Below are 56610 nucleotides of genomic sequence, written 5' to 3' on the forward strand. Positions count from 1 at the left end.
CAACGGGAAAGTCGAACGCTACAACCGCACCCTCGCCGAAGAGCTCCTCTACGCCCGCGAGTGGACCTCAGAAGCACAGCGCACCAACGCGATTACCACCTGGAACATCCACTACAACTACCATCGAGCACATACTGCGATCGGGAACCAACCCCCAGCCACACGCCTGCACGACAGCGTCGCCAACGTCATGACACAGAACACCTAGGTGGAGCGCAGCGACTCCAGGTACCGCGTCTGCTCGGCCTCCTGCGCGCGCTTCGAGCGTTCGCGCCGGGCCCGGGTGGGCCAGGTGAGCACGAGCGTCAGGAGCGTCGCCACCGCCACCAGGAGCCCCACGACGACGGCGGAGTCCGTCCAGAACTGCTCGGGGAACAGGCGGATCAGGGTGTCGTCCACGCGGAACGTCCACGTACCCTCCGGGAAGAAGAGTGCGTGCACCTGGGTGAAGAACGTCTCCCACGCGGTGACCGCGAGGACGGCGAGCGCCGCGATCCCCACGAGGGTGATCACCGCACCGGCGAACAGTGCGCGGCGGATCCCGCCCTTGTACCGCCGGGCCAGGTGGATGCAGGCGAGGACGGCCAGCACGAACATCACCAGGGCCACGGCGAAGGCCACCCCCAGCACGCCCTTCACGTCCGCCATGTGCCCCACCTCGGTCCCGAGGAACAGCGGGGCGCCGTCGGGGGTGGTGAGGTCCCCGAGGTAGCGCGGTGGTGCGAAGTTCAGCACGTAGTCCAGGGCGTAGGAGCCGTAGGTCATGCGGTCCTCGAGCGAGAACCCGAAGCGGTCCGCGGGGAACCCGGGCCGGTTGTACTCGATCCACAGGAACGACGACGTCGCCACGGCCCGCACGGCGGCGGCGAGCACGATCACCGGGAAGAACAGGGCCACCACCACCTGGAGGAAGCGGGAGAAGGGCGGCCTCGCCGTGATGACGCCGTCGCGGACGGCGGCACGCCGTGCGGCGTCGCGGTACAGGGCGGGGTCGGCGGTGGGCGGGCGCTCGCCGGCGGGCGCCGGGACGGGAGCCGCGGGAGGTGCATCACCCGCACTGCCGGTCCGGGGGGAGGCGACGTCGGCGGCGGCTGCGTCCGGGGGGGAACCGGCCACCGGCCCCCAGGCTGCGGAGGAGCCTGCGGGACCCGCCGGGGCTGTACCGCCGTCGGACTCCGGAACAGGAGGTGCGGTGACTGCGCCACCGGGGGTCGGCGTCGCCGCGTCTCCGGCCGCAGCGGGTGCCCCGGCACCTGCGCCGTGGCTCCCGGCGGTGGTGGAGGACGAGCCGGTGGTCACCGGCTCCGTCTCGGGAACCTGTTCGTCCGGGCCTGCCGGCGGGGTGCTGCGGGAATCTGCCACTGCGCTGTCTCCTCGTGAGGTGCTCGCCGGCACTGGACCCGGCGCGTCCGACACTACCGGCCCGCCGCACACTCCGCCCGTCGGCCCCCGCCCCACCCCGTGCCGGGCGAGAGCGTGCGCCGCCCGGTGAGCCGCGGTCGGACGGTGACGATCGGGCAGGGACGATCGGGCAGGGACGATCGGTCAGGGACGCTCAGGCGGTGACGACGGCGTCCCCGCGGTCGGCCACACCGAGGTCGCCCCGGTGGCCGGCGGCCACGGCCCGCCGGCCGAGCACCAGCGTGTACACCCAGTAGGCGGCGAAGACGAGGAGGCCGATGGTGATGCGCGCCCAGGTGGGCAGCGGGCTCGGCGTCACGAAACCCTCCACCAGCCCGGACACCAGGAGCACCAGGACCAGCCCCAGCGCCACCGTGATGAGGGCACGGCCCTCCTCGGCCAACGCCACCGAACGCGGCCTCCGACCGGGCGCCACCCAGGCCCAGAAGATGCGCAGACCCGCCGCGGTGGCGATGAAGATGGCGGTGAGCTCCATGAAACCGTGCGGCAGGATGTAGGCGAAGAACACGTCGAGGCGGTCGTAGGAGGCCATCATGCCCGCCGCCATCCCGATGCCCTGGGCGTTCTGGTACAGGATGAACGCCGGCCAGATCCCCGTGACGCCGAAGGCGACGGCCTGGAGCGCGATCCACGCGTTGTTCGTCCAGACGAGTCCGGCGAAGGAGGCCGCCGGGTTCTCCGAGTAGTAGTCCACGAAGTCCTCCTCCACGTAGCGCCGGAGGTCCTCGTCGGGTCCGATCGCCTGGATCACGCCCGGCGTCTGCACCACCCACATCCCGTACAGCCAGGTCACCAGGAGGAAGACGAGGCCGACCACGACGGTGAGCCACCGGATCCGGTAGAAGGCCGCCGGCAGGGAGTGGACGAAGAAGCCGGCCATGTCCTCCATGGCGTTGGAGCGGGCGCCGGTGAAACGGGTGCGGGCCCGCGAGAGCCGGGTGGAGAGGGAACCGGACACGGCGCTCTCGGGATCCACGGACCGCAGGACGGACAGATGGGTGGACACCCGCTGGTAGAGCACCAGCAGTTCGTCGGCCTCCGCGCCGTCGAGCCTGCGCCGGCCCACCAGCTCGTCCAGCCGCTGCCAGTCGCCGCGGTGCACGGCGATGAAAGCATCCACATCCATGCGTTCACCCTATAGTCACGGCTCCCCTCCCGGGCGTAGCCGCGGCGCTCCCGGGCGGGGCCCCCGGCCCAGGACCGGACCACCGGGGTCGATCACCGGCGGGCATACCGCGCGGCGGACCGCTCCGGCGCTAGGCTGGTCGGAGCGTCGAGGGGACGGGCACCGGAGGAACCGGGAGGGGAGCACCATGAGTTCGATCGTGACCGGCGAGGCGGTGGTGCTCGAGCTCAGACCGGCCGGTTTCGCCGCGCGCGGGCTGAGCATCCTGATCGACATCGTGGCGCAGATCGTCCTCGCGATCCTGCTGGTGCTCCTGATCGGCAACGTGCTCGGCGGTGCCCTGGACCCGGCGCTCACCGGCGCGGTGGTGCTGATCAGCGTCGTCCTGCTCCTGCTGGTGATCCCCGTGACCGTGGAGACCCTCACCCGCGGGAAGTCCCTCGGCCGCCTCGTGACGGGCCTGCGGATCGTGCGCGACGACGGCGGTGCCATCCGCTTCCGCCACGCCTTCATCCGCGGCATGCTGGCGATCCTCGAGATCTACATCCTCGCGGGATCCCTGGCCTTCCTCGTCTCCCTGTTCAACGAGCGCTCCAAGCGCCTCGGGGACCTCCTGGCCGGCACCTACGCCATGCGGGAGCGCGTGGTGGTGCGTCCGCGTGCACTGGCCGTGCTTCCACCGCGCCTCACCCCGTGGGCGGCGACGGCGGACATCGGGCGCCTCCCGGACCCGCTGGCCCGCCGGATGTCGCAGTTCCTCGCGCAGGCCCCGCGGCTCACCCCGCAGGCACGCCACACGCTGTCGGTGGAGCTCGCCGCCGAGGCCGCGCAGCACGTGTCCCCTCCCCCGCCGGAGGGGACACGTCCGGAGGAGTTCCTGCACGGGGTGATCGCCTCGCGCCGGGACCGCGACTACGCGGCGATGATGCGGCAGCGCGAGCGCTCCGAGGCCACGGCGGAGCGGCTCCACCGGCTGCCGTTCGGGTGATGCGCACCTGACCGTGCCGCCCCGGTCAGGGCTGGCTGGTCCATTCCTCCCAGGGTACATTCCAGTCCCCGAAGCCGTCCTCCACGTACATGGGCCCGTAGTCCGTGTTGAGGATCTGCACCACGTCCCCCGGACCGAAGGTGTCGTAGAAGTACGCGGCACCCTCCGGGGACATCCCCACGCAGCCGTGGGACACGTTGATGCTGCCCAGGGCCACCTGCGCCGCGGGGAGGGCCTCATGGACGAACGCCCCGCCCTTGCTCAGCCTGCTCGCGTGCTGCACCACGGTGGGCGGGTAGTAGGCGGCGTCGCCGGGCTCCAGACCGATCGACTCGGCGGTGAACCGCGTGGACGCGTACTTTTCCATGACCACCATGTACCCCTCGGTGGACGGCCACTCCTCGGTACCGAGCGTGATGGGGAACGTGCGGGTCAGCTTCCCGTCGATGTACACCTCCATGGTCTTGGTGAGGTTGTCCACCACGGCCAGGCGCGTGTCGTGCGTCCTGACGGTCAGCGTGCTGTCGCCGTTGCCGATCATGCCGTTGCCGAAGTCCACGCCGAACAGGTCGGTGTCCACGGTGATGGTGCTGTTCGGGGCCCAGAACTCCTCGGGGCGGTACCGCACCTTCGTGTCGGAGATCCAGTAGAACGCACCGGGCTGGGCACTCGTGCTGGTCACCGTGATGGCGGCCTCCACGGCGTCGCGCTCGGTCACGGGCTCGCTGAAGGTGAACTCGAGCGGCTGCCCGGTCCCCACCGTGCTGCCGTCCCGGGGGAACATCGCGGCGTCCGCCTCGTTGGCCGGTTCCACGGTGGTGAACCCGGAGGTCCCGCTCCGGCTCTGCCCGTCCGCGTTCCGCACCGTGTAGGAGAACGTGTAGCCGGTGTCGAAGGCGAGCCGCTCGGTGGCCACCCAGCCGGCGCCGTCCTCGGAGACCGTCCCGGCCACGGGCGCCCCTCCCGTGTCCGGGATCAGCGTGATGTCCTCCAGCGTGCCGCCCGTGACCGTCACGGCCGGCCGGGTCACGGGATTGACGCCGGAGGTGTCGCCCTCGGGGCTCACGCGCACGGCGAGCTCACCGTCCGACGCCGCGATGGACGGTTCCGCAGGAACGCCGGTGCCGTCCGGGGCGGCCTGGGCGGTGGACGACGGCGGGACGGCCGACGGCACCCCGGAGGGCGACGACGTCGGCGACGCCGTGGGGGCGCCGTCGTCCTCCGACAGCACCGACGCGACGGCCATGCCTCCCCCGAGCACCATCACCACCGCTGCACCGGCGGCCGCGATCCTCCAACCGTGCCGGAGTCCCCTACCCACGCCGGCGTCCTGCTTCCTGCTCATCCCTGCCCCTCACCGTGGATTCCCTCCGGCGATCCTACGGCGGCGCTCCCCCGCCCGGCCCCCTCCGGGGGTGCGGATCGCACAACGATTGGGTGTCATCGCTCCCCGGCGTGTCGGAACCGCTCCGGGCTCTGCGGAGATCGCGTCAGGATGCCGTGATCCGTGCGATCGCGGTCCGCACCTCGTGTGGGTCGCGGGTTCTGGAATCGAGGGCGCGGTGGATGCTGAGACCTTCGATGAGTGCGTCGAGGAGGCGGGCGGTCTCGGGGTCGAAATGCCGCTCCAGTGCTGCGCGGCTGCGTTCCATCCATGCGGTGGTGATGGATCGGTAGGCCGGGTCACGGGCGGCGAGCGTGTAGAGCTCGTGCGACAGCACGAGTTCACGGTCATCACCGAAGACGTCGTCGAGGATGATCGCGGCCACCGCCTCCCGCGCGCCGTCGGCATCGGACGCTCCTGCCATGCGGCGTTCGAACCTGTCGCTGATACCCGTGGCGAACCGGGTCAGGGCCGCCTGGAGGAGGTCGTCCATCCCGTCGAAGTAGTAGGTCATGGCACCCAGCGGGACGCAGGCCCGGGCGGCGACCTTCCGGTGGGAGGTGCCGGTCACCCCGGAGTGTGCGATGACCTCGAGGCAGGCGTCGATGATGCGGTCGCGTCGGTCGGGGTCGTTGCGACGACCGAGCCGGGAGCCCACGGGGCGGGGCTGCTCGGACACCGGGTCACCCGATCGTGCGGATCACACGGGCGGGGTTGCCGACGGCGAGGACGCCGGCCGGGATGTCCCTGGTGACCACCGCACCGGCGCCGATCACCGAGTTCGCCCCGATGGTCACGCCCGGGCACACGATCACCCCGCCACCGAGCCAGACGTTGTCCCCGATGGTGATCGGCTGTCCGGCTTCGAGCTTGTCCCGTCGCAGCTGCGGATCGATCGGGTGCGTGGGCGTCAGGAGCTGGACGTTCGGTCCGATCTGGCAGTCGTCACCGATGGTGATGGCCACGACGTCCAGGGCGGTGAGGTTGTAGTTGACGAAGGTACCGGCCCCGACGCGGATGTTCTCGCCGTAGTCCACGAACAGGGGCGGGGTGATGTGGGATCCCTCCCCGAGGCCGCCCAGGAGATCCACGAGGATCTCGCGCGCCCCTGGATCACCCGCCACGTCCGCGCGGTGATAGGCATCGGCGAGCTGGACCCCGCGCCGGTGGAGCCGTCCGCTCTCGGGGTCGTCGGCGATGTAGAGGTCCCCGGCGAGCATCCGCTCCCGGTTGCTCCGGGGGTCGCCGGTGAAGTAGTCCGTGGTCATGGGGTGAATCTACCCCACATCTGGGTACGATCGTACATATACCGTGTGCCGTCGTCCTCGTGAGGTGCGATGCCCACCTGTGCCGTCCCGTGAAAGGCAGCCCACCGCGCCGTGTACTCGCTCCTCCTCGCGATCATCTACATCGCCTTCGTCAGTCTCGGCCTCCCCGACTCCCTCGTGGGTGCCGGGTGGCCCGCGATGCAGGAGGATCTCGGTGTGCCGGTCGCGTTCGCGGGCATCCTCACCATGATCATCGCCGCCGGCACCATCGTCTCGAGTCTCGCCTCCGATCGCCTCCCCCGCCGGTTCGGCGTCGGGAGGGTCACGGCGGTCAGCGTCGGCCTGACCGCTTCGGCCCTCCTCGGGGTCTCGGTCTCCGACTCGTTCTGGATGCTGTGCCTGTGGGCGGTCCCGTACGGGCTGGGGGCGGGGGCGGTCGACGCCGCACTGAACAACTACGTGGCGCTGCACTATGCGGCGCGGCACATGAACTGGCTGCACAGCTTCTGGGGTGTGGGTGCGTCCATCAGCCCGTTCATCATGAGTCACGCCCTCACCTCGGGGTACGAGTGGTCCAGCGCCTACCGCATCGTCGGACTCGCCCAGGTGGTCCTCACCTTCGCCCTGCTCGCCGGCCTCCCGCTGTGGGGGAAGGTCCACGCCGTCGTCCCGACCGGGCGGGCCGACGCGCCGGAGGAGGGACGGGGGAACGCGGAAGGGGCCGCGGACACCAGCGGGCGTCCTGTCCCGTTCGCACGGACACTCCGGATCCCCGGGGTCCTCCTGGTCCTCACCACCTTCTTCGCGTACTGCGCACTCGAGAGCACCTCGATCCTGTGGGCGTCGACCTACCTCGTCGGTGAGCGCGGCGTCGCGACCGCCACGGCTGCCGCGTTCGCCTCCCTCTTCCTGCTGGGCATCACCGCCGGACGCGTCCTGGCGGGCTTCTTCGCCGACCGGATCGGGGACCGGCGGCTGATCCGCGGCGGCTTCGTCACGGTCGGGATCGGAGGGGTGATGCTGGCCCTGCCCCTCGAGACCGGCGTGTTCGCCCTGGCCGGACTGGTGGTCGCAGGACTCGGATCGGCCCCGATCTACCCGGCGATCATCCACTCGACGCCGGCCAACTTCGGACGCCGGAACTCCCGGGCCGTCATCGGCCTCCAGATGGCCGCCGCCTATCTCGGCTCCACGGTGGCGCCACCGGTGTTCGGTGTCCTGTCCGCCTGGACGGGGATGTGGATCTTCCCCCTCTTCGTCATCGCCCTCGCGGCCCTGGGCCTGCTCATGTCGGAGCGCCTGAATCGCCTCGTCCGTCCCGGTGCCCACCACCCCGACGGCGAGCTGTCGGCGCGGACCTGACCGGAGGCACCCGCTGCGGGCGACCGGTGGCTCGATGCCACCCGTCCGACGCGGGGTGGGCCCGTGGCGCGGACCCACCCCTTCCGGCCTCGGCGACTAGTAGCGGTACTGCTCCGACTTGAACGGGCCCGCCACGTCCACGTCCAGGTACTCGGCCTGGCCCTTGGTGAGCTCGGTGAGCTCCACGCCCAGGGCGTCCAGGTGCAGGCGCGCCACCTTCTCGTCCAGGATCTTCGGCAGCACGTACACCTGGTTCTCGTACTCCCGCGTGCCCTCGGCGTCCTCCTGCTCGAACTTCGTGAACAGCTCGATCTGTGCGATGGTCTGGTTCGCGAAGGAGTTGCTCATCACGAAGGAGGGGTGGCCGGTGGCGTTCCCGAGGTTCAGCAGGCGCCCTTCCGAGAGCATGATGATCGAATGCTGCTGCACGCCTGCGGACTCGTCCGCGGGGATCACCCACTCGTGGACCTGCGGCTTGATCTCGATCTTCTCCACGCCGGGGATGCGGGCGAGGCCCGCGATGTCGATCTCGTTGTCGAAGTGCCCGATGTTCCCCACGATGGCCTGGTGCTTCATCCCGGTCATGTGGCGCGCCATGATGACGTCCTTGTTACCCGTGGTGGTGATGAAGATGTCGCCCTGGGCCAGCACGCTCTCCAGCTTGGCCACCTGGTACCCGTCCATCGCCGCCTGCAGCGCACAGATCGGGTCGATCTCGGTGACGATCACGCGCGCCCCCTGGCCCCGGAGTGCTTCCGCCGCACCCTTGCCCACGTCACCGTAGCCGCAGACCACGGCCACCTTGCCGCCGATCAGCACGTCGGTGGCCCGGTTCAGCCCGTCCGGCAGGGAGTGGCGGATGCCGTACTTGTTGTCGAACTTGGACTTCGTCACGGAGTCGTTGACGTTGATGGCCGGGAAGAGGAGCTTGCCCTGCGCCGCGAGCTGGTACAGGCGCAGCACACCGGTGGTGGTCTCCTCCGTGACCCCGCGGAGACCGGCGGCGATCGTGGTCCACTTCTGCGGCTCGCTCTTGAAGGTGGAGCGGACGGCGTCCAGGAAGATCGTGAACTCGTGGGAGTAGTCGGCGTCGCCCTCCTCGGGGTTCGCCGGCACCGATCCGAGCTTCTCGAACTCGGCGCCCTTGTGCACCAGCATGGTGGCGTCGCCGCCGTCGTCGAGGATCATGTTGGGGCCGAGGCCCTCGGCCTGGCCCGGCCAGGTGAGGATCTGGGTGGCCGTCCACCAGTAGTCCTCGAGGGTCTCGTTCTTCCACGCGAAGACGGGTACGCCTGCCGGCTCCTCGACCGTCCCGGTACCCACCACGACGGCGGCCGCGGCCTCGTCCTGGGTGGAGAAGATGTTGCACGAGGCCCAGCGGACCTCGGCCCCGAGGGAGGTCAGCGTCTCGATGAGCACCGCCGTCTGCACGGTCATGTGCAGGGAGCCGGCGATCCTGGCGCCTGCGAGCGGCTGGGCGTCGGCGAACTCGCGGCGTAGGGCCATCAGCCCGGGCATCTCGTGCTCGGCGAGGCGGATCTGGTGGCGGCCGGCTTCCGCGAGGGAGAGATCGGCGACCCTGTGATCGAAAGTCATGGTGGGGTTCCTAGCTGTGGTTCGGGGCTGTGGGGTGTGCGGCGGTCGGGTGCGGTCAGGTACGGAGGGTGTCCGCGGAGAGGTGTGCCGGCAGCAGGACCGGGATGCCCTCGTCGAGGACGTACCGGAGGGGTGCGCCGCCTGGGCCCGGTTCGGAGGAGACGAGGCCGGCCCCCTCCTGGGTGAGGGCGGAACCCGTCACGGGGCAGCGGAGCAGCTCGAGGAGCCGTGTGGGGAGATTCGCCATGGTGTGCCTGTCCTCGGATCGGGTGCGACGTCTGGATCCAGCGTACCGCCGGGCGCCGACGCCCCCGCGTGCCGTGCCGGCCGTCCCCGCCTCAGGGCTCGCGGAGGATCCTGAGGTGCCCGCGCCGCGGACCCTGGGCGCCGGGGGGCGGTTCCATGGGTGCCGTGCTGCCGCGCCGGCCCTGTGCTGCGTCGGGAGCAGACTCGGCCGCTGTCTCGCGCGCTGCGCCCGGAGGCGCCGACGGATCATTCACGCTGCGCTCCGGGGCGGCGTCCGGGAGGGCCAGGCGGACGACCTCCCACCCACGGGGAACGGTCAGGCGTTCGGCATGCACGGCGCACAGATCGTAGGTGTGGGGTTCGGCGTAGGTGGCGAGCGGGCCGAGGACGGCCGTGGAATCGGCGTAGACATAGGTGAGCGTGGCCACCGCCGGCCCCTGGCAGGCTGATCTGGAGCATTGACGGAGGGATTCCACGATCGGCAAGCCTACCGGGGTTTCGGGTGCCACGGGAGCCAGGCCCTCCGGCGTGGCAGGCGAACGCGCCGTGGTCGGGGAGGAGTGCGGGAGGCTCCCTCAAGGCTTAGAGTTTCCGTATGCAGGATGCTTCGAGCTTCTCGGTGGAGCTGGACGACCCGACGGCGCAGCCGGGCCGTGGATCCCGTTCGTTCTACGAGCGGCGGCGCAACCGCCGCGGGCGGGGCCTGCGCGGAGAGTTGCTGCCGCGGCACCTCCCCGGCTCGCGCTCACGCTCCGAGCAGTTCGACGACTGGGTGATGGAGTCCGCCCAGCGCCTCGAGCGCCTGTGGGGCGAGCGCATCCAGGATCTCCAGATCGTGGTGCAGGAGATCCCCGACGGGCTCGAGGACATGAGTCCCCGGACCCTGCGCGGGCTCCGGGGTTCCTCCCGGCCCGCCGCTCCGGGGAGCCCCGCCGTCATCCCCGTCTACCGGCACCCGGTTCTCATGGCGGCCCGCTCGCTGATGCCGGTGAACGAACTGGTCCACGACGTGGTGGTGGAACAGACCGCCGAACTGATGGGGCTGTCACCGGAGGCGGTGGACCCCGCCTACGGTCGCTCGCAGGCCTGAGGCACCGCCCCCGGTGCGGGCGGACCCGGGCCACGGCTTCCGGTGAGGGAAGGCCCGACCCACCGGGTCCGGTCAGCCGGGCCGGCACGACCGCCGTCGACGGAGGCGGATCAGACCGCCTGCTTGCGCAACCTGCGGCGCTCACGCTCGGACATGCCGCCCCAGATGCCGAAGCGCTCGTCGTTCTCCAGCGCGTACTCGAGGCACTCGGACCTCACCATGCACGCACCGCAGACCTTCTTGGCATCACGTGTGGAACCGCCCTTCTCGGGGAAGAACGCCTCCGGGTCCGTCTGGGCACACAGGGCGTCCCCCTGCCAGGAGAGTTCGCCGTCGTCGTCGAGGTCACCCTGCACCAGGGGTTCCGCGCTCCACGCGGGCTGACCCAGGGGGACGAAGTCCGCCCGCGGATCCTGCTGCTCCGCGGTCCGCGGGTCCGCGACCGGCAGGAAGAGGAGTGAGCTCTGCCCCTCGGGGACCGCCGCCGGGGTGTCGCGCTCCGCGAGGTAGGCGGTGGCCTGGTCCTCGAGCGTGGTGGGTGTCCTGTCGCGGTACCGCTCGGTGGCGAGCGGATCGGCCGGGTCGAGGAACCAGTCGGCGGGGACGCCCCTGTGCCCGTAGTGCACCGATGCCTGCGCGGCGATCTCCGGTCGTGTGTGTACGCGTTCTGCCTGCCCCATGTCAGCCCCTCCGATGTCGCCGTTCCGAGATCAGCAGTGGGCGGCCCTCGCGCCCCGCTGCTGGAACAGATTCGATGTCTAATTACACGGGTGTGACACACGCTCGTCAAGCGGGAGCCGCAATCTTATAGAGTCGAGGACGAACAATCACGGGCGCCACGCCTGGTCGACTACCTGTCTTCATAGGCGCGTCGGTACGTACTACCTACAGCTAACTACTCGTAAAGCAGGAGGAAACATGCGCAGTGTCCCCACCCCCGACGCCCTGCTCACCCGCATGAGGACGATCGACGCGTCTTCCCCCCGCCTGATCTGGCACGGCTCCGAGGGCAGGATCGAACTGTCGGGTCGCGTCTTCGACAACTGGGTGGCGAAGTCCTCGAACCTCCTGGCGGACGAGCTCGACGTCGTCGAGGGGAGCGTGCTGGCCTTCGACCTGCCCGTGCACTGGAAGACCCTGGCCCTGGCCTTCGCGTGCTGGCAGACCGGGGGCGTGGTGCTCCTGCCGCCGGGCGCCCCGGCCCCGGCCCCGGCCCCGGGCGGCATCCTCTGGCAGGACGCCGCGGCCGTGGTCCTCTGCTCCGGCGGGTGCCCGAGGTCCGGCCGCCGCGCCTGCTGGTGGGCGTGGCCCTGGGCTCGCTGGCGCTGGGCTGGGACGGCGCCCCGCTGCCCTCCGGCGCCGTGGACTTCGCCGCGGAGGTACGAGCGCAGGGAGACGTCTACCTCGGCACACCTGAGTACGACGCCGGGTCGCCACTCGTGCGTACGGGTGACCGCGGACTCACGCATGGGGACCTGATGGAGGACTCGCTGCTCGAGGACCCCGCTCCTGCGAGCGGGGCGACGGTGCTCCTCGAACCCGGCACCGGGCTCCTGGAGGTCCTCGCCACCGCCTGCTCCATGTGGGAGCGGGAGGGCGCGATCGTGCTCGTGGAGGAGGGCGTGCCGGTGACCGACAGCCTGCTGACCGGCGAGCGCGTCACTATCCGGCCGGGGAGTGCCTGACCTGCTCACCCTCGGACGTCGTCGACCCCGGGCCCGGGGTGGGAGCGGGATCCTGCTGGAGGACGTCCCGGTCCTCGGGGCCGAACTCCGGCTCGGCCTCGAGCTCGACGTTGAACACCCAGAAGCGGTAGGCCAGGAAGCGCACCACGGTGGCCAGGACGGTCCCGAAGACACCCACCAGGAAGAGCGGACCCGGTTCGGTGACGTCGAGGAAGTACTTGGCCACCGCCACGCAGCCGGCGGCGATCCCCATGCCGATCACGTTGATGAGCACGAACATCACGAGCTCCCGGACCGCGTTGGGCTGGCGGCGGTGCCGGAAGGTCCAGTACCGGTTGGCCACCCAGGCGAAGACCGTGGCGATCCCCGCGGACACGAATCGGGCCTTGACCTCGCTGCCGCTCATGGGACCGTGGATCAGGTACCAGTACAGGCCGTTGTCGATGACGAACGCCACCCCGCCCACCGCGCCGAACTTCGCGACCTCGCGCCAGAAGAGGGAGGCAAGGCCCCTGATCCGATCCATGAGTGACGCCACTGCAACCTCCGCTGTCTGTCGAGGACGCCGTCCGGTGCGGAGGAGATGCCTCCGGCGGGCGCACGGCACCGATCAGGAGGGCCGCCGCGGCGGGCCACCCAGGCGGACCGTCGCAAGGCGTGATCCCCCTACTTTACGACGCCGGTCCGGGGAACGTCCTGCCGATCGGTGGTCCGCGCCCTGGGAATCGGCCGGAAGTGTGCTCCATGCACCCCGGGGCGGGGAGCGGACGCCCGGCCGGTGTGCGGAGGCGGGCCGCACCCTGGGTACCCTGTGATGGTGACTTCTCCCGTGATAGGTGTGGTGGGCGGCGGCCAGCTGGCGCGCATGATGGCGAGCCCGGCGATCGAGCTCGGCTTCGGGCTCCGCGTCCTGGCGGAAGGGCCCGGGGTGTCCGCCGTCGCCGCCGTGGCGTCCGCCACCGTGGGCGACTACCGCGACGCCGACACGCTGCGCGCGTTCGCCGCGGGCGTGGACGTGGTGACCTTCGACCACGAGCACGTCCCGGGCGAGCTGCTCGAGCAGCTCACCCGGGAGGGCGTTCGCGTCCATCCCTCCCCCGCAGCACTCCGCCACGCACAGGACAAGCTGGTGATGCGGCGTGCCGTCGAGGAGCTCGGCCTGCCCAACCCGCGGTGGGCCGCGGTCCGGGACGCCTCCGGCGTCGAGGCCTTCGCGGCCTCCGTGGGCTGGCCCGTGGTGCTGAAGACGCCGCGTGGCGGGTACGACGGCAAGGGAGTGCTGGTCCTGCGCGACACCGCGGCCCTGGCCGCCGCGGAGAGCTGGTTCTCGCACGAAGAGCTCCTCGTGGAGCAGTTCGTCCCGTTCAGCCGGGAACTCTCGGTGCTGGTGGCCCGGCGCGCTTCGGGTGAGTCCGCCGCCTGGCCCGTGGTGGAGTCCATCCAGGTGGACAGCGTGTGCGACGAGGTGATCGCCCCCGCCCCCGACCTGCCCGCGGACGTGGCTGCCCGCGTGACGGAGGCCGCGCTGAAACTGGCCGAGGAACTCGACGTCACCGGCGTCATGGCGGTGGAGCTCTTCGAGGTACCCGGCTCCGGTGCCGGCTACCTCGTCAACGAACTCGCCATGCGACCCCACAACTCCGGGCACTGGACCATGGACGGCGCGGTGACCGGGCAGTTCGAGCAGCACCTGCGGGCCGTCCTGGACCTCCCGCTCGGCTCGACCGACCTCGTGGGCCCCTGCGCCGTGATGAAGAACGTGCTGGGCGGACGCAACGAGGACCTCCACGCCGCCTACGGTGCAGCGCTGGCCGCGGACCCCGCCGCCAAGGTGCACGTCTACGGGAAGGACGTACGCCCGGGCCGGAAGATCGGTCACGTGAACGCCCTGGCGGGTCCCGGTGAATCCGTGGACTCCGTGCGTGCCAGGGCCACGCGGGTGGCCGCGCTGCTGCGCGAGGGCGCACAGGACCTCCCCACCGGAAACGCAGGACGAAAGGGTGCACAGTGACGAACGCACAGGTGGGCCTCGTGATGGGCTCGGACTCGGACTGGCCGGTGATGGAGGCCGCCGCGGCCGCACTGGCCGAGTTCTCCGTGCCGTACGAGGCCGACGTCGTCTCCGCGCACCGCATGCCCGCAGCCATGATCGAGTACGGCCGCAGCGCCCACGAGCGCGGACTCCGCGTGATCATCGCCGGCGCCGGTGGCGCGGCCCACCTCCCCGGGATGCTGGCCTCGGTGACGCCCCTCCCGGTGATCGGCGTGCCGGTACCGCTGCGCTACCTGGACGGCATGGACTCCCTGCTCTCGATCGTGCAGATGCCCGCGGGCGTACCCGTGGCCACAGTCTCGATCGGCGGGGCACGGAACGCCGGGCTCCTCGCCGTGCGCATGCTCGCGGCCGGCACGGACCAGCAGGCACTCGCCCTCCGCGGGCAGCTCGTGGAGTTCGCCGACGCCCTCCGAGCCACGGCGGAGCGGAAGGGCGCCGATCTGCGCGCCCGCATCGCGGGCCCGACCACGGATCCCGCAGCGGATCAGGCGTGACCACGGGGACGCAGCTGCGCGGACCCGACGGGACGGGCCACCACCGCACGGGAGCCGGAGCCACCGACCCCGTGCGGTACCCGCAGGCGGCGTCGCCCGCGGTCCGCACCCGGCGCGCCTTCGTCCTGCTGATCCTCACCCTCCTGCTGCCCGGTGCCGCGCAGGTGGTGGCCGGTGACCGGAGGCTGGGCCGCCGGGCGCTGCGCACCACCTTCCTATGCTGGGGCCTGGTGCTCCTCGGGGTGGTCCTCGCCCTGACCGACCGATCCCTCCTGGTGGGCGCGGTGACGCACCGCTGGTGGTCGCTGGTGCTGATCATCGCCCTGCTGGGGCTCGCCGCCGGCTGGGCGCTCCTGTTCGTCAACACGCTGCGCCTGATCCGGATGTCGCTACTCGCGCCGGGGGCCCGCCCCCTCGTGGCGGGGGCGCTCGCCGTCCTCATGGTGCTCACCAGCGGCTCCCTCGCCTACGGGGCGTACCTGCTGGGGGTGGGCAGATCCACGGTGGGCTCCATCTTCGGTGCAGGACCGGCCTTCGACCCGGTGGACGGCCGCTACAACTTCCTGCTCATGGGCGGCGACGCCGGCGAGGACCGCGCCGGACGCCGGCCGGACAGCATCTCGGTGATCAGCGTGGACGCCGCCACGGGGGCGACGATCACCTTCAGCATCCCGCGGAACTTCCAGAACGCCGAGTTCTCGGACGGCTCCCCGCTCTGGGACGTCTACCCCGGCGGGTACGACTGCGGCGACCCCTGCATCATCAACAGCCTCTACACCGAGGTGACCCAGGACCACCCCGAGCTGTACCCGGGGGCGGAGGACCCCGGCGCCGAGGCCATGAAGGACGCCGCCGGCGGGGTACTGGGGCTGGAGATCCAGGCGTACCTCCTGATCGACATGAACGGGTTCGAGGAGCTCGTGGACGCGATGGGCGGCATCCGGATGGACGTGGGCGGCTGGGTGCCCATCACCGCCGGGGAGATCCCGGGGACGGACCCCATCCGCCACTACCCGCCCGACGGCTGGATCAGGCCCGGCGTGCAGACCCTCGACGGCTACCATGCCCTCTGGTACGCGCGGTCGCGGGAGTTCGTCACCGACTACCACCGCGTGTCCCGTCAGCAGTGCGTCCAGCAGGCCATGATCGCCCAGCTGGACCCGGGCACCGTGCTCACCCGCTTCCAGTCCATCGCCGCCGCCGGTACGCAGATCGTGGAGACCGACATCCCGCAGGACCAGCTGGCGAGCTTCGTGGACCTGGGGCTGAAGGCGCAGGGGCAGGAGACCCGCAGGCTCACCATCGGCCCGCCCGACTTCGGGACGCCCGCGGACAACTTCCCCACCTATCCCGACTTCGGTGAGATCCACGACCGCGTGCAGGGCATGATCGCCGAGGACGCCCGGGCGGCCGCCGACGGGGCGGTGCTGCACCTGGACCGCGCGGTGACCACGAGCAGGCTCCCGGCCCAGCTCACGGACGACCAGCCCACCGACGGCATCACCGAGGAGTACCTGCAGGAGCTCGCCACGATCGGCGACGACCTCACCCTCGGTTCCCTGCTCTCCGACAACGGCGAGTGCTCCCCCGCCTGACCCCGCCCTCCACCGAGCACCTCCCGCCGAGCCGAAGGACGCGCACGATGTACCTCCTGGACAACACCCTCCGCCCCTACGCCTGGGGCTCCGAGCACGCGATCGCCGAACTGCTCGGCAGGGAACCCTCCGGCGGCCCCGAGGCGGAGCTGTGGGTGGGGGCGCACCCGGGCTCCCCCTCGCAGGTGCTCCTCGCGGACGGCAGCCGGTGCGGCCTCGACGAGCTGATCGGCTCCGACCCGGAGGCCCTCCTCGGCCCGGTGGTGGCCGCGCGCTTCGACGGACGCCTGCCCTTCCTGCTCAAGGTGCTGGCCGCGGGCTCCGCGCTCTCCCTCCAGGTCCATCCGAGCCTGGAGCAGGCAGCTGCGGGGTACGACGCCGAGGAGGCCGCAGGGGTGCCACGGGACGCACCGCACCGCAACTACCGCGACCGGAACCACAAGCCCGAGATGATCTTCGCGCTGACGCCCTTCGAGGCGCTCTGCGGGTTCCGCCCGCTCGCCGGGGCCCGGGCCGCCTTCGCGTTCCTGGCAGGGCTGGTGGATGCCGGCACGCCGGCCCGCGAGCTGCTCGACGCCGTGGCCGGCACCCTCGGCGAGGACGCCGCCGAGACCTCTGCCGAGAACCCCACCGGGGACGTGGCAGCACCTGCATCCGCCGCCCTGCAGTCCGCCTTCCGGCGCCTGCTCGAGACGCCGGAGGACGTGGTGACCGCGGTGACCACGGCTGCGGGCGGGCAGCACGGCACCGCGGACGATGCGGGAGGCAGCCGGGCCGGGACACTGGCCACCGTCGCCGAGCTGTCCCGCCAGTACCCGGGGGACCCCGGCGTGCTGGTGGCGCTGCTGCTGAACCGGGTGTCCCTGCAGCCGGGGCAGGCCCTCCATCTCCCCGCCGGCAACATCCACGCCTACCTCGGCGGGCTGGGCATCGAGGTCATGGCGTCCTCGGACAACGTGCTGCGCGGGGGCCTGACGCCCAAGCACGTGGACACCGGGGAGTTGCTGGACACCGTGGTGTTCGAGCCGCTGGCCCCGCCGGCCCTGGAGGCGCAGTTCACGTTCCTCGACCAGGAACTGTACCGGCCGCCGTTCGACGAGTTCCTGCTCCAGCGGATGCTCCTGGGGGACCCGGCGGCGGACGGCACGGGTACCGGATCCGCGGCGGAGGGCAGCCGCGCGCCCGCGCACTGCCCTGTGCTGCAGAACGGGCCGGTGGTGGTGCTCGCGGTCAGCGGCGCGATCCTCCTCGACACCCCGAACTCCAGTCTCCTGGTACCCCGCGGGGGCAGCGCCTTCGTGGCGGCCTCGGAGGCGCCGCTGCTGGCCCGCCCGGCGGCGGACCACGACGGCGCCACCGACGGCCCGGTCCTCGCCTTCGCGGTCACGGTGGGCGGGGACGTCCCCACTGCCATGACGAGGAACAGCTAGGACCCGACCCGGTGCTGCCGGCGAGGACCGGCCCACGGCGCTCCCGGGGACGGGCGGACGGGACGCCGCCTCCCCCCGCTCTAGGCGCGGGCGCGCACCCTCCGCGCCAGGTCGACGGCGCGTCCGGCCTGCCGGCGTCCGAGCTGCATCCCGCGCTTGGCGAGCGGCAGCGCCCTGCTGAACAGCGGGTAGAGGGGTGAGAGCGGGAGGTCCCAGGTGCCTGCGAGCTGGTCCTCGTGCTGCGCCCAGCCCATCTTGAAGCGTGAGACGCCGTCGTTGAGCAGTCCGTTGAAGTCGTAGCGCTGCACCCCGCGCGCCTTCATCTCGAGGATCGCGAACCACTTCAGGGCGTAGTTGGCGCGCAGGCGCTCCCCCTCCTCGGTCATCCCGCCGTAGAGCTCGAAGGAGGTGGAGCCGGTCGCGGAGAGCCACAGGAAGGCGACGACGTCGGTGCCCCGGAACGCCGCGTACACGGGCGAGGCCTCACCGAGGTTGTCCGCGATGTCGTGGTAGTAGGAGCTCTCGTGGATCCCGAAGCCCGCGCGCTCCGCGGTCAGCCGGTAGACCGCGAGGCAGGCGTCGATCTCGCCGCGCTCCACCCTGCGGATGTCCAGGCCCTCGCGGCCGGACTTCCGGATGTACTGGCGGTGCTTCTTGGTCATGTCCGCGAGCAGGTCCTCCTCGGACCGGCGGAGGTCCAGGATCAGCGTGCGCCCGATCAGGATGGTGTTCTCGCTGGGCCTCCACCCTGCCGCGGGCAGGGCCCGCACGGCGGTGGCTCCCGCGTCCCAGTCCGGCTCGATCGAGAGCGCCACCGAGCGGTGGGCGGCCCGCACGTACCCGGCGATCGCCCGGAGCACCTCGACCTCGCGCCCGGGAACCGTCTGCGGCCCGCGAGGCGCGTAGGCCAGGCTCCGCAGGGGCAGCGGAAGGGACTTCAGGACCAGCTGCGCCGATCCGATCACCTCGCCCGCCTCGGAGACGATCACGCGGTCGGCCGTCCACCCGTGGGAGGCCTTGGTGGCACCCCACCCCCACAGCTGCTGGGGATGGCCCGCGAGCCCGTCGACGGTGCTGTCCCAGAGGACGGGGTCGGAGCAGGGCGACACGGTGAGACTCATCGGACCAGCCTATAGGTGCACCACCGGCGTCCTGGACCCCGGCGGTGCACCCGCCCGGGTGCTACTCCTTGATGCGGGCGTAGGTCTCCCACTTGTGGGCCTGGTGCTCGCCGTCGACCACGCGGATGGTCCCGGACTTCGAGCGCATCACCATGGACTGGGTGAGCACCTTGTCCTTGCTGTACCGCACACCGCGCAGCAGGTCGCCGTCGGTGATGCCGGTGGCGGCGAAGTAGCAGTTGTCGCTCGTGACGAGGTCGTTGGTGGAGAGCACGCGGTCGAGGTCGTGGCCGGCGTCCAGTGCCTTCTGCTTCTCGTCGTCGCTCGTGGGCCACAGCCGCCCCTGGATCACCCCGCCCAGGGACTTGATGGCGCACGCCGCGACGATGCCCTCGGGGGTACCGCCGATCCCCATCAGTGCATCCACGTCCGTGCCCTCCCGGGCAGCGGCGATGGCACCCGCGACATCGCCGTCCATGAGGAACTTGGTGCGCGCCCCGGCGGCGCGGATCTCCTCGACGAGCGGCTTGTGGCGGGCGCGGTCCAGGATCATGACGTTGAGCTGGCTGACCTTCTTGTTGGACGCCTTCGCGATCAGGTGCAGGTTCTGCTTCACCGGCAGGCGCAGGTCCACCATGTCGGCGGCCTCGGGACCGGTGACCAGCTTCTCCATGTAGAACACGGCGGAGGGGTCGAACATGGAACCGCGCTCCGCGACGGCGAGCACCGCGAGCGCGTTGTTGATGCCCAGCGCGGTCAGGCGGGTGCCGTCGATCGGGTCCACGGCGACGTCGCACTCCGGCCCGCTGCCGTCACCCACGCGCTCGCCGTTGAAGAGCATGGGCGCCTCGTCCTTCTCGCCCTCGCCGATCACCACCACGCCGTTGAAGTGGACCGTCTGCAGGAGGGAGCGCATCGCGTCCACGGCCGCGCCGTCGGCCAGGTTCTTGTCCCCGAAGCCCACCCAGTGCCCGCCGGCGATCGCGGCGGCCTCGGTGACGCGCACCAGTTCCAGCGCGAGGTTCCGGTCCGGCTCGTCGTCCCCCACGGCGAGGGCCGTCGAGAGCGTCGAGTACTGGGCGTTCTGGCTCTTGTTGGACACGTCTATCCTCATCGTCGAAGGGAGGTCTGTACGGGGCGTACGTCCTGCTCCCTGCAGTCTAGGCGTCCACGGTGGGGACGGGGCATGATGACGTCCGGGGAGCTGACGGTCCGGTTAGGCGGCGCGGCCGGCATCGGCGAAAATGGAGGGGTGAGTGATCAAGGCGACGAGCGCAGTCCATCGACCCCCCGCGACTCCCCCGCGGACGGGCGTCCGGTTCCCGGTGGTGCGGACGGACGTGCGGGCGAACGTGCTGCGGCGGAGGCACGGCTGCGTGCGGAACTGTACGACGACGCACCCCCCATCTCCCTCACCGCGAACCAGGCCAAGCGTCTCAGCGCCACTGCGCGAGGCATGCTCCTGGCCACCGGGGCGACGCTCGCCGTCGTCCTCCCCGTGTACTTCCTGAACCCCACCCACACCGCGGAGACCTACCGCCAGGACATCGACGTGGCCAACGTGGCGCGGCAGGCCGCGGGGGACGCCGGGTACCTGCCGGCCGCCCCCGAGCTCCCGGAGGGCTGGTCCTCGAACTACGCACGCTGGAACACCGGCAGCTCCGACGGGGTGGCCTTCTGGGAGGTCGGGTACCTGACCGGGGACGACGGGTTCATCGAGCTCACGCAGACCGACCGGGCGAACCCCACCTGGGAGGCCCGGCGCATCGGGAGCGCCCAGGTCTCGGGGTCCCGGACCATCGGCGGGGAGGACTGGGAACTGCTCGACGCGAGCAACGGCGACACGGTGCTCCGGACGGACCTGGACGGCGCCACGATCATCCTGAAGGGCCCCGCCGAGCTCACCGATTTCGACACCCTGGGCGAGGCGGTGACGCAGGAGGTGGCGCAGAACGCCGTCGACGAGGCCGAGCGGCTCTCCTCCGACGGAGCGGGCGGCTGAACCCAGTACAGTGAGCACGTGACGACACGATCGACGCCCGGCGAGGCCTGGCTCCGCCTCCAGGAGGGCAACGCGCGCTTCGTGGGGGCGCAGGTCTCCCACCCCAACCAGGACGCGTCCCGGCGGACGGCCCTGGTCAACGACCAGCACCCGTTCGCGGTCATCTTCGGCTGCTCGGACTCGCGGCTGGCCGCGGAGATCATCTTCGACCTCGGCCTCGGCGACGTGTTCGTGGTGAGGACGGCGGGCCAGGTGATCGACGACGCCGTGCTCGGTTCCCTGGAGTACAGCGTGAGCGTGCTGAAGGTCCCGCTGATCGTGATCCTCGGTCACGACAGCTGCGGTGCGGTGATGGCCACCATGAACGCCCTCGACAGCGGCGACATGCCCACCGGGTTCCTGCGGGACCTCGTGGAGCGGATCACCCCGTCCGTGCTCACGGCGCGCCGCACCGGTGTCACCGATGTGAACTCGACGGTGATCGAGCACACGAAGCAGACCTCCAAGCGCCTGATCGACAGCTCACGGGTGATCGCCGAGGCCGTGGCGGAGGGCTCGGTGGCCGTGGTGGGCGTGTCCTACCGGCTCGACGAGGGCAAGGCGGTGCTCGTCTCGGGATTTGGTGCACTGTAGATCCCTGGTGCGAGAATTGCGCCATGACTCCGACGACTGCAGCCAGCCCTGATCCCAGCTCCCCCACCGGCGACGCCGGGTACCGCATCGAGCACGACACCATGGGCGAGGTGCGGGTCCCCGTGAACGCCCTGTACCGGGCGCAGACCCAGCGCGCGGTGGAGAACTTCCCCATCTCCGGAACCACGCTGGAGCGCGCGCACATCGAGGCCCTGGCACGGATCAAGAAGGCCGCGGCCACGGCGAACGCCGAGCTGGGCGTGCTCGACGACGAGCGGGCCCGCGCCATCGAGGCCGCCGCGGAGGACGTGGCCTCGGGCCGGTACGACGGCGACTTCCCGGTGGACATCTACCAGACCGGCTCCGGGACCTCCTCGAACATGAACGCCAACGAGGTGATCGCCACCCTGGCGAGCCGCGCCCTGGAGAGCGCCGGCAGCAGCACCACGGTGCACCCGAACGACCACGTGAACGCCTCGCAGTCCTCCAACGACGTCTTCCCCACCTCCGTGCACGTCGCTGCCACGTCCGCGCTGGTGAAGGACCTCGTGCCCGCCCTGACGCATCTCGCCGAGGCCCTGGAGCGCAAGGCGACGGAATTCGCCACGGTGGTGAAGTCCGGGCGCACCCACCTCATGGACGCGACCCCCGTGACCCTCGGCCAGGAGTTCGGCGGGTACGCGGCGCAGGTGCGCTACGGCATCGAGCGGATCCACGCCTCCCTGGCCCGCGTGGCCGAGGTGCCCCTCGGCGGCACGGCCGTGGGCACGGGCATCAACACGCCCGCCGGTTTCTCCGCCCGCGTGATCGAGCTCCTCGCCGAGGACACCGGGCTGCCGCTCACGGAGGCCCGCGACCACTTCGAGGCCCAGGCCAACCGGGATTCCCTCGTGGAGATCTCCGGCATGCTGCGCACCATCGCGGTGTCCCTGACCAAGATCCACAACGACCTGCGCTGGCTCGGCTCCGGCCCCAACACGGGTCTCGGCGAGATCGCCCTGCCGGACCTGCAGCCCGGGTCGTCGATCATGCCCGGGAAGGTGAACCCGGTGATCGCCGAGGCCGTCATCATGGTCTGCGCGCAGGTGGTGGGCAACGACGCCACCGTGGCGTGGTCCGGGACCAACGGTGCGTTCGAGCTCAACGTGGGCATCCCCGTCATCGCGCGCAACGTCCTCGAGTCCATCCGGCTCCTCAGCAACTCCACCCGGGTGTCCGCGGACCGCATGGTCGACGGCATCACCGCCAACGTGGAGCGTGCCCGCTTCCTCGCCGAGGCCTCCCCCTCGATCGTGACGCCGCTCAACAAGTACATCGGCTACGAGAACGCCGCGAAGATCGCGAAGAAGGCCGTGGCCGAGGGCCTCACGGTGCGCGAGGCCGTCGTCGCCCTCGGGTTCGTGGAGCGCGGCGAGCTCACCGAGGAGCAGCTGGACTCGGCCCTCGACGTCCTGTCGATGACCCGGCCGCCGCAGGCCTGATCCTCCCCGGCGCTGCCCCGTGAGGCAGCGCCACCGGCTCCGGGAGGGACGCACCCGCACAGGGTGCGTCCCTCCCGTGCGTCCGGATCCGGCGCCCCATCACACTATTTGCACTGTTACATTAGAAGTGCAAATATGTACTCCGTGATCGATAGTGCACCTTCCGACGACGTCGGCCTGCGGGAGCGCAAGCGCCGGCAGACCAGGTCCGCGCTGATCTCCGGCGCCCGGGCCCTGACCCTGGAGCACGGTCTCGCCGGGTTCACCGTCGAGCAGCTGTGCGACGACGTCGGGGTCTCCCGCAGGACCTTCTTCAACTACTTCCCGTCCAAGGAGGACGCCGTCCTCGGCCTCTCCGTCGACGGACCGCCGGAGGAGCTCCTGCAGCGGTTCGTGGAGTCCGGCGGCGGGGAGCACCCCGTCCCGCTCCTTGAGGCCCTGCTCGAACTCGCCGTCGTCCATGCCGACAGGATGGGTATCACCCGCGAGGACTACGAGGCGATGTCCGCCGTCCTGCAGCGGGAACCGCAGCTGATCGGACGCATGTTCGCGGCCGCGGAGCCCACGTCCCGGCTCCTCACCGAGCTCATCGCCGCCCGGGAGCACCTGCCCGCGGACCACCCGACGCCGCGCGTCACCACGTTCGTGATCGGGGGCCTCTCCCGGCGCTCCCTCGACGAGTTCTTCGCCGAGGGCAACACGCTCACCTACCCGCAGCTCCTCCACCGCAACATGGAGGCGCTGCGGTACCTCTTCCCCGCACCCACCGGGACCACCGGACCCACCCCACCCATCCCGCAGAACCAGGACCCCGCATGAGCACCAAGACAGCGCCGGACGGCCCGCTCCTCCTGACGCAGAAACGCATCTGGATCATCTTCTCGGCGCTGATCGCCGGGATGCTGCTCTCCAGCCTCGACCAGACCATCGTCTCCACCGCCATGCCCACCATCGTGGGTCAGCTCGGCGGGGTGGAGCACCAGACGTGGATCACCACCGCGTACCTGCTGGCCACCACCATCGTGATGCCCATCTACGGCAAGTTCGGCGACGTCCTCGGCCGCCGCAACCTGTTCCTCTTCGCCATCGCGCTCTTCACGCTCGCCTCGGTGGGGTGCGCCTTCGCCACCGACTTCTGGGCCTTCGTGATCTTCCGGGCCATCCAGGGCCTCGGCGGCGGCGGTCTCATGATCCTGTCCCAGGCGATCATCGCGGACATCGTCCCGGCCAACGAACGCGGCAAGTACATGGGCCCGCTCGGCGGCATCTTCGGCCTGAGCGCCATCGCCGGGCCCCTGCTCGGCGGGTACTTCGTGGACCACCACACCTGGAACTGGGCCTTCTACATCAACATCCCCATCGGCATCGCGGCCTTCGCCGTGGCCTGGTTCACCCTGCGCCTGCCGTCCAAGAAGGCCACCGAGCGCCTCGACATCCCCGGGGTGGTGCTGCTCTCCCTCGCCACCACGTGCCTGATCTTCTTCACCGACTTCGGCGGGGACTCCACCCACGGCTGGGCCTCCCCGCTCACCTGGATGTTCGGTGCCGGGATGCTGCTCGCCGTGGCCTCGTTCGTGCTCGTGGAGCGCCGCGCCGCGGACCCGATCATCCCGCTGGAGCTCTTCCGCAACCGGATCTTCGTGAACAGCACCGGCATCGGGTTCACGCTGGGGCTCGGGATGTTCGCAGCCCTGGCCTTCATGCCCACCTTCCTGCAGATGGCCTCGGGCACCTCGGCCGCCGTGTCCGGGCTGCTCCTGGTCCCCATGGTGGTGGGGCTCATGGGCACCTCCATCTACGCCGGGCTGGCCATCTCGCGGACCGGCCGCTACCGGAAGTACCCGATCATCGGCGTGTCCCTCACCCTCGGAACACTGCTCTGGATGTCCACCCTGACCGCGACCACCCCGATCTGGGTGATCTGCGTGATGCTGTTCTTCTTCGGGGCGGGCCTCGGGCTCATCATGCAGGTGATCGTCCTCGTGGTGCAGAACTCCGTTCCCTCCACCATGGTGGGGGTGGCCACCAGCACCAACAACTACTTCCGCGAGGTGGGTGCCTCCCTCGGCGTCGCCGTGTTCGGCGCCCTCTTCACCAGCCGGCTCTCGGAGCGGCTCACCGCCACGTTCTCGTCCTTCGGTGCCAGCGCCGAGGACGCCGGGCAGGCCACCTCCACCATCGACCCGGCGGCGCTCAACGCCCTGCCCGATCAGGTGCGCGAAGCCGTGGTGGCCGACTACGCGGACTCCCTCGCCCCGGTGTTCCTCTACCTCGTGCCCTTCCTGGTGATCGCCCTGGTCCTCGCCGTGCTGCTGCGGGAGATCCCGCTGTCCGCGTCCTCCGGCATGGTGGCCCGCGGGGAGGCGATCGGCGGCGAGGAGGCGCTCCGGCTCGAACGCGGGCGCGCGGGGCGTCCCGCCGGCGCCACGTCCGCCGGGGTCGGGGAGACCGCGGGGGACGGGGAGGACGGCCCGTCGCCCTCCGCGGAGGCCGACGCCGGGAACCGCACCGGCCACTGACCCGCCCATGCCGTGACGAGGGAGGGCCCGGACGGTTCGAGGACTGGGCGGGCCCTCCGTCGTCGCGGTGCTCGCGTGCGGTGGGTCAGTGCGAGCGGGGCGGGCGCCGACCGCCCATCGGACGAACCGGGTGACGCCGTCGAACCCGCCCGCCCCGAGCACGAGGGCCCGGGGCCGCGGGGTGAGCTCGGGGAGGTCGTCGAGCGGGAACCAGCGCACGTCGAGGGACTCGTCGTCGTTCACGCGTGCCGTGCCGCTGACGAACCTGCAGCGGAAGTCGAGGTTGAGGAACGTGCAGACATCCCCGTTGGGGAAGGTGATGGGGCCCACGACGCCGGTGTCCAGCAGCACCTCCACCTCCGCCACCACGCCGGTCTCCTCCTCGATCTCCCGCTTCAGGGCCACCGCGGGTTCCTCGCCGGGCTCCACCATGCCGGTGATGATGGTCCAGTGGCCGTTGTCCGCACGCCGTCCGAGGAGCACCCGGCCGTCGTCGTCGAACACCACGCCGCCCACGCCGGGGAGCCACAGCGGGTCATGGCCGATCTTCTGCCGCAGGGCGACGACGAACTCGGGGGTAGGCACGGGTTTCAGCGTAGTACAGCGAGCGCCAGGGCCGCCCCGAGGATCAGGAACGGCCCGAACGCCACGGCGGACCCGAGACCGGCCCTGCCCGTGAGCACGAGCCCGAGGCTCCAGAGACCGCCCAGCAGGATCGCGAAGCACGGCCCCCACCACAACTCCTGCCACCCCGCGAAGCCGAGGTAGAGCCCCAGCAGGCCCGCCAGCTTGACGTCGCCGAACCCGAGGCCGCGCCGGTCGAGAAGATGCAGCAGCTCGAAGCCGACCCAGAGCACCGCGCAGCCCACCAGCATGCCGAGGATCCGGTGCCACTGCCCGGCGAGCGCGGCGGCCGCCCCGAGCAGCACGGCGACCCAGGGGTAGGAGGGCAGGACGATCCGGTTCGGCAGCCGGTGCGTCCGCGCATCGATCACGCTCAGCAGCGCCCCCACCCCGACGAACCCCGCGAGCGCGACGGTGAGGAGGAACCCCGCGACAGGGACCTCGATCCAGTAGGAGGTCAGGACCGTGAGCACGCCCCCACGCTACGCGACGCCCGCGGACGGTGAGGAGGCCCGTGGCTAGACTGTGGAGATGTCGGCCCAGCGAAGCCCCCTTCCCGCGGAGACGTTCCGCTCCCTGGCGCGCTCCTCCCCCTGGCGCTGGGAGAGTCTGCGCTTCGCCATCTCCTGGCGTGGCACCGCAGGGGGTGGGGCCCGGCCCGCCCAGCCGCTGCTGGCGTGGCTCCGCAGACCCGCAGCACTGCGGGTGGAGGACGCGGACGGCACCCTGCTCCACTGCTCCACGGGGAACGAGGGCTCGCGCGACGCGCTCTACGTGAGCTCCACCCGGAAGTCCTGGCTCGTGGCCCCCCGGCTCGTGACCCCCGTGTACGACGACGCCGGGCTGGTGCGGCGCAGACCCGAGGCGGCCTACGGCGAGGCGGTGTTCGGCGACCCCCGCTGGTCCTCCGTGCTGGACCCCGTGGAACTGGCCGGGAACGCCCCGGTGGCCATGGAGTTCCCGGGGGCCAACCGGGTGGAGCTCTCCGACCTCGCGGAGGAGCGGTTCGCCGGGCGGCCGGTCCTCGCGGCGACCGTGGTCCCCAACCACACCTACCTCCCCACCGCCGCGGGCCACCCCCTGGTGGGCCCCGGGCACACCCGCGTCCTGGTGGACACGGGGACCGGGATCTGCGTGTCCACGACCGCACTGGACGGAGCGCACCCGGGGGCCGGCCACGAGCTGCGGATCCTCGCCGTGGACGAGTACCTGACGGACGACCACTTCCAGGCGGCTCCGCCCGAGCTCAGTGACGTCAGCGTCCACGTCCCCTGGATCGTGGGCTGAGCGGATCCGGGGGACACGGGCACTCGGTCAGATCTCCGCGCCCTCCAGCAGGTCCGTGACCAGGGCCGCGATCGGCGAGCGCTCGGACCGCGTCAGCGTGACGTGACCGAACAGGGGGTGTCCCTTCAGGGTCTCCACCACCGCGGCGATGCCGTCGTGCCGGCCCACCCGCAGGTTGTCGCGCTGGGCGACGTCGTGGGTGAGGACGATCTTGGAGTTCTGCCCGATCCGGCTCATGACGGTGAGGAGCACGTTCTTCTCGAGCGACTGCGCCTCGTCCACGATCACGTAGGAGTCGTGCAGGCTCCGCCCGCGGATGTGCGTGAGGGGCAGCACCTCGAGCATGCCCCGATCCATCACCTCCTCCACCACCTCCTGCGACACGAGGGCACCGAGGGTGTCGAAGACGGCCTGCGCCCACGGGTTCATCTTCTCGCTCTCGCTCCCGGGCAGGTAGCCGAGCTCCTGCCCGCCGACGGCGTAGAGGGGGCGGAACACCACCACCTTGCGGTGCTCGCGCCGCTCCAGGACGGCCTCGAGACCGGCGCAGAGCGCGAGCGCCGACTTGCCCGTGCCCGCCCGTCCGCCGAGGGAGACGATGCCCACCTCGGGGTCGAGGAGGAGATCGATCGCGAGGCGCTGCTCCGCCGAGCGGCCGTGCAGCCCGAAGACGTCGCGGTCACCGCGCACCAGCCGGATCTGCTTGTCCGCACCCACCCGCCCGAGCGCGGAGCCGCGCGGCGAGAGCATGATCACCCCGGTGTTCACCGGCTGCTCCGCGCCCTCGGCGGAGAACACGCTCCCGGCGTCGTACAGGCCGTTGACCTCCTCGGCGGTGGCGTCCAGTTCCACGACGCCGGTCCACCCCGAGTCCTTGACGAACTCGTTCCGGTACTCGTCGGCCTGCAACCCCATGGCGGAGGCCTTGACCCGCAGGGGCAGGTCCTTGGACACCACGGTGACGTCGCGCCCCTCCACGGCCAGGTTCTTCGCGACCGCGAGGATCCTCGAATCGTTGTCCCCGCTCCGGAAGGCGATCGGGAGCACCTCGGGCGAGACGTGGTTGAGCTCCACGCGCAGCCTCCCTCCCCCGTCACCGAGGGGTACCGGGGTGTCGAGCCCGCCGTGCTGCACGCGCAGGTCGTCCAGCAGCCGGAGGGCCTTCCGTGCGAAGTACCCGAGCTCGGGGTCATGGCGTTTGCCCTCGAGCTCGGAGATCACGATCACGGGGAGGATCACCTCGTGCTCCGCGAAGCGCAGGATCGCACGCGGGTCGGACAGCAGCACCGAGGTGTCGATCACGTAGCTGCGCGCGGTGAGCACCGCGGTGTCGTCGGTGTCGTCGGTGTGCCGGGGGGAGCTGGTGTCAGCCACGGGGAACTCCGTTCCGGGGTGGATCCACCCCGAAGTGGTAGGGACGTCGGGAGTGCTGTCCGGCCCGGAGGCCGGGCGGCCTCCCCGATCCCCGCGCGATGCCGGTGAAGCATCCTCGGTGTCATCAGCGGCCTTCCGTCGGCGGGTCTGGACTGCCGCCGATGGCTAGACCCTACTCCGTGCGCACCCCGAGCCGCAGGTGGACAGGCCGGTGCGGGACATGAAGCGCGGACGCACGCTCAGGAACCGAAGCGGCGTTGACGGCGCCCGAAGTCCCGGAGCGCGCGGAGGAAGTCCACGCGACGGAAGTCCGGCCACAAGGCCTCGCAGAAGTAGAACTCGCTGTAGGCGCTCTGCCACATGAGGAAGCCGGACAACCGCTGCTCCCCCGAGGTACGGATCACCAGGTCGGGGTCCTGCTGCCCCCGCGTGTAGAGGAAGGAGGAGATGTGCTGGTCGGTCAGTTCCCCGGCGAGGGACTCGAGCGACTTGCCCTGGTGGGCGGCGCCGAGCAGCAGCTCCTTGACGGCGCCCACGATCCCGCGCCGCCCGCCGTACCCCACGGCCACGTTCACGTGCAGACCGTCGATGCCCTGGGTGGAGGACGCCAGACCCACCAGTTTGGCGCCGAGGTCCGCCGGGAGCAGATCGAGCGCCCCCACGGGCTGCACCCGCACGCGGTTGCTCCCGCCGAGGCGGTCGACGGTGTCGGCGATGATGCCGAGCAGCTGGTCGATCTCCTCCTGGGGGCGGCCCATGTTGTCCGTGGAGAGCATGTAGAGCGTCACCACCTTCACCCCGAGCTCCTCGCACCAGCCCAGGAACTCGTGGATCTTGTCGGCACCGGCCCGGTGCCCGTGGCTCGTGGGCGCCCCGGCGAGGCGGGCCCAGCGACGATTGCCGTCCACCATGACACCGATGTGGTGCGGGATCCGCTCAGGGACGAGATTCCGCTGCAGCCTGCGCTCGTAGAAGCTGTAGCCGAGATCGGGGAACGTCCACGTCACGCTTGACCACCCTCCCTGGTCCGGATCCGGCACCTGCCGGAGGAATACGATCCGGCAAGCGCCCGCGCCCCGGCTATGTTCATACCGTACCGGCACCCCCGGGCAAAGCACCGACGCAGCCACGGCAGGACCCGCCAGCCCGGCAGCGGCACCGTGGGGAGCCTGCGTGGTGGGCTAGAATCCGGACATGATCTCGCGCTCCTCGGGCCCGTCAGCAGGTTCCTCGACCCCCCCGGACCGGCAGGGATCGAGGTTCGAGGACGCCGTGGACACGGTGGCCGGGCCGCTGGCGGACGCCCTGGCGGCGAAACCGCTCTGGCGGGGATGGATCCACGCCGTCGCCACCCCCTTCGCCGTCGCCGCGGGCATCGTGCTCGTGGCACTGGCCCCCACCACCGGGCTGAAGATCGCCTCCGCGGTCTACGCACTGACCGGGATCCTGCTGTTCGGTGTGAGTGCGGTCTACCACCGGGGGAACTGGGGCCCGGGCGCCAGGGCCGTCCTGAAGCGCGTGGACCACACGAACATCATGCTGGTGATCGCCGGTTCCTACACGCCCCTGGCCTGGGCCCTGCTGGAGAGGGACAAGGCGGTCACGCTGCTCTGGGTGATCTGGGGCGGAGCGGTGGCCGGCGTCCTGTTCCGGAACCTGTGGGTCGATGCCCCCCGATGGCTCTACGTGCCCATCTACGTGGCGCTCGGTCTCGGGGCCCTGTTCTACCTGCCCGACTTCTTCCGGGCCAGCATCGCCGCCGCGGTGCTGATCTGCGCCGGCGGCGCCCTCTACATCGCCGGGGCCGTGTTCTACGGCATCAAGCGGCCGAACTTCTCGCTCCGCGTCTTCGGTTTCCACGAACTGTTCCACGCGTTCACCGTGGCCGCGTTTGCCGCGCACTTCATCGCGATCATGCTCGGCGTGCTGAACCCCCTGCACGCCTGCCCCGCCGGCCGGCCGGTCCGCCCGCCTCAGCGGTTGCCGCACCCGCCTCAGCGGTTGTCCGGGCCGTGCTTCCCGCCCCGGGGCGGGTGGACCGTGGAGGTCGGATCGTCCGGCCGACGGTACCCGGCGGTGCCGCCGTCCGGCCCCTGCCGGATACCGGGGCCCGGACCGGGGGAGCCGTCCGCCCGCCGGCGCTGCAGGCGATTCTGCTCCGCCTCCGCGGTGTACCGCGCCCGCCGTCCCCGCTTGACCATGTCGCGGATGAGGAGGATCACCGCCACCACCACGAGCAGCGTGGCCAGGAAGCCGACGAGGCCCGGTGTCACCGATGCCGGATCGAGGCCGGGCCGCAGGGTTGGATCGTCCGACGGCGCGGTCTGTGCGGCGAGGTGGGGCAGGGGGAACACGCGGGTACCACTTTCGGAGATCACATTTCGAAGACCACAGCGGGCCGGATGTCCCGTCACCCGCAATTCTACGCGGCGCAGAACATGCGCCGGGACCTAGGTCCCGGGCGTCAGACCGGCGAAGAAGTCGTTCTCCGGCAGCGTCGTGTCCACGCGGGAGGTGATCAGCGAGTAGTCCTCCCAGGGCCACACCTCCTGCTGGAGCTCGAGGGAGACGGCGAAGAAGAAGCCCTCCGGGTCCACCTGCGTGCGGTGGGCCTTCAGTGCCCGCTCACGGTGGCCGAAGTAGGCGGAGCACTCGATCTGCGTGGTGGTGGGGTGCAGCGGTGCCGGTGGCTGGTTGCCCTCCGCGTCCGCCTCCAACCACTGGGCGAGCCGCTCCGCGTAGGGCGACTCCAGGCCGGCCTCCTCGAGCGCCGTGTGCAGTGCCCGGAAGCGCTCCGGGTTGAACGCGCGGTCGTAGTAGAGCTTGGACACGCTCCAGGCCTCGCCGGTGCCCGGGTACCTGTCCGGGTCCCCGGCCGCCTCGAAGGCCTCCACGGTGACGCGGTGGGACATGATGTGGTCGGGGTGCGGGTAGCCACCCTTCTCGTCGTAGCTGATGATCACGTGCGGGCGGAACTCGCGCACGAGCCTCACGAGGGGCACCGAGGCCCGTTCGAGGGGCTGGACGGCGAAGCAGTCGGACGGCAGGTCCGGCAGGGGATCGCCCTCGGGCAGCCCCGAATCGGTGAAACCGAGCCACCGGTGCCGGATACCGAGCTGTTCGGCAGCGCGCGCCATCTCGAGGCGGCGGAGTCCGGTCAGGTCCCGCTTGGCGTGGGGGTCCTCGTTCATCGCCGCGTTGAGGATGTCGCCGCGCTCACCACCCGTGCACGTGGCCACCATGACCTCGGCCCCTGCGGCCACGTAGGCGGCCATCATGGCCGCACCCTTGCTGGACTCGTCGTCGGGGTGGGCGTGGACCGCGAGGAGGCGCAAGCCCTTCCGCGACACGCTGGATGGATCCTGGGTTGGCAACACGTGCTCCTGGCTCTGCGGGGGGAAGGATGCGGCTGGGTCGGACCGCCGGGGGCGGACGGTAAAATGGAGCGGTGAGCTCCGCCGATGCACCATCACCAAGAGTAGCCAATCGTTACGGCACCCCAAAGCCGAGGCAACCACGGGGGCGCGTGCGCCTCCTGGTGGTCTCGATGCTCCTGGCCGCGATCGCCGCCGTCGCCGTGGTCGCGCTGACCACGGGGAGCCCGCGCGTCACCTACAAGGACGTCGGGTTCGCCGTCGGGGAGAACGGCAGGGCCGGCGTGGACTTCGAGGTCACCAAGGACGCCCGGGACACCGCGCAGTGCGCGGTGCAGGCCCTGAGCGAGAACTTCGCCGTGGTGGGCTGGAGCGTGGTCACGATCGGACCCACGGGCCCCGAGGACGGGCCCGACGGCGGGCGCACCACGGCGCACCGCACGGACCTCCGCACCGACTCCCCCGCGGTCTCCGGCGGGGTGGAGTCCTGCTGGATTCTCGAGGAGGCCCCGCAGCAGGCCTGATCCCCCGGGGCCTGCTCCACCGGATCTCCTTGGGTTAACACCGCGATCCCCCTAGGATGGACGGATACGTATCGCCCCGCTTCACCGGCGTACCGGGCAACCGGTCCCACGAGGCGGGGTGTTTGCTTGCCGGAGCAGGTGATGTCCGCCGTCCTCGGTCGAGCGACCATGCGCCCCACCCTGACGGTGCGGGCCGTACCTAAGGAGTTATCCCGTGTCCACTAACAGCGCCCCTGTCGCCTGGCTCACGCAGGAGTCCTACGACCGCCTCAAGGCCGAGCTCGACCACCTCTCCGGTGCCGGCCGCGCGGAGATCGTCGCCCGGATCGAACAGGCCCGTTCCGAGGGTGACCTGAAGGAGAACGGCGGGTACCACGCCGCCAAGGAGGAGCAGGGCAAGGCGGAGGCACGTATCCGCCAGCTCACCGCCCTGCTCGAGAGCGCCCACGTGGGCGAGGCCCCGGCGGACAACGGCGTGGTGGAGCCGGGCATGATGGTCTCCGCGAAGATCGCCGGCGACGTCGAGAACTTCCTCCTGGGCAGCCGGGAGGTGGCCGGCGACACCGACATCGACGTCTACAGCGAGAAGTCCCCGCTGGGAGCCGCGATCCAGGGCAAGAAGGCCGGTGACGCCGTCACCTACACCGCACCCAACGGCAAGCAGATCGCGGTCGAGATCATCTCGGCCACCCCGTACGTGGGCTAGGCACCGAGCCCGAAGCGGTCCGTCCCCGGTGCGGGGGCGGACCGTCTCCGTCTGAGCAGAAAGGCGGCGAGGAGGCCGCCGAGGGCCCCGAAGAAGTGCGCCTGCCACGAGATGTTCGAACCCATCACCGGCAGCACCCCCCAGAGGATGGACCCGTAGGCGGCGAACAGGATCACCGCGAGCAGGATCTGCAGCCAGTTCCGGTTGTAGAAGCCGCGGACGGTCAGGTAGGTGAACAGGCCGAACACCACCCCGGACGCCCCGATGGTGAGTCCTCCGCCGAAGACCCAGGTCCCGAGACCCGAGACCGACCAGCTGAGGCCGATCGCCACCGCGAAACGCCGGGCCCCCTCGAGGAAGGCGACGAAGCCGAGCACCAGCAGCGGCAGGCTGTTGCTGGCGAGATGCCCGATGCCCGAGTGCAGGAGCGGCGCGAAGAGCACGCCGTCGAGCCCGGAGAGCTGCCGCGGGGCTATCCCCAGGTTCCGCACCAGGCTGTTGCCCAGCAGCGAGTTGAGCAGGAAGACCGCCCACATCACCACCACGAGGCCTCCGACGGTGATGAGACCGGTCTGCGCCCTTCTCGCCAGAGGTGCCATGATCAGCCCGGGACCACCATGGGCTGGAAGCCCTCGGCGCGCAGGTTGCTCAGCACCTGTTCGCAGTGCTCGTCGCCCTTGGTCTCCATGTTGATGGTGATCGCCACGTCCCCCATGCTGATGGAACCACCCACCCTGGTGTGGTCGACCCCCGTCACGTTCGCGTCCGATTCCGCGATGATCCGCGAGATGGTGGCCAGCGAGCCCGGGCGGTCATCGAGGAGCATGCGCACCACGAGGTACCTGCCGGCCGCCGCGAGACCGCGCTGGATGACCTTCAGCATGAGCATCGGGTCGATGTTGCCGCCCGAGAGGACCACCACCGTGTTGCCGGGATCGACGCCGTCCTCCGTGAGCTTCCCGTCCAGCAGGGCCGCGACGCCCACGGCACCGGCCGGCTCCACCACCATCTTGGAGCGCTCCAGGAGGAAGATCAGCGCGCGGGCGAGGGAGTCCTCGCTGACGGTGACGACGTCGTCCACCAGTTCCCGGATGATCGAGAACGGGAGCTGGCCGGGGCGTCCGACGGCGATGCCGTCCGCGATGGTGGACACCCGGGTCAGCGGGACGAGGGCGTCCGCCGCGAGGGACGGCGGGTAGGCTGCGGCGTTCTCCGCCTGGACGCCGATGATGCGGATGTCCCGGCCGAGTTCCGCGGCCCGGGCCTTCACGGCCACGGCCACGCCGGCCAGGAGGCCGCCACCACCGACCCCCATGAGGATGGTGTCGACGTCGGGCACCTGCTCCAGGATCTCCAGGCCGAGGGTGCCCTGCCCGGCCACCACGTCCACGTCGTCGAAGGGGTGCACGAAGACCGCGCCGGTCTCGTCGGCGTACCTGCGCGCCTCGGCGAGCGCCTCGTCCACGTTGGTGCCGTGCAGCACCACCTCCGCCCCGTGCCCGCGGGTGGCCGCCAGCTTGGGCAGGGCCACACCGAGCGGCATGTAGCTGCGCGCGGAGATCCCGCGGCCCGCCGCGGCCACCGCGACACCCTGGGCGTGGTTGCCGGCCGGGGCGGCCACCACGCCGCGGGGACGCTCCTCCGCGGTGAGCTTGGACATGCGGTTGTACGCACCACGGACCTTGAAGGAACCCGCACGCTGGAGGTTCTCGCACTTGAAGGACACCGGTGAGCCGGTGAGCCGGGCCAGGGCGCGCGACTGCTCGATCGGGGTGCGGGCGATCACTCCCTCGAGCGTACGGTGCGCAGCCTGGACGTCGGCCAGGGTGACGGGGAGCGCAGCATCGGGGGCGAGGTCCAGCACGGTGGTGCGGGGTGTGGTGAGGGTCTGCTCGGTCATGGGAGGTCTCTTCCTGGAGGGCTGACACCGCCTCGGGCGGTGGGGATGTCAGGGGTGCTGGCCGACGAACGCCTCAGGTTCCGTACCCTGGGGTCGTCGGCCTGCTAATGCCCGGTCCAGGATCCCGCAGCCGGCGGCCCTCCGCGGGCGTGCCGGCATGCGCCGACCCCCGCGGGGCCGGGCCGTGCGGCAGTGCCCGTACGGCTTCCGCTCCCCGGAGAGACTCCATGGTCCAATCCTCCCACAGGAGGCCCCGGCGCCGGCTACCCGAGTGAGGGCAGGATGCCCCAGCGGGCGGAGAACGTCTCGCCGGGTGCGAGCCGGCGCAGCCCCTCCCCCGTGTTGAACGCGTTGGCGGGAGCCGTCATGGGCTCCACCGCCACGGCCCTGCTGACTCCGGGGTAGATGGTGCTGATGTACACGTGCACGTACTCGAAGGCGGGATCGGCCCACAGGGTCACGGTGCGGCCGTCCGGGGCTGCGAGGACGTGCTCGTGGCGCTCGGAGCCGGAGGGCAGACCGGTGAACGGGGAGTCGAACTCGATGTCCCCGATCCGCCGACCCGCGCGCAGATCCCGCTGCCCGGAGACCGCCACCTTGGCCGTGGGGATCGACCTCTCGTCCGTATCGAAGACCTCGTCCGCGAGGACCGTGAGCACGAGGTCCTCGGTGGGGACGTCGGAGATCTTCAGGTACGGGTGCGCGCCGAGCGCGAAGGGTGCCGCGGTGGCGGAGAGATTGGTGAGCTCCTGCGTGACCGTGAGCTGCTCCTGAGTGAGGTGGTACGTGGCGCGGTGCACGAGGTGGAACGGGTACCCGTGCTGCGGGAAGATCTCACCCTCGAGGACCACCTCGGCGTCCCCCACGTGCACCGGGCGGTACCCGGTGTTGCGCAGCAGTCCGTGGCTCGCGTTCCCCAGGGAGGGCTCGGTGATGTCCAGGCGCTGCTCCTCGCCCTCCAGCGTCCACCGTCCGTCGGCGATGCGGTTGGGCCAGGGGGCCGGCAGGATCTCGGCCCCGCCCGCGGGGATGGAATCGTCCCCCCAGGCCCCCGCCACCGCCCCCCCCCCCTGCTCGTACGGGCGCGGCGGGGGGGCGGACTGGCCCCCCCCCCGGGGGAGGCCCCCGCCGTGAGGACGTAGTTCGTACCACTGGGGGGGCGGCTCGAGGGTGTCATGCTGCGATGCTATCCCCCGCATCCGCCGCTGACCGGGTACCGGATCCCCGGGATCTGCCCTATGGTAGTTTTTGTTCGTTTCGGTTCGGAAGCGTACGAAGAGGTTGTACCACGTGGAGGAGGGGATCGTGCTCGCAGCCGAGCGTCATGCCGCGATCCTCCGGGAGCTCGCCGTCCGCTCCGCGGTCCGGGTCACCGCCCTGGCCCGCACCCTCGGCGTCTCGGAGATGACGGTACGCCGTGACATCGACGCGCTCGAGGCCCGCGGCGCACTCCTGCGGGTGCACGGCGGGGCGGTCCCGGTGGGCAGCCCGAGCGCGGAGGAGCCGGGGTTCGACGTCAACCGGACCCGTGCCGGAGCGGCCAAGCGGGCCATCGCGGCGGCTGCGGTCACCCTGCTGGCACCCGGCATGACGGTCTCGGTCACGGGTGGCACCACCACCTACGCCCTGGCCCCGCTGCTGTCGCGGCTCCGGGGCCTGACGGTGATCCCCAACTCGCTGCCCCTCGCGGACGAACTGCACCGGCTCGGCGCCGGCGCACCGGCCGGTACCGCACCGCAGGTGCTGCTCTCGGGGGGCAGCCTGACGCCGTCCAAGGCCCTCGTGGGCCCGCTCGCCACCGCCACCGTCTCCTCGCTGCACGCCGACGTCTGCTTCATGGGCGCCCACGGCGTGGACCTCGCGGCAGGGATCACCACCCCGAACCCCGCCGAGGCGGGCACCAACCGGGCGTTCGCCGGCACGTGCGCCACCCACGCCGTGCTCGCCGACGCCGGCAAGCTCGGCGTGGTGGGCCTGGCGAGGGTGGTCGCCCTCGAAGGCGTGTCCGTCCTGGTCACCGACCACCCGCCCGACGCCGGGTACGCCGCGCGTACCCGCATCCTGCCCGCCACCGAACCGCACCCCTCCCCGGAAGACTCCCCATGACCCACATCACCCCTACGCACCTGGCCGACGGGCGCGACCTGATCTACTTCGACACCGACGAGGCCGCCGCCGCACGCCACCGCGACCCGGAGCTCACCCGCGACACCCGCGAGCTGCCGCCCCGCGGACCGGCCGGGACCGCCCGCTACGACGCCTTGACGGGTGAGTGGATCGCCGTCGCCGCCCACCGGCAGAGCCGCACGCATCTGCCCCCGGCGGACCAGTGCCCCCTGTGCCCCACCACCGCCACGAACCTCTCGGAGGTCCCCGCCGCCGACTACGAGGTGGTGGTCTTCGAGAACCGCTTCTCCTCCTTCGGCCCTGACCTCGGCCTCCTCCCGGCCGACCCGGCCTGGGGCACGACGACGACGGCCTACGGGCGTTGCGAGGTGGTGGCCTTCGACTCCGCGCACGAGGGTTCCTTCGGCTCGCTCGGGTTCCGGCGGGCACGCACGGTCATGGACGCGTGGGCGCAGCGCACCGAAGCCCTCTCCGCACTCCCGGGGATCAAGCAGGTCTTCTGCTTCGAGAACCGCGGTGCGGACATCGGCGTCACGCTGCTGCACCCCCACGGGCAGATCTACGCCTACCCCTTCGTCCCGCCCCGGGCAGCCGCGCTCGCGCAGCGCGCGGCCGCGTTCTTCGAGGCCTCCGGCGGGCGGCGGACGCTCCTGGGCTCGGCCCTGGCGTCCGAACGGTCCGCCGGTGAGCGGATGGTCGTGGAGGGAGAGCTCGTCAGCGCCTTCGTGCCGTTCGCCGCCCGCTGGCCGCTCGAGGTCCACGTGGTCCCCCACCGGCAGGTCGCGGACATCGCCGGGCTCACCGGGGCGGAGCGCGACGAGTTCACCGAGGTGTACCTCGACGTGCTCGGCAGGCTCGCCGCCCTGTACCCCACCCCCCCCCCGCACATCGCGGCGTGGCAGCAGGCGCCGATCGCCGACGCCCTGCGGCCCGCGCGCTACCTGCACCTGCAGGTGACCTCCCCGCGCCGGGCTGCCGACAAACTGAAGTTCCTGGCCGGTTCCGAGGCGGCCATGGGTGCGTTCATCAACGACACCACCCCGGAGCAGGTCGCCGACGCCCTCCGCACAGTACGTCCCACCCGAGCACGGAAGGCCTACGCATGAACTCCACACCCCACGACCTGGCGGCACGCTTCACCGAGTTGTTCGGCGGTGAACCGGACGGCCTGTGGTCGGCTCCGGGCCGCGTCAACCTGATCGGCGAGCACACCGACTACAACGACGGCTTCGTGCTGCCGTTCGCCATCACCCATTCCACCGTGGTGGCGGCCGCCGCCCGGGCCGACCGGACGGTCCGGGTGGCCTCCACGTTCGCACCCGAGGAGGCCCCCCTGACCGTGGGCCTCGACGACCTCGAACCCGGCGGCGTCGAGGGGTGGGCGGCCTATCCGCTCGGGGTCCTCTGGGCGCTCGAGCAGTCGGGGTACCGCTGCCCGGGCCTGGACCTGCTCGTCGATTCCTCCGTACCGGTGGGGGCCGGCCTCTCCTCCTCGGCCGCACTCGAGTGCTCGGTGGCCCTCGCCGCCGCCGAGCTCTCGGGTGCCGACGTGTCCCGCAGTGATCTCGCGGCGATCGGGCAGCTCGCCGAGAACCGCATGGTGGGGGCACCCACCGGCATCATGGACCAGTCGGCCTCCCTCCTCGGCGAGGCCGGGCACGCCGTGTTCTTGGACTGCCGGTCGGGGAGCTCACGGCTGGTGCCCTTGGATCTCGAGGCGGACGGCCTGGAACTCCTGGTCATCGACACGAGGGTCTCCCACACGCACTCCACCGGCGGGTACGCGGAGCGTCGACGTTCCTGCGAGCTCGGGGCGGAACTGATGGGCGTCGCCGCGCTCCGGGACCTCTCCGTGAAGGACCTCGCGGAGGCGGCGGGCGTGCTCGACGAGGAGACCTTCCGGCGGGTGCGCCACATCGTCACGGAGAACGCCCGGGTGGAGGACACCGTGGACGTGCTGACGAAGAAGGGCCCGTCGGCGCTCGGCCCCCTGCTGGTGGCCAGCCACGCGTCCATGCGCGACGACTTCGAGATCTCCTGCCCGGAGCTGGACACCGCGGTGAACGCCGCGCTCGATGCCGGAGCCGTCGGGGCCCGGATGACCGGCGGCGGTTTCGGCGGCTCGGCGATCGCCCTCACGAGGTCGGCGGACGCCCCCGCCGTCCGTGCCGCCGTGGAGGGGGCGTTCTCCGCCGCGGGCTTCCACCCACCCGTGGTCTTCAGCGTGCTCCCCGGGGCGGGAGCCGCTCGCATCGCCTAATCTGCCGACGAACAGCAGGAACAGGACAGGAAGAGGAAGAGGGACCCGCAACCGATGGTCGCGGGTCCCTTCCTCGCTGTGATCACCCGCCGCCGGGGCGGGGCGGGTACTAGTCGCTGCCGCGGAGGATCGCGATGAGGCGGAGGATCTCCACGTACAGCCAGATGAGCGTGACCGTGAGGCCGAAGGCCGCGGTCCAGGAGTACTTCTGCGGTGCGCCGGCGCGGACGCCGTCGCTGATCGAGGTGAAGTCCACGATCAGGGAGAAGGCGGCCAGGCCGATGGCCAGGAGACCGATGACGACGCCGAAGGGGATGTCCGTGCCCGGGATGCTCGCACCGCGCAGGCCCCAGGGGTCGTTCGTCACACCGAAGAGCATGAGGCCGAGGTTCACGAGCGAGAACAGCGCGTAGCTGATCATCGCGATCATGAAGAACTTCATGGCCTTGGGCGTCGCGCGCACCTTGCCGCTCTTGAACAGCGCGAGGGTGACGCCGAACACCACGAGGGTACCGAGGACGGCCTGGAGGGCGATCCCGGGGTACAGCGCCTCGAGGAACATGGTCAGCCCGCCGATGAACAGACCCTGCAGCGCCGCGTAGGCGAGGATCAGACCGGGTACCGGCTCGCGCTTGAACGCGTTGACCAGGCCGAGGACCAGGCCACCGATCATCCCGAGCACCATCAGCGGTGCGGCCAGGCCCGGCAGGAGGAACGCGGGGACCGCAGCACCGAGCAGCACCACGCCCAGGCAGAGCACGGTCTTGACGATCACGTCGTCGAACGTCATGCGACCCGTCTGCGACGGGCCCGCGGAGGGCTGGTTGTACATGTGCTCCAGCTGCTGCTGGTCCGCGTAGGTCTGGCCCGCGTACGTCGCCGTACCGAACCCTGCCGTCTGGTTGCCTCGTGTCGCCGAACGGAAGTTCTTCCCGTTGAAGACCGGATTACCGCCTGCTGCCATTGTGCTGGTCCTCCAGAATAGGGGGCTGAGTGGTCTTGCAACCCTACCAATTGCAACGCTTCGCCCGGATTTTCGTTCCCGGGCGCACACTCGGCACCGGTTCCGGATTTCAACCCCGCGGCCACTCGGTAAAACTTTTGTTACCGAATCGCTACTCGAAGTGGTTCGGTTTGCGATGAGCGGAAACATCCCACGAGTAACATGAGCCCCACGTCAGTGACAGCTGTCACATCCCCTGCTCCCGATGGCTCGCCGTCGGGCCTGCCCCCATCGTGGAGGTTCCCACCGTGATCACCCTCTCGACGCCTGCGCGGATCAGGAGGACCCTGCTGCTGGTACTGGGCCTCCTCCTCGCCGTGCTGCTCGGCGCCCCCGCGGCGCAGGCGTCCCCGCACCTGCCCGCACCGCCGCCCCAGCAGAGCCTCCCGGCCGCCGTGCAGGCACAACAGTTCGACTACCGGATCGGCGGTGTGCTCCGCGGGGTGGACGGCCCGATCGCCGACGTCACCGTCACCGCGAGCGGCAACGGGTTCGAGGGCGAGGTGACCTCCGGCCCCAACGGCGCCTGGAGCATCGGCGTCCCCGAGCAGGGCACCTACGAGGTGACCCTCGACGAGGAGACCCTCCCCGAGGGGATCGCACTGGCGGAGGGGCAGGAGAACCCGCGCGAGGTCACCTTCGCGAACACCTCGAGCGCCACCACGCTCTTCCTCTTCGGTGAGGGCATCGTCACCACCCAGGCCTCCTTCCTGGACACCCTGGCCGAGCGGGCGGTGGCCGGTTTCAGCTTCGGCCTGCTCCTGGCCCTCAGCGCCGTAGGGCTCTCCCTGATCTTCGGGACCACCGGGCTCACCAACTTCGCCCACGGCGAGATGGTCACCTTCGGCGCCGTCCTCGCCTTCGCCTTCGCGGGCGCGGGTCTCCCGATCGCCGTCGCGATCGTCCTGGCGGTCGTCGGAGGCGGGCTGCTCGGGTACGCGCAGGACGCCGGTCTCTGGAAGCCGCTGCGCAGGCGCGGCACCGGGCTGGTGCCCATGATGATCGTCAGCATCGGTTTCGCCCTGGCCCTGCGCTACGTGATCCAGTTCTACTTCGGCGGCGCCACGCAGCAGCTGCCCGGGTCGCAGAGCCAGATGATCGACATCGGCTCGGTGTCCATCTCCCGCAACAACCTCACCTCGCTCGCGGTGAGTCTGGTGATCATCCTCCTCGTCGCGTTCCTCCTGCTGCGCACCCGCATCGGCAAGGCCACCCGCGCCGTCGCCGACAACGCCGCGCTCGCCGCGGCCTCGGGGATCGACGTGGACCGCGTGATCCGGATCGTCTGGGTGGTGGGCGGCATGCTCGCCGCGCTCGGCGGGATCCTCTGGGCCTACTACCGCCCGGGGGTGTCCTACAACATGGGGCAGCAGATCCTGCTGCTCATCTTCGCCGGCGTCACACTCGGAGGGCTGGGCACCGTGTTCGGTGCCCTGGTCGGCTCCATCATCGTGGGCCTCTTCGTCGAGATCTCCACGATCTGGCTGGAGGCGGACCTCAAGTACGTGGGAGCGCTGCTGATCTTGATCCTCGTGCTCCTGTTCAGGCCGCAGGGCATCCTGGGCCGCAAAGAGCGCATAGGTTAGGGGCTCGTCATGGACTTCGGAAACATTCTCGTCAACGCTCTCGGTGAGCTGATCAGCCCCACCACGGCAGCGTACGCGCTCGCCGCACTGGGCCTCGCCGTGCACTTCGGGTACGCGGGTCTGCTGAACTTCGGGCAGGCCGGCTTCATGGCCGTGGGCGCCTACGGCTTCGCGATCCCCACACTGAGCTTCAACGCACCGCTCCCCGTGGCCGTGCTCATCGCGGTGCTGTCCTCGGTGGTCTTCGCGATCGTGCTGGGCATCCCCACCCTCCGCCTCCGGGCGGACTACCTGGCCATCGTGACCATCGCCGCCGCGGAGATCATCCGCTACGTGGTCACCACGAACGGGCTCACGAACGTGACCGGTTCGGCCAACGGACTGGCGGCCTTCGAGGGCGGGTTCTTCGGCCTCAACCCCTTCCCCGCACGGACCTACCAGCTGGGCCCGCTCTCCATGAACGAGCGCGACCTGTGGATCCGGATCGTGGGCTGGAGCGTCGTGGTGTTCGCCTGCCTCGTGGTGTGGCTCCTGATGCGCAGCCCCTGGGGCCGCGTGCTCAAGGGCATCCGCGAGGACGAGAACGCGGTGCGCTCGCTCGGGAAGAACGTGTACGCGTACAAGATGCAGGCCCTCGTGATCGGCGGGATCCTCGGTTCGCTCGCGGGCATCATCTTCACGCTGCCGCGCGGTGCGGTGCAGCCCGCCAACTACGCCACGGAGCTGACCTTCTTCCTCTACACGTGCCTGCTCCTCGGGGGCATGGCCACGGTGCTCGGACCCGTGATCGGGGCCATGATCTTCTGGGTGGTGCTCTCCCTCACCCAGGGCATCCTGTACGGGGCGATCGAGGTGGGTGCCATCACCTTCCTGTCCAACGCGCAGGCGGGCCAGCTGCGCTACATCCTGGTGGGTGTGGCCCTGATGCTGCTCATGATCTTCAGGCCGCAGGGCGTCCTGGGTAACAAGAAGGAGTTGGCGTTCGCATGAGCGAGAACACCGTGAACGGCACCGGCACCCCTGCGACGGGCAGCCACGCCGTGGACGCACCGGGCGGCGCCCCGGCGCACGAGTACGACGACGGACCGATCGCCAGCGGGGAGACCGGGCCCGGGTGCAGCAAGCGGGACCCGATCGTGGTCGCCCGGAACGTGACCCGCAGCTTCGGCGGGGTGAACGCCGTGGACGTGGAGCACCTGGAGATCCCGCGCCACCGCATCACGGCGCTGATCGGCCCCAACGGGGCCGGGAAGACCACCCTGTTCAACCTGCTCACCGGCTTCGACGTCCCCAACAGCGGTGAGTGGGAGTTCGACGGCACACCGCTGGCGAAGGTGGCCTCGCACAAGGTGGCCCGCCTCGGCATGGTGCGCACGTTCCAGCTGACCAAGGTCATGGGCAAGCTCACCGTCATGGAGAACATGCGCCTCGGCGCCACGGAACAACCCGGCGAGAGCCTCGCACGTGCGCTCTTCAAGAACATCTGGGGCGGCCGCGAGCGGGAGATCACCGAGCAGGCCGAGGTGCTCCTCGCCAAGTTCAAGCTGGACGCCAAGAAGGACGACTACGCGGCGTCGCTCTCCGGCGGCCAGCGCAAGCTCCTCGAGATGGCGCGCGCCCTCATGGTCCGCCCGCGGCTCGTGATGCTCGACGAGCCCATGGCGGGGGTCAACCCCGCGCTCACGCAGTCGCTCCTGGACCACATCAAGAACCTGAAGTCCGAGGGCATGACCGTCCTGTTCGTGGAGCACGACATGCACATGGTGCGCCACATCGCCGACTGGGTGGTGGTCATGGCCGAGGGCAAGGTGGTGGCCGAGGGTCCGCCGGACGTCGTCATGAAGGACCAGGCGGTGATCGACGCGTACCTGGGTGCGCACCACGACGTCGACCTGGGTGACTCCACGGGGATCGAGCGCCTCGAGGAGGAACTCGCCCAGGACGAGGACTCGGTGGTGGGCACCGCGGACGAGGGCATCCTCGGGCACGGTGTCACCGAGGTCGGCGGCGCGCATGCCGCCGGTTCAACGCGCGAGGACGAGGAGAGGAAGCCATGACCGAGGCAGCATTCGAGGGCGACTCCGTCGTCAAGGTCACCGATCTCGTCGCCGGCTACCTCCCGGGCGTCAACATCCTCAACGGCTGCAGCATCGAGGCCCGCCGGGGCGAGCTGATCGGCATCATCGGGCCCAACGGCGCGGGCAAGTCCACCCTCCTGAAGGCGATGTTCGGGCTGGTCAAGGTCCACTCCGGCACCGTGGTGGTGCGGGGTCAGGACCTCACGGGGCTGAAGGCGAACCGGCTCGTGAGCCGCGGGGTCGGATTCGTGCCGCAGAACAACAACGTCTTCGGCACCCTGACCATCGAGGAGAACCTCCAGATGGGCATGTACCAGCGGCCCAAGGACTTCCGTGAGCGTTTCGACTTCGTCACCGGGCTGTTCCCGGAGCTCGGCAAGCGGCGGGCGCAGCGGGCGGGCTCGCTCTCCGGTGGCGAGCGGCAGATGGTGGCCATGGGTCGGGCCCTGATGATGGATCCGGCCGTGCTGCTCCTCGACGAGCCCTCCGCCGGCCTCTCCCCCGTCAAGCAGGACGAGACGTTCCTGCGCGTCCACGAGATCAACCGGGCGGGGGTCTCGGTGATCATGGTGGAGCAGAACGCGCGCCGCTGCCTGCAGATCTGCGATCGCGCCTACGTGCTGGACCAGGGCAAGGACGCGTACACGGGGACCGGTCGTGAGCTCATGAAGGATCCGAAGGTCATCCAGCTGTACCTCGGCACCCTGGCGGACACCGCCTGAGGCGAACCGGTCCGAGGACCCGGGCGAAGGGACCATGGGTCCTGCACCGTCCCCGGGGCTCGGAGCGGGTCCGGGCGTGGGATGCAAGGGAGGGCGGAACCGCAACCGGCTCCGCCCTCCCTTGCCGTGTACCCGCTAGGTTGGGGGCGGGGGACCGAGGCCTGCAGGGATCTTCGGCCCCGTGGACCCGCACCCGAGGAGAGGAAGCCCGGCCAGTGGCAGGTACGACCAGCACGGTGATCGGCAGGGGCTTCGAGGTGATGTTCAGGGGCATCAAGCGCGTGCGTCCGCATCGTCCGCTCCACCCCCGCGGGTTCCGGCTCGAGGGGACCGTGAGGATCCACGAGCACGGCGCGGGGAGCGGTATCGCCTGGCTCGACCAGCCCGGGGAAGCACCGGTGACGGCGCGCGTCTCCAGGTCCGCGGGCACACCGGACGGCCTGCCCGACGTCGTGGGCCTGGCCCTGCGCTTCCACCACCCGGAGACCGGTCCGGGCCCCTCCACCTCCGACGTCCTGCTGTCCTCCACCGGCTGGACGTTCCCGAGCCGGTTCCTCCTGATCCCGAGGCTCTCCGTCTCGAAGGCCCCGCTGACCACGATGATGCCCTACCGCGGCGGTGCTGGTCCCGTGCTCCTCGGTGCCCGCACCGTGGTTCCCGGGCGGCTGCCCCTCTCGCTGCGCGGGTTCCAGGACGCGCTCGGGGTCACCCCGTGGACGCTGAAGCTGTTCTTCGCCGCTCCCCGCGGCCCGTGGCGGCAGTTCGGGCTCCTCACCCTCCGCCTGGACCCGGAGGGTGAGGAGAGGGAGCTGCGTTTCGACCCGATCCTGCATCCCCTCCCGGGCGCCCGCACCTACGAGTGGGCACGGCAGGTACGTGAACCGTCCTACGCCCTGTCCCGCCGCGAGCCCGGCGACGCCTGAGCAGGTTTGGAGCCTCCTGCACCGGGAAAGCCCCGGACACCCTGTACGGGGCGTCCGGGGCTTTCCCGGTACTCGGTCCTTCGGTGTGCAGTTCTACGGTGTGCAGCCTCGGGCGAGTGCCGGGAGGCTGCACACCGGGAGGAACTTCCTAGAGCTGTCCGACCTCGGAGCGGCTCGGCTGCGGCCGGTTGTCGGCGTCGTACCGGTAGATGCCGATGGCGGCCTCGGTCGGGTCACCGTTCTCGTCGAAGGAGATCGGGCCGGAGATGCCGTCGTAGTCGATGTCCTCGCCGTCGCGCAGCAGGGTGACGCAGCCGGCGAAGTCGTAGCACTTGGTGCCGTCCTTCGACACGCCCTCGAGCTCGGCGGCGATCGCCGTCCCGTCCACGCTTCCGGCTGCCTCGGCGGCCAGGGCGATCAGGGTGACGGCGTCGTAGCTCTCACCGGAGTACGCGTAGCTGGTGAGGTCCGGGTTGACCGTGGCCAGCGCGTCCTGGAACGCGGTGCCCGTGAAGGGGCCGGGGATGGTGCCCTGCGCTCCTTCGAGGGTCCCGGGATCGAAGTCCGCGCTGAAGTCCGAGGTGTTGCCGTCCACCATGAAGAGGGTGCTCGGGTCGATCCCCTTGGCGGTGAGCAGCGGGATGATGCTCTTGGCCTCGTCGAAGCTGATCAGGACGATCGCGTCGGGCTCGGCCGCGGCCACCGCGTCTACCTGGCTGGAGAACTGGGAGTCACCGGTGTTGAACATCTCGTTGGCCACCACCTGGCCACCGGCTGCTTCCACGGTCTCCTGGATGTTGCCCTGGAGACCCGTCCCGTAGGAGTCGTTGAGGGTGATCATGCCCACGGTCTGGGCACCGCACTCCATGATGTAGCTGCCGAGGGTACGGCCCTGGAGGACGTCGGAGGGAGCGGTGCGCCAGTAGAGCCCGTTGTCGTCCCAGTCGGTGAACTCGGGGGACGTGTTGGCGGGCGAGAACTGGATGACGCCGGCGCCGGTGATCTGGTTGATGACGGTCTTCGAGACACCGGAGGATGCTGCGCCCACGATGGCGTTGACGTTCTGGGACAGGAGATCCGTGACGGACTGCGTGGCGATGTCCGTGGTGGTGTCGCCGGAGTCGCGGTGCGTGATGGTGACGTCCTGGCCGAGCACCCCACCGGCAGCGTTGATCTCGTTGACGGCGAGGTCCACACCCGCGATCTCGGGCGGGCCGAGGAAGGCGAGGGTGCCGGTGGTCGGGAGGATCGAGCCGATCCGCAGGGGCTCGGGACTCGTGGTCTCGCTCGCGGGGACGGCCGAGGGGTCGGTCGTCTCCCGGGCCTCCCCGTCCGAGCCGGCGTCGGGTTCGGGGCAGGCCAGCGCCGACGTCGCCGCCGCGCTCGTGGCGGGGTGGGGGGGCCCCCCCCCGGCGCCCCGTTGCCGCGCCCTCGCCGCCCCCCCCGCAGCCGCTGGCGAAGAGTGCGATCCCCAGACCCAGGGCGGCGACCCTCGCCGCGCGCGGGACACCCCTACCGGTGCCGACCCGCGCGGAGTTGCGTGTTGCAATCATGAATTAGTCTCCTCGACCGAAAGGCTCTGGCGCCTCAGACGCGATCGCCAGGTGTTCCTGGCTTGTAGGAAAAGCTAATGCAATTTTGTGTCCGAGATAAGGGGAATGGGTTACAAGCGTGTAACAGCTGTCACATAGTGGCTCCGGCGATCTTGACACCGCCCCTGGCGGGGCATGACCGGCGGGGTACGGTCACCGTGGGGTCGGCGGACCGCGGACGGGTCACCGGGAGGAGGACACCGCACGGACGGCGGAGGTGGTGCCCCAGCAGGGACTCGAACCCTGACTGAGCAGATTTTAAGTCTGCTGCCTCTGCCGATTGGGCTACTGGGGCTGGCCCGGCTCCTCCAGCGTAGCGCGGAGCACCGGGTGCGGGTCGCCCCGGCCACGCGAGCGCCGCGGGAGGACGACGGCGTACAGGAGGAGCCACGGAAGACAGGACGACGGCGACCACCTGAGGCTGGTCGCCGTCGTCCTGGTGCTGCGGGGTGCCCTCAGGCCGAGGTCTTCGCCGCCGCGACCTTCCCTGCGGGCGTGGGCGGCTGGCTCTGCAGCGCGGTGTCCTTCTTCGGCGGCGGCGTGGCCGCCTCGCGGAACTGGCGGCGCGGCTCCTGGAGATCGGACACGGGGGCGAGGTCGCGGCCGAACAGGAAGCTCATGCTCCAGTTGACGATCACGCGGGCCTTGCGCTCGTACATGGGCATCGCGAAGCCGTGGTAGCCACGGTGCGCGAGCCAGGCCGGGAAGCCCTTCATGCCGAAGCCCATGATGTTGGCGACACCCTTGAACTGACCGAAGCCCGCGACGGCACCGAGGTTCGTGTGCCGGTACTCCGTGACCTCGCCGTCGCCGTAGTTGGCGGCGAGGAGATTGGCCGCGAGGTGCTTGGCCTGGCGTACCGCGTGCTGGGCGTTCGGGACGCAGAATCCGCCCACTCCCCCGCCGGTGAGGTCGGGGACGGCGGCGACGTCGCCCGCGGTCCAGGCGTTCTGGAGGGGACCGTCGTCGCCGGTGATCCGCAGTTCCGCGGAGGCTCGGACGCGGCCGCGCTCGTCCACCGGGAAGTCGGTGGAGCGGGCCACGGGGTTGGCCTGCACACCCGCGGTCCAGATAAGGGTGTCGGTCCCGAACTCGTCCGCCGGGGTCTTGTCCGGCATGTTGATGAGCTTGAGCGTCCCGTCCACGGCGCTGGAGAGCGAGGTGTTGAGGAGGACCTCGATCTGGCGTGAGCGGAGGTGCCCCACCACCCACTCCGCCTGCTCGGCGGTGACCTCGGGCATGATCCGGCCCATGGCCTCGACCAGGACGAAGCGCAGGTCCGAACGGGACAGGCGGGGGTTGGTCTTCACGGCATCACGGGCCGCGTCCTCCATCTCGGTGATGGTCTCGATGCCGGCGAAGCCACCGCCCACCACCACGAAGGTCAGTGCGCGGTCGCGCTCGGGGCCCTCGCCCATGAGCGAGGCGGTCTCGATGCGCTCCAGCATCTGGTCCCGCAGGGCCACGGCCTCCTCGATGGTCTTCAGGCCGATGCCCTGGTCCTTCAGACCGTCGATCGGGAAGGTGCGCGTGATGGAGCCGGCGGCCACGACGACGTCGGTGTACCCGAGCTCGAAGGACTCACCGCCGTCCGCGGGTGCGATCGTGGCGGTACGGCCCGCGTGGTCGATCGAGGTCACCTTGCCGGAGATCAGCTCGGTCTTCCTCAGGTGCTTGCGGTGGGACACGATCGCGTGACGCGGCTCGATGCTCCCGGCTGCCACCTCGGGCAGGAAGGGCTGATAGGTCATGTAGGGCAGGGGGTCCACCAGGGTGACGATGCCGCCGTGGTCCCTGACCTTTTTCTGCAGCCTGTGCGCGACGTACAGGCCTACGTAGCCACCGCCGACGACGAGGACGCGCGGGCGATCGGAGAAGTGTGCTGTGGATGCCATGCCTCGATGCTACCCGCCTTTGTGAATATCTTCACTAGCTCCGCCGCGCCGGGGGGAACGATCCCGGCGACCTACTCGTTGCGCGTGCGCGGGCGGCGGAGCACGCGCACCACGTGGAGCGTCCCGCCGGTCACGACGAGCAGCAGCAGGCCCGCGGCGCCGAGGACCACGGTCGCGGCGGTGGTGCTTCCCGGTCGCAACGGGTCCTCCGCCACGGGCGCCGGTGGGGCGGCGAGGGCCTGCGGCGGAGGGGCGCTGGGCGTCGCAGGGGCAGGGGCGGGGCTCTGCCCGCCCCTGCGGTAGAGCTGGATCCACTCGGCCATGCCGCCCAGGCGGCTCACGCTGGGCACCCGCACGCCGTCGGACACCGCCGCGGCGACATCCAGCACACCGTAGCCGTACAGGGTGTCGAAACCGGGAGGGCCCGCGTCGCGTGCCGTGTCCACGATCCGGTTGACCACCTCGGCGGCGGAGCGCTCCGGGTACCTGGAGCGGATCAGGGCGGCCACCCCGGAGACGCTCGGCGCGGCACCCGAGGTACCGGACCAGTCCGCGTAGGAGCCTCCGGGCAGCCCGCCCCCCAGGTACTCGGACGGCGCGGCGACCGCGATGCTGATCCCCTCCGAGGAGGCCTCGGCGCTCGCCGCCCCGGAGCGGTCCAGGCCGGCCACCGCGAGCACACCGGGGATGGTGGCGGGGGCACCCACCTGGGTCAGGCCGCCCGCACGGTTGCCGGCCGCGGCCACGATCACGACGTCGTTCTCCTCCGCGTACAGGAAGGCGTCGTCCCAGCTCTCGGGCCAGTCGGTGCTGTTGCTGCCGAGGGACATGTTGATCACGTCGGCGCCGTGGTCCACGGACCAGCGGACGGCGGCGGGGATCTGCTCGTCGACGCTGACCCCGGCCGGGTTCGGTCCGCTCGTGGCGCCCTCGATCCACACGGAGACGGCGAGGAGCTCCGCTCTCGGCGCCACGCCGATCACGCCGTCGGGACCGTCCCCGAACGCACCGGTGGATGCGGGTGCAGGCGTCGGGGTGGTGCCGGCCGTGGGACCGGTGTCGGCCGTGTGCCCGCGCCCCGCGAGCAGGGTGCCCACGAGCGTTCCGTGGGGCGGCACCTCACCCAGTCCGAGCTGCCCGTCCGGGGCGCCGGCACCCGAGACGTCGGTCCCGCCGACCACGGCACCGGCGAGATCCGGGTGGGTGCCGTCGATGCCGCTGTCGATCACGGCCACCGTGACGCCCTCACCCTGCGTGGTGGCCCAGGCGTCCGTGATCCCGTAGTCCTCCAGCCAGTACTCCTTCTCGCGCACCGCGTCCGCCGAGGCCGGGAGCGCCCCGGGCGGCAGGACGGCCGGGCACGGGCCGACGGCGGCCGCGCGCGCGCCGCCCCGCCGCGCGCTCCTCACGGCGCTCCGCCGTTCCGCTCCGCGACGCTGAGCGCGATGCCGTCGAGGATGTCGTGCTCGCTCGTGACGGCAGCGGACACCCTGCCTCCCGTGACGGCGGCCATGCGTTCCACGATGCATTTCCAGATCAGCGCCCCGGCACCGATCACATCCACGCGTCCGGGGTGCATGTAGGGCAGTGCCGCGCGTTCCTCGCGCGTGGCGTGGAGGAGGTCCGATGCCGCGGCGGTGATCTCGGCGACGGGCAGCTCTGCCCCGTGGAGGCGGGACGCCGAGTACTCGGGCAGCTCCAGGGCGTGGGCGGTCACCGTGGTGATGCTCCCGGCGACACCCACCACCCTGGTCACGCGCTCGAGGGGGACCTCCGCCGCGGCCTGGTCCAGCATCCGGCCCACCTCCGTCTCCATGGCCCCGATCTGCTCGGCCGACGGCGGGTCGGCCTGCAGGAAGCGTTCGGTGTACCGGACGCAGCCCATGTCCGTGCTGCGCGCGGCCAGCAGACCGTCCGTGGTGCCGGCCACGAATTCCGTGCTGCCGCCACCGAGATCCACCACGAGGACGGTCTCCCCGGCTGCGGTCGCCAGGACGCTGACGGCGCCCTCGAAGGAGAGCCGGGCCTCCTCGTCCCCGCTGATCACCTCGGGCGTCACCCCGAGCCGGGCCCGGATGCCGTCCACGAAGTCCTGGCGGTTCTCCGCGTCGCGCGAGGCGGAGGTGGCCACGAAGCGCACGGGCGGGCTGCCGTGCTTCCCGAGGAGGACGGCGTACTCCTCGGCGGCGGCGAACGTGCGCTCGAGCGCGGCGTCGGAGAGGCGTCCGGTGGCGTCCACGCCCTCGCCGAGGCGCACGACGCGCATCAGACGCTCGACGTCGGTCAGCACGCCGTCCTCGACGTCGGCGATGAGCAACCGGATCGAGTTGGTCCCGCAGTCGATGGCGGCTGTACGCATCAGGTCTCCTCGAGTGGTACGCGGTCGGTGGGGTGGTCGGCAGCTTCCGGGTGCGGGCCGTCTCCGGGGTCCTGTGCGGTGCCGGTCGCGGGTGCCGCCCCGGTGGCGGGGGGACGACGCCGTTCCGCTCGCTTCGCCTCGAGCTCCTCCGGGGTCAGCCCCTGGGTCCGGGTGTGCCTGCTGAGATCCGCGTCGGGTGCCCGCCCGGTGGTGTCCCAGGCGCCGCCGCAGTAGCAGCGGTCGGCGGTCCACCACGGGGAGATCCGGGCGATCGCCTCGTCCCCGAGGGGGTTGACGCCCGCACCCGCCGCGAGGGCGTGGCCCACGAGCACGTGCAGACACTTGACGCGGGAGGGCATCCCGCCCGCGGACACGCCGTCGATCTCGGGGACGGCCCCGGTGCCGGCGCGCTCCCCCACGGCCTCGCGGGCCGCGAGGTAGGCCTCGTGCGCCGCGAGGTAGTGCTCGGCCAGGGATGCATCCGAGGCGAGGCGCTCGGTCATCTCCGTCATGACGCCGTCGGCCTCCAGCCTGGACACGGCCGCCGTGATCACCGGGTGGGCGAGGTAGTACGTGGTGGGGAACGGGATGCCGTTGGACAGCCGCGGCGCGGTGGTGGCCACGAGCGGGTTGCCGCACACGCACCGCGCCCCGATCTCGACGACGTCCCGTACCGGGCGCCCCAGCTGCCTGCTGAGGACGTCGAGGTCCAGCGTGCTCGGGATCCTCGGGTCCGGGCCCTGCTGCTCCTGCTGGGTCACACTGTTCCTTCCTGGACGCCCCGCCGGGGCGTCGGGCACGGCTCGTTGCAGCGCGCGGGTGCTGCGGATGCGCCGCTCAATCGGTGGCGGCGCGGGTGATGGAGTTCCACAGGGAGTCCACCCAGGGCAGCTCCGCGGGGCCGGCCGCGGAGCCCTCGCCCGTGCTCTCCTCGATCCCCTCGGCCCCCTTGACCAGGTACCTGGTCTCGCCGGGCATCACGAGGAAGATCCGCTCACGCGCCTGCTGCCGGACGAACGCGGGGTCCTCCCACCGGGCCAGCTCCGACCGGTAAGCGGCCTGGTCCTGCTGCTGCACGGCGATCTCCGCCCGCAGCGCGTCGAGCTCCGATTCCTGCTGGACGTAACGGCTCACCGACGGCGCCAGCATCACGATGACGGCCACGAGGACCACGGCGAGGGCCAGGAGCCTGCCGGAGAAGGACCTCGCCGGGATGGGCGTGGCGTCCTCGGCCGGCTGGATGGCCGTCTCGACGCGCCTGGCGCCGAGACGCCCGCGCCGGATGCTCGGTGCGAGCTGGGAACGCTCGGCGGCCCGGGCCTCGGACGCCGAGGCCGGACGGCCCTTCCCGGGCCCTCCCCCGGGACCCGGCCTGCGGGGTGAGGTCGTGACGGACCGGGGGTCCTTCGTGGCCGAGGGTCCCGGCGTCCTGCTCCCGCCCGCCGAGCGTGCATCGGCCTTGACCACGTGGGCCTGGCCCGAGCGCGTGGGTGCGGAACCGTGGCCGGGGCCCACCACCCTCGCCCCGGCCGGTCCCGCAGGTCGGCGGTCGGAGGGCGGTACCGGCGACGCACCGCGTGCCGGCTGGTCCCCCGCCGGCGGCGCCGGCGGGCCGGCACGGGGCACGTGGGGGCGGCGGGCGGTCATGGAGCTCCTCGTGGTCTCTCTCACGGTGTCGCGTCAGGTCCCGCGCGGGAACCTTCTAACGAGGGTAACCGTCCGCACGCCCCGCGGCGATCCGGTCAGGCCGTGAAGCGTGGGAAGGCGCTGCGACCGGCGTACCGTGCGGCGTCGTCGAGCTCCTCCTCGATGCGCAGCAGCTGGTTGTACTTGGCGACGCGCTCGCTCCGCGCCGGGGCACCGGTCTTGATCTGGCCCGCGTTGGTGGCGACGCAGATGTCCGCGATCGTGGTGTCCTCGGTCTCGCCGGAGCGGTGCGAGGTGATGGTGGTGTACCCGGCGCGCTGGGCCAGCGTGATGGCGTCGAGCGTCTCGGTGAGCGTGCCGATCTGGTTGACCTTCACGAGCAGCGAGTTGGCCGTCTGGTTGGAGATGCCCTTGGCCAGGCGCGTGGGGTTGGTGACGAAGAGGTCGTCGCCCACGATCTGCACCTTGTCGCCGATGCTGTCCGTGAGGTGCTTCCAGCCCTCCCAGTCGTCCTCGTCGAGGGGGTCCTCGATGGAGACCAGCGGGTAGTCGCGGACGAGCTCCTCGTAGTAGGCGCTCATCTCCTCGGTGGTGCGCGAGGAGCCCTCGAACTGGTAGGTGCCGTTCTCGTAGAACTCGGAGGCGGCGACGTCGAGCGCGAACGCGATGTCGGTGCCCGGGGTGTAGCCGGCGCGCTCGACGGCGGAGGTGATGAGATCCAGGGCGTCGCGGTTCGAGGGGAGGTTCGGCGCGAAGCCGCCCTCGTCGCCGAGACCGGTGGCCAGGCCCTTCTCCTTCAGCACGGACTTCAGCTCGTGGTACACCTCCACGCCCCAGCGGAGACCTTCGGAGTAGGACTGCGCCCCGAGGGGGACGATCATGAACTCCTGGATGTCGACGTCGGAGTCGGCGTGCGAACCACCGTTGAGGATGTTCATCAGGGGCACCGGCAGCACGTGGGCGTTGGGGCCGCCGAGGTAGCGGTAGAGGGGCAGCGCCGAGGACTCGGCGGCGGCGCGGGCCACCGCGAGGGAGACACCGAGCATCGCGTTGGCGCCGAGGTTGGACTTGTTCTCCGAACCGTCCAGATCGATCATGGCCTGGTCGATGGCACGCTGGTCGGCGGCGTCGAAGCCGAGGAGCGCCGGCTGGATCTGCTCGATCACGGCCTCCACGGCCTGGAGCACGCCCTTGCCGAGGTAGCGGCCCTTCTCCCCGTCACGGCGTTCGTTGGCCTCGAACGCGCCGGTGGAGGCACCGGAGGGGACGGCCGCGCGGCCGAAGGTGTCGTCGTCGAGCAGGACCTCGACCTCGACCGTGGGGTTGCCGCGGGAGTCCAGGATCTCGCGTGCGTGGATGGCATCGATGATGGCCATGATTCAGCTCCTCTTCGTTGGAGTGTGGGGGTTCGGTCTCGTACTGGGACGTCGTCGTCTCGAGCAACGGAGGTGTTGCTCCCAGCCTAGTTCACGCCGGTGCTGCCCGTCCCTCCGACGGGCGGCGTCAGGTGCCGGTGGAGGACGGTTCCGCGGGGCCTTCCAGCTCGTCCCGGTGGATGAGGACGGCACGGCGCAACGCCCGTTCCGGGTCCACCCCGGCGGCCAGGGACCGGCGGACGAGATCCAGGAGCTCGCGCCCCAGCACGCCCTCGTCGTCGGTGCTCCCGTCAGCGGTGCTCCCACCGGCGGGAAGGAGGTCCGACACACGGGGCTCCCCGGCCCGCTGGAGGGTCTTCGCCGCGAGCGCGAGCGCCGGCAATCCGTGCGGGATGCCGTCGAAAACGGACGTGCGCGCCGGATGCTCGGCCCGCTTCACCTGCTGCCAGGTGTCCACGATCTCCTTCACCGACGCCGGGAACGCCTCCCGCAGGGAGCCGTCGGGGGCGAAGACGTGCGGGTTCCGGCGGACGAGCTTGGCGGTCAGCGTCCCGGCGACGTCGGCGAGGCCGAACGTGCCCGACTCCTGCTGCAGCCGGGCATGGAGGACCACCTGGAAGAGCACGTCCCCGAGCTCCCCGCAAAGATGCGCGAGGGCCTCCTCGGAGGGCTCGCGAGCGCGTGTCACCTCATCGACGGCCTCGTAGAGCTCGTACGTCTCCTCGACGAGGTACGTCAGCAGGGAGGCGTGGTCCAGTGCCGCCGTCCACGGGCAATGGCGGCGCAGGAGCTCCACCACCTGCACCAGCCGTTCCACGGCATCCCCCGTTCCGGGGACCCCCGGAGGAGGCGCGCCGACCATCAGGAGTCCAGGCCGGCTGCCCTGTCGAAACTGAGCGTGACGTGCTCGGCGAGGGCATCGCGGTCCTCGAGCGGCAGGAAGGCGGCATCCACCGCGTTGAGGGTGAGCTCGAGCAGGTCCGCGAGGTCGTAGCCGAACGTGTCCACGAGCAGTTCGAACTCGCTCGTCAGGCTCACCCCGCTCATGAGGCGGTTGTCCGTGTTCACCGTGACCTTGAAGCCCAGCTGGTACAGCAGGTCGAAGGGGTGGGATTCCACCCCGGTGCCGAAACTCGCGATGGCGCCGGTCTGCAGGTTCGAGGACGGGCAGAGCTCCAGGGGGATCCTGCGGTCGCGGATCCACGAGGCCAGCAGGCCGAGGTTCGCGACGCCGATCTCCTCGCCCTCGGGGGCGTCCTCGTCGGCGGACTCCTCGATCTCGATGTCCTCGGCGATCCGCACCCCGTGCCCGATCCGCAGCGCACGCCCGGCCACGAGCGCGTCGCGGATGCTCTCCAGCCCGGCGGCCTCGCCGGCGTGGACGGTCACGGGGAACTGCTCGGAGGCGAGGAAGGTGAAGGCGTCCGCGAACCGTGAGGGCGGGAAGCCGTCCTCGGCACCCGCGATGTCGAAGCCCACCGCACCTCGGTTCCGGTGGCGTACCGCCAGCTCGGCGATCTCCTGCCCGCGGTCGCCGTGGCGCATGGCCGTGATCAGCTGACCCACCTGGATGACCCGGCCCGCGGTGATGGCGGCTGCCGCGCCCGCCTCGAGTCCCTCCTGGACGGCCTCCACGGCCTCGTCGAGGGTCAGCCCGCGCTGCGTGTGCTGTTCGGGCGCCCAGCGCACCTCCCCGTAGACGACGCCGTCCGCGGCGAGGTCCTCGACGAACTCGCGGGCCACCCGGATCAGGTG

The 56610-nt window shown here is 71.0% G+C and carries 55 protein-coding genes, 1 tRNA gene and 2 pseudogenes (1 of these 58 only partly in view); 27 read left to right on the plus strand and 31 right to left on the minus strand.

Annotated elements, in window-relative coordinates; translation table 11 throughout:
• The coding region (locus tag AC792_RS04275) for an integrase core domain-containing protein (protein WP_152916022.1) at positions 1–208 on the plus strand (208 nt) is incomplete at its 5' end.
• Here the strand turns inward: AC792_RS04275 and AC792_RS04280 are convergent.
• A complete protein-coding gene (locus AC792_RS04280) occupies positions 205–1362 on the minus strand; it encodes a DUF1461 domain-containing protein (protein WP_049829341.1) in 1158 nt (385 codons plus the stop codon). The genes AC792_RS04275 and AC792_RS04280 overlap by 4 nt on opposite strands.
• A 193-nt stretch (positions 1363–1555) precedes the next feature.
• A complete protein-coding gene (locus tag AC792_RS04285; protein WP_082177406.1) occupies positions 1556–2548 on the minus strand; it encodes a stage II sporulation protein M in 993 nt (330 codons plus the stop codon).
• 187 nt (positions 2549–2735) lie between these two features.
• On the opposite strand from AC792_RS04285, the gene AC792_RS04290 reads away from it, so the two are divergent.
• Positions 2736–3536: an RDD family protein gene (locus AC792_RS04290; RefSeq protein ID WP_049829342.1), complete on the plus strand. Its 801-nt coding sequence runs from the start codon at positions 2736–2738 to the stop codon at positions 3534–3536.
• 25 nt (positions 3537–3561) lie between these two features.
• Here AC792_RS04290 and AC792_RS04295 read toward each other — a convergent pair whose 3' ends face one another.
• From AC792_RS04295 to AC792_RS04305, 3 genes are all read right to left on the minus strand, one after another.
• Positions 3562–4881, minus strand: a complete 1320-nt coding sequence (locus AC792_RS04295) for a L,D-transpeptidase (RefSeq protein ID WP_049829343.1) — start codon at positions 4879–4881, stop codon at positions 3562–3564.
• 145 nt (positions 4882–5026) lie between these two features.
• Positions 5027–5599 carry a TetR/AcrR family transcriptional regulator gene (locus AC792_RS04300; RefSeq protein ID WP_235436363.1) on the minus strand — a complete coding sequence of 191 codons (573 nt, stop codon included), beginning with the start codon at positions 5597–5599 and terminating at the stop codon, positions 5027–5029.
• A gap of 4 nt (positions 5600–5603) precedes the next feature.
• Positions 5604–6188 (minus strand): sugar O-acetyltransferase, encoded by a 585-nt coding sequence (locus AC792_RS04305; protein WP_049829344.1) that lies wholly within the window; start codon positions 6186–6188, stop codon positions 5604–5606.
• Between the two features lie 111 nt (positions 6189–6299).
• On the opposite strand from AC792_RS04305, the gene AC792_RS04310 reads away from it, so the two are divergent.
• Positions 6300–7550: an MFS transporter gene (locus AC792_RS04310; protein ID WP_049829345.1), complete on the plus strand. Its 1251-nt coding sequence runs from the start codon at positions 6300–6302 to the stop codon at positions 7548–7550.
• Positions 7551–7646: 96 nt separating this feature from the next.
• On the opposite strand, the gene ahcY is transcribed toward AC792_RS04310, so the two are convergent.
• The 3 genes from ahcY to AC792_RS04325 all read right to left on the minus strand — a co-directional run bounded on the left by ahcY (position 7647) and on the right by AC792_RS04325 (position 9868).
• The gene (gene ahcY, locus AC792_RS04315; RefSeq protein ID WP_049829346.1) at positions 7647–9146 is read right to left on the minus strand and encodes an adenosylhomocysteinase; all 1500 of its coding nucleotides are present in this window, start codon (positions 9144–9146) and stop codon (positions 7647–7649) included.
• Positions 9147–9201: 55 nt separating this feature from the next.
• Positions 9202–9393, minus strand: a complete 192-nt coding sequence (locus AC792_RS04320; RefSeq protein WP_049829347.1) for a Trm112 family protein — start codon at positions 9391–9393, stop codon at positions 9202–9204.
• Positions 9394–9484: 91 nt separating this feature from the next.
• On the minus strand, positions 9485–9868 hold the full coding sequence (locus AC792_RS04325) for a DUF3499 domain-containing protein (protein WP_049829490.1): 384 nt from the start codon (positions 9866–9868) through the stop codon (positions 9485–9487).
• 119 nt (positions 9869–9987) lie between these two features.
• On the opposite strand from AC792_RS04325, the gene AC792_RS04330 reads away from it, so the two are divergent.
• Positions 9988–10482: a metallopeptidase family protein gene (locus tag AC792_RS04330; RefSeq protein WP_049829348.1), complete on the plus strand. Its 495-nt coding sequence runs from the start codon at positions 9988–9990 to the stop codon at positions 10480–10482.
• 110 nt (positions 10483–10592) lie between these two features.
• On the opposite strand, the gene AC792_RS04335 is transcribed toward AC792_RS04330, so the two are convergent.
• A complete protein-coding gene (locus tag AC792_RS04335) occupies positions 10593–11162 on the minus strand; it encodes a WhiB family transcriptional regulator (RefSeq protein WP_049829349.1) in 570 nt (189 codons plus the stop codon).
• A 238-nt stretch (positions 11163–11400) separates the two neighbouring features.
• Here AC792_RS04335 and AC792_RS17235 point away from each other — a divergent pair, with 238 nt between their 5' ends.
• Both AC792_RS17235 and AC792_RS16820 read left to right on the plus strand, forming a co-directional pair.
• Positions 11401–11961 (plus strand): TIGR03089 family protein, encoded by a 561-nt coding sequence (locus tag AC792_RS17235; RefSeq protein ID WP_160317609.1) that lies wholly within the window; start codon positions 11401–11403, stop codon positions 11959–11961.
• A complete protein-coding gene (locus AC792_RS16820; RefSeq protein WP_152916023.1) occupies positions 11961–12167 on the plus strand; it encodes a hypothetical protein in 207 nt (68 codons plus the stop codon). The genes AC792_RS17235 and AC792_RS16820 overlap by 1 nt, the downstream gene beginning before the upstream one ends.
• On the opposite strand, the gene AC792_RS04350 is transcribed toward AC792_RS16820, so the two are convergent.
• Positions 12145–12693: a GtrA family protein gene (locus AC792_RS04350; protein WP_049829352.1), complete on the minus strand. Its 549-nt coding sequence runs from the start codon at positions 12691–12693 to the stop codon at positions 12145–12147. The two genes, AC792_RS16820 and AC792_RS04350, sit on opposite strands and share 23 nt — an antisense overlap.
• Positions 12694–12981: 288 nt before the next feature.
• Here AC792_RS04350 and AC792_RS04355 point away from each other — a divergent pair, with 288 nt between their 5' ends.
• From AC792_RS04355 to manA, 4 genes are read left to right on the plus strand one after another with little or no spacing between them, the layout of a single operon-like run.
• Positions 12982–14178 carry a 5-(carboxyamino)imidazole ribonucleotide synthase gene (locus AC792_RS04355; RefSeq protein WP_082177407.1) on the plus strand — a complete coding sequence of 399 codons (1197 nt, stop codon included), beginning with the start codon at positions 12982–12984 and terminating at the stop codon, positions 14176–14178.
• Between the two features lie 23 nt (positions 14179–14201).
• On the plus strand, positions 14202–14717 hold the full coding sequence (gene purE / locus AC792_RS04360) for a 5-(carboxyamino)imidazole ribonucleotide mutase (protein WP_049829492.1): 516 nt from the start codon (positions 14202–14204) through the stop codon (positions 14715–14717).
• Positions 14714–16312, plus strand: a complete 1599-nt coding sequence (locus tag AC792_RS04365; RefSeq protein WP_235436367.1) for an LCP family glycopolymer transferase — start codon at positions 14714–14716, stop codon at positions 16310–16312. Before purE ends, AC792_RS04365 begins: the two co-directional genes overlap by 4 nt.
• A 47-nt stretch (positions 16313–16359) precedes the next feature.
• Entirely contained in the window at positions 16360–17742 is a 1383-nt protein-coding gene (manA, locus tag AC792_RS04370) for a mannose-6-phosphate isomerase, class I (RefSeq protein WP_049829353.1), read from the plus strand.
• Positions 17743–17822: 80 nt separating this feature from the next.
• Here the strand turns inward: manA and AC792_RS04375 are convergent, their stop codons facing one another.
• Together AC792_RS04375 and glpX are read right to left on the minus strand one after the other, a co-directional pair.
• A complete protein-coding gene (locus tag AC792_RS04375) occupies positions 17823–18863 on the minus strand; it encodes a lipid II:glycine glycyltransferase FemX (RefSeq protein WP_049829354.1) in 1041 nt (346 codons plus the stop codon).
• A 61-nt stretch (positions 18864–18924) separates the two neighbouring features.
• Entirely contained in the window at positions 18925–19977 is a 1053-nt protein-coding gene (gene glpX, locus AC792_RS04380) for a class II fructose-bisphosphatase (RefSeq protein ID WP_049829355.1), read from the minus strand.
• A gap of 138 nt (positions 19978–20115) precedes the next feature.
• On the opposite strand from glpX, the gene AC792_RS04385 reads away from it, so the two are divergent.
• The 5 genes from AC792_RS04385 (at position 20116) to AC792_RS04405 (ending at position 25498) form a co-directional block, all read left to right on the plus strand.
• Positions 20116–20865, plus strand: a complete 750-nt coding sequence (locus tag AC792_RS04385) for a DUF4245 domain-containing protein (protein ID WP_235436368.1) — start codon at positions 20116–20118, stop codon at positions 20863–20865.
• An 18-nt stretch (positions 20866–20883) separates the two neighbouring features.
• Positions 20884–21498: a carbonic anhydrase gene (locus AC792_RS04390; protein ID WP_049829356.1), complete on the plus strand. Its 615-nt coding sequence runs from the start codon at positions 20884–20886 to the stop codon at positions 21496–21498.
• Positions 21499–21521: 23 nt separating this feature from the next.
• Positions 21522–22979 carry a class II fumarate hydratase gene (locus AC792_RS04395; protein ID WP_049829357.1) on the plus strand — a complete coding sequence of 486 codons (1458 nt, stop codon included), beginning with the start codon at positions 21522–21524 and terminating at the stop codon, positions 22977–22979.
• 144 nt (positions 22980–23123) lie between these two features.
• Positions 23124–23798: a TetR/AcrR family transcriptional regulator gene (locus AC792_RS04400; protein WP_160317610.1), complete on the plus strand. Its 675-nt coding sequence runs from the start codon at positions 23124–23126 to the stop codon at positions 23796–23798.
• Positions 23795–25498: an MDR family MFS transporter gene (locus AC792_RS04405; RefSeq protein WP_049829359.1), complete on the plus strand. Its 1704-nt coding sequence runs from the start codon at positions 23795–23797 to the stop codon at positions 25496–25498. Before AC792_RS04400 ends, AC792_RS04405 begins: the two co-directional genes overlap by 4 nt.
• A 180-nt stretch (positions 25499–25678) precedes the next feature.
• Here the strand turns inward: AC792_RS04405 and AC792_RS16190 are convergent.
• Both AC792_RS16190 and AC792_RS04410 read right to left on the minus strand, forming a co-directional pair.
• Positions 25679–26083 (minus strand): annotated as a pseudogene (locus AC792_RS16190) (NUDIX hydrolase); the annotation flags it as partial.
• 5 nt (positions 26084–26088) lie between these two features.
• Positions 26089–26595, minus strand: coding sequence for a prepilin peptidase (locus AC792_RS04410; RefSeq protein WP_049829360.1), 507 nt, complete (start codon positions 26593–26595; stop codon positions 26089–26091).
• A gap of 58 nt (positions 26596–26653) precedes the next feature.
• Between AC792_RS04410 and AC792_RS04415 the strand changes: the two genes are divergently transcribed.
• The gene (locus AC792_RS04415; protein WP_049829361.1) at positions 26654–27409 is read left to right on the plus strand and encodes a hypothetical protein; all 756 of its coding nucleotides are present in this window, start codon (positions 26654–26656) and stop codon (positions 27407–27409) included.
• 27 nt (positions 27410–27436) lie between these two features.
• Here AC792_RS04415 and AC792_RS04420 read toward each other — a convergent pair whose 3' ends face one another.
• Together AC792_RS04420 and AC792_RS04425 are read right to left on the minus strand one after the other, a co-directional pair.
• Positions 27437–28732, minus strand: a complete 1296-nt coding sequence (locus AC792_RS04420; protein ID WP_235436384.1) for a PhoH family protein — start codon at positions 28730–28732, stop codon at positions 27437–27439.
• 290 nt (positions 28733–29022) lie between these two features.
• A complete protein-coding gene (locus AC792_RS04425) occupies positions 29023–29790 on the minus strand; it encodes an isoprenyl transferase (protein WP_049829362.1) in 768 nt (255 codons plus the stop codon).
• Between the two features lie 187 nt (positions 29791–29977).
• On the opposite strand from AC792_RS04425, the pseudogene trhA reads away from it, so the two are divergent.
• Positions 29978–30715, plus strand: a pseudogene (trhA, locus tag AC792_RS04430) (PAQR family membrane homeostasis protein TrhA); the annotation flags it as partial.
• 518 nt (positions 30716–31233) lie between these two features.
• Here trhA and mca read toward each other — a convergent pair.
• Positions 31234–32133 carry a mycothiol conjugate amidase Mca gene (gene mca, locus AC792_RS04435; RefSeq protein ID WP_049829363.1) on the minus strand — a complete coding sequence of 300 codons (900 nt, stop codon included), beginning with the start codon at positions 32131–32133 and terminating at the stop codon, positions 31234–31236.
• Positions 32134–32309: 176 nt separating this feature from the next.
• Here mca and AC792_RS04440 point away from each other — a divergent pair, with 176 nt between their 5' ends.
• Both AC792_RS04440 and greA read left to right on the plus strand, forming a co-directional pair.
• Positions 32310–32681 carry a DUF4307 domain-containing protein gene (locus tag AC792_RS04440; RefSeq protein WP_235436369.1) on the plus strand — a complete coding sequence of 124 codons (372 nt, stop codon included), beginning with the start codon at positions 32310–32312 and terminating at the stop codon, positions 32679–32681.
• A gap of 214 nt (positions 32682–32895) precedes the next feature.
• Positions 32896–33387, plus strand: coding sequence for a transcription elongation factor GreA (gene greA / locus AC792_RS04445; RefSeq protein WP_049829364.1), 492 nt, complete (start codon positions 32896–32898; stop codon positions 33385–33387).
• Here the strand turns inward: greA and AC792_RS04450 are convergent.
• The 3 genes from AC792_RS04450 to AC792_RS04460 form a co-directional block, all read right to left on the minus strand.
• Positions 33384–33986: a rhomboid family intramembrane serine protease gene (locus tag AC792_RS04450; protein WP_049829365.1), complete on the minus strand. Its 603-nt coding sequence runs from the start codon at positions 33984–33986 to the stop codon at positions 33384–33386. The two genes, greA and AC792_RS04450, sit on opposite strands and share 4 nt — an antisense overlap.
• Positions 33987–33988: 2 nt before the next feature.
• On the minus strand, positions 33989–35287 hold the full coding sequence (gene ilvA, locus AC792_RS04455; RefSeq protein WP_082177410.1) for a threonine ammonia-lyase: 1299 nt from the start codon (positions 35285–35287) through the stop codon (positions 33989–33991).
• A gap of 263 nt (positions 35288–35550) precedes the next feature.
• Positions 35551–36345, minus strand: a complete 795-nt coding sequence (locus AC792_RS04460; RefSeq protein WP_049829366.1) for an aldose 1-epimerase family protein — start codon at positions 36343–36345, stop codon at positions 35551–35553.
• Positions 36346–36592: 247 nt separating this feature from the next.
• Here AC792_RS04460 and AC792_RS04465 point away from each other — a divergent pair, with 247 nt between their 5' ends.
• The 3 genes from AC792_RS04465 to galK are packed head-to-tail and all read left to right on the plus strand — an operon-like array spanning position 36593 to position 39674.
• The gene (locus tag AC792_RS04465) at positions 36593–37393 is read left to right on the plus strand and encodes a DeoR/GlpR family DNA-binding transcription regulator (protein WP_049829498.1); all 801 of its coding nucleotides are present in this window, start codon (positions 36593–36595) and stop codon (positions 37391–37393) included.
• Positions 37390–38520: a galactose-1-phosphate uridylyltransferase gene (gene galT / locus AC792_RS04470; protein ID WP_049829367.1), complete on the plus strand. Its 1131-nt coding sequence runs from the start codon at positions 37390–37392 to the stop codon at positions 38518–38520. The genes AC792_RS04465 and galT overlap by 4 nt, the downstream gene beginning before the upstream one ends.
• Complete coding sequence (gene galK, locus AC792_RS04475; protein WP_049829368.1) at positions 38517–39674, plus strand: galactokinase; 1158 nt, start codon at positions 38517–38519, stop codon at positions 39672–39674. The genes galT and galK overlap by 4 nt, the downstream gene beginning before the upstream one ends.
• A 109-nt stretch (positions 39675–39783) precedes the next feature.
• On the opposite strand, the gene AC792_RS04480 is transcribed toward galK, so the two are convergent.
• The gene (locus tag AC792_RS04480) at positions 39784–40638 is read right to left on the minus strand and encodes a Bax inhibitor-1/YccA family protein (RefSeq protein ID WP_049829369.1); all 855 of its coding nucleotides are present in this window, start codon (positions 40636–40638) and stop codon (positions 39784–39786) included.
• A 287-nt stretch (positions 40639–40925) separates the two neighbouring features.
• Between AC792_RS04480 and AC792_RS04485 the strand changes: the two genes are divergently transcribed.
• From AC792_RS04485 to AC792_RS04505, 5 genes are all read left to right on the plus strand, one after another.
• Entirely contained in the window at positions 40926–42263 is a 1338-nt protein-coding gene (locus AC792_RS04485; RefSeq protein WP_082177412.1) for an ABC transporter permease subunit, read from the plus strand.
• 9 nt (positions 42264–42272) lie between these two features.
• On the plus strand, positions 42273–43253 hold the full coding sequence (locus AC792_RS04490; protein ID WP_049829371.1) for a branched-chain amino acid ABC transporter permease: 981 nt from the start codon (positions 42273–42275) through the stop codon (positions 43251–43253).
• Positions 43250–44320 (plus strand): ABC transporter ATP-binding protein, encoded by a 1071-nt coding sequence (locus AC792_RS04495; protein ID WP_082177413.1) that lies wholly within the window; start codon positions 43250–43252, stop codon positions 44318–44320. The genes AC792_RS04490 and AC792_RS04495 overlap by 4 nt, the downstream gene beginning before the upstream one ends.
• On the plus strand, positions 44317–45063 hold the full coding sequence (locus AC792_RS04500; protein WP_049829372.1) for an ABC transporter ATP-binding protein: 747 nt from the start codon (positions 44317–44319) through the stop codon (positions 45061–45063). The genes AC792_RS04495 and AC792_RS04500 overlap by 4 nt, the downstream gene beginning before the upstream one ends.
• Positions 45064–45278: 215 nt before the next feature.
• Positions 45279–45986: a hypothetical protein gene (locus AC792_RS04505; protein ID WP_049829373.1), complete on the plus strand. Its 708-nt coding sequence runs from the start codon at positions 45279–45281 to the stop codon at positions 45984–45986.
• Between the two features lie 148 nt (positions 45987–46134).
• On the opposite strand, the gene AC792_RS04510 is transcribed toward AC792_RS04505, so the two are convergent.
• The 10 genes from AC792_RS04510 to AC792_RS04555 all read right to left on the minus strand — a co-directional run.
• Positions 46135–47535, minus strand: a complete 1401-nt coding sequence (locus AC792_RS04510; RefSeq protein WP_326947704.1) for an ABC transporter substrate-binding protein — start codon at positions 47533–47535, stop codon at positions 46135–46137.
• A 261-nt stretch (positions 47536–47796) separates the two neighbouring features.
• Positions 47797–47873, minus strand: a tRNA-Leu gene (locus AC792_RS04515).
• 160 nt (positions 47874–48033) lie between these two features.
• A complete protein-coding gene (locus tag AC792_RS04520; RefSeq protein ID WP_049829374.1) occupies positions 48034–49473 on the minus strand; it encodes an NAD(P)/FAD-dependent oxidoreductase in 1440 nt (479 codons plus the stop codon).
• A 71-nt stretch (positions 49474–49544) separates the two neighbouring features.
• Positions 49545–50882: a S8 family serine peptidase gene (locus tag AC792_RS04525; RefSeq protein WP_200903369.1), complete on the minus strand. Its 1338-nt coding sequence runs from the start codon at positions 50880–50882 to the stop codon at positions 49545–49547.
• Positions 50879–51835: a Ppx/GppA phosphatase family protein gene (locus tag AC792_RS04530; RefSeq protein WP_049829501.1), complete on the minus strand. Its 957-nt coding sequence runs from the start codon at positions 51833–51835 to the stop codon at positions 50879–50881. Before AC792_RS04530 ends, AC792_RS04525 begins: the two co-directional genes overlap by 4 nt.
• The gene (locus AC792_RS04535) at positions 51832–52593 is read right to left on the minus strand and encodes a DUF501 domain-containing protein (RefSeq protein ID WP_200903363.1); all 762 of its coding nucleotides are present in this window, start codon (positions 52591–52593) and stop codon (positions 51832–51834) included. The genes AC792_RS04530 and AC792_RS04535 overlap by 4 nt, the downstream gene beginning before the upstream one ends.
• A gap of 76 nt (positions 52594–52669) precedes the next feature.
• A complete protein-coding gene (locus tag AC792_RS16195; RefSeq protein WP_082177416.1) occupies positions 52670–53479 on the minus strand; it encodes an FtsB family cell division protein in 810 nt (269 codons plus the stop codon).
• A gap of 95 nt (positions 53480–53574) precedes the next feature.
• On the minus strand, positions 53575–54855 hold the full coding sequence (eno, locus tag AC792_RS04545; protein WP_049829375.1) for a phosphopyruvate hydratase: 1281 nt from the start codon (positions 54853–54855) through the stop codon (positions 53575–53577).
• A gap of 127 nt (positions 54856–54982) precedes the next feature.
• Positions 54983–55672 (minus strand): MazG nucleotide pyrophosphohydrolase domain-containing protein, encoded by a 690-nt coding sequence (locus tag AC792_RS04550; RefSeq protein ID WP_235436370.1) that lies wholly within the window; start codon positions 55670–55672, stop codon positions 54983–54985.
• 44 nt (positions 55673–55716) lie between these two features.
• On the minus strand, positions 55717–56610 hold the 3' portion of the coding sequence (locus AC792_RS04555) for an adenosine deaminase (RefSeq protein WP_049829377.1). It continues 261 nt past the right edge of the window; the window shows 894 of its 1155 coding nt (coding positions 262–1155); the start codon falls outside the window, past its right edge; its stop codon occupies positions 55717–55719.

This window comes from Arthrobacter sp. RIT-PI-e (assembly GCF_001187915.1).
Lineage (GTDB): Bacteria > Actinomycetota > Actinomycetes > Actinomycetales > Micrococcaceae > Arthrobacter_D.

Coding starts and splice junctions, on each gene's coding strand:
- AC792_RS04285 (WP_082177406.1), bottom strand. CDS start 2,548: ATGGATGTGGATGCTTTCATCGCCGTGCACCGCGGCGACTGGCAGCGG.
- AC792_RS04290 (WP_049829342.1), top strand. CDS start 2,736: ATGAGTTCGATCGTGACCGGCGAGGCGGTGGTGCTCGAGCTCAGACCG.
- AC792_RS04295 (WP_049829343.1), bottom strand. CDS start 4,881: ATGAGCAGGAAGCAGGACGCCGGCGTGGGTAGGGGACTCCGGCACGGT.
- AC792_RS04305 (WP_049829344.1), bottom strand. CDS start 6,188: ATGACCACGGACTACTTCACCGGCGACCCCCGGAGCAACCGGGAGCGG.
- ahcY (WP_049829346.1), bottom strand. CDS start 9,146: ATGACTTTCGATCACAGGGTCGCCGATCTCTCCCTCGCGGAAGCCGGC.
- AC792_RS04320 (WP_049829347.1), bottom strand. CDS start 9,393: ATGGCGAATCTCCCCACACGGCTCCTCGAGCTGCTCCGCTGCCCCGTG.
- AC792_RS04330 (WP_049829348.1), top strand. CDS start 9,988: ATGCAGGATGCTTCGAGCTTCTCGGTGGAGCTGGACGACCCGACGGCG.
- AC792_RS04335 (WP_049829349.1), bottom strand. CDS start 11,162: ATGGGGCAGGCAGAACGCGTACACACACGACCGGAGATCGCCGCGCAG.
- AC792_RS17235 (WP_160317609.1), top strand. CDS start 11,401: ATGCGCAGTGTCCCCACCCCCGACGCCCTGCTCACCCGCATGAGGACG.
- AC792_RS16820 (WP_152916023.1), top strand. CDS start 11,961: ATGGAGGACTCGCTGCTCGAGGACCCCGCTCCTGCGAGCGGGGCGACG.
- AC792_RS04350 (WP_049829352.1), bottom strand. CDS start 12,693: ATGGATCGGATCAGGGGCCTTGCCTCCCTCTTCTGGCGCGAGGTCGCG.
- AC792_RS04355 (WP_082177407.1), top strand. CDS start 12,982: ATGGTGACTTCTCCCGTGATAGGTGTGGTGGGCGGCGGCCAGCTGGCG.
- purE (WP_049829492.1), top strand. CDS start 14,202: ATGGGCTCGGACTCGGACTGGCCGGTGATGGAGGCCGCCGCGGCCGCA.
- manA (WP_049829353.1), top strand. CDS start 16,360: ATGTACCTCCTGGACAACACCCTCCGCCCCTACGCCTGGGGCTCCGAG.
- AC792_RS04375 (WP_049829354.1), bottom strand. CDS start 18,863: ATGAGTCTCACCGTGTCGCCCTGCTCCGACCCCGTCCTCTGGGACAGC.
- glpX (WP_049829355.1), bottom strand. CDS start 19,977: ATGAGGATAGACGTGTCCAACAAGAGCCAGAACGCCCAGTACTCGACG.
- AC792_RS04395 (WP_049829357.1), top strand. CDS start 21,522: ATGACTCCGACGACTGCAGCCAGCCCTGATCCCAGCTCCCCCACCGGC.
- AC792_RS04405 (WP_049829359.1), top strand. CDS start 23,795: ATGAGCACCAAGACAGCGCCGGACGGCCCGCTCCTCCTGACGCAGAAA.
- AC792_RS04415 (WP_049829361.1), top strand. CDS start 26,654: ATGTCGGCCCAGCGAAGCCCCCTTCCCGCGGAGACGTTCCGCTCCCTG.
- AC792_RS04450 (WP_049829365.1), bottom strand. CDS start 33,986: ATGGCACCTCTGGCGAGAAGGGCGCAGACCGGTCTCATCACCGTCGGA.
- ilvA (WP_082177410.1), bottom strand. CDS start 35,287: ATGACCGAGCAGACCCTCACCACACCCCGCACCACCGTGCTGGACCTC.
- galT (WP_049829367.1), top strand. CDS start 37,390: ATGACCCACATCACCCCTACGCACCTGGCCGACGGGCGCGACCTGATC.
- galK (WP_049829368.1), top strand. CDS start 38,517: ATGAACTCCACACCCCACGACCTGGCGGCACGCTTCACCGAGTTGTTC.
- AC792_RS04480 (WP_049829369.1), bottom strand. CDS start 40,638: ATGGCAGCAGGCGGTAATCCGGTCTTCAACGGGAAGAACTTCCGTTCG.
- AC792_RS04490 (WP_049829371.1), top strand. CDS start 42,273: ATGGACTTCGGAAACATTCTCGTCAACGCTCTCGGTGAGCTGATCAGC.
- AC792_RS04495 (WP_082177413.1), top strand. CDS start 43,250: ATGAGCGAGAACACCGTGAACGGCACCGGCACCCCTGCGACGGGCAGC.
- AC792_RS04500 (WP_049829372.1), top strand. CDS start 44,317: ATGACCGAGGCAGCATTCGAGGGCGACTCCGTCGTCAAGGTCACCGAT.
- AC792_RS04520 (WP_049829374.1), bottom strand. CDS start 49,473: ATGGCATCCACAGCACACTTCTCCGATCGCCCGCGCGTCCTCGTCGTC.
- AC792_RS16195 (WP_082177416.1), bottom strand. CDS start 53,479: ATGACCGCCCGCCGCCCCCACGTGCCCCGTGCCGGCCCGCCGGCGCCG.
- eno (WP_049829375.1), bottom strand. CDS start 54,855: ATGGCCATCATCGATGCCATCCACGCACGCGAGATCCTGGACTCCCGC.